Origin of the sequence: Flavobacterium succinicans LMG 10402, from assembly GCF_000611675.1 — a bacterium.
Lineage (GTDB): Bacteria > Bacteroidota > Bacteroidia > Flavobacteriales > Flavobacteriaceae > Flavobacterium > Flavobacterium succinicans.
Genome location: NZ_JATV01000006.1, coordinates 288,357 through 345,366, shown reverse-complemented (window position 1 = coordinate 345,366; position 57,010 = coordinate 288,357). Strand labels below are relative to the sequence as shown.

Sequence of the window (57,010 nt, the reverse complement as noted above, 5' to 3'; positions counted from 1 at the left end):
CGCTTAACACACGCTACAAGCAAGCTGGGCAATTGGTTTAATTTGAAAATAGTTTGTGTTTGATACATTTGTTTTTAACCGAAAGATTACGCATCTTTAATCCCAGCCTGCGTGTAGCGCGGGAACGTTGTGCGTCATACTAAAAGACACCGTAACCAATAAAGATAAATGGCGACATTAATACCTTCATACGAGAAAATACTTTCATTAAAGGTAAAACCTGAAGATGGAGAGTTGCATTTATTGAAATTTTTAGATTCAAACCTTGACGAATCATTTGAAGTTTACTTCAACCCATATATGAATGGAGACAGACCCGACATAGTAATTATGCGGAAAGGATTTGGAGTTATGGTTATTGAAGTTAAAGACTATAATTTAGATTTATACAAACTTGATGACAGAAAGAAATTTGTAATCAAGAGTAATAACGCAAAAACCTCTAAATCCCCAATTTCTCAAGTCTTAAAATACAAAGACAATCTTTATGAGCTTCACATTGACAAATTATTAGAGAAAAAAATTAAAGATATTAGAAACTTTAATATGGTAAACTCTGCTGTATATTTTCATAATGCAAATTCAGAGCAAATAGACGAATTATTAGTTTCCCCTTTTAAAGAAGATTTCAACTATCAAAAATTCTTAAAGTATAACATTGACCTGATAGGTCGAGATAATCTCAATGAATTAGATTTTAATAAAATTCTTAAAGACAGATATTTAAAGGCTGACAAACCATCTTTTCTTTTTACTGATGATATTTATGAAAGTTTTAAGAGATTTTTAAAACCACCAATCCATTTAAAAGAGCAAGGCAAAGAGATTATATATAGCCAAAAACAAATGGAAATTATTTACGAATCTAATAAAAAAGAACAACGTATAAAGGGAGTTGTAGGATCGGGTAAAACAACAATTTTAGCTGCTAGAGCAGTTCAAGCTCACAAACGAACAAATGGCAATGTTCTTATTTTAACCTACAATATTACATTAAGAAATTATATTAAAGATAAAATTAGTGATGTTCGAGAAGATTTTCCTTGGGAAAACTTCGTTATATCAAATTATCATTTATTCATTAATTCAGAACTAAACAACCTTGGTATTCCTGTAGAAGTACCAAAGGAATTTAATGAAATGAGTGATGATGAAAAAGATAATTTTTTTGAGAGCAAATTTTATTCAAATAAGGCTCTCTTTCTTGAAAGAAAAGAAGATATTAAAACATATGACGTTATTCTAATTGATGAAATTCAAGATTACAAAAGAGCTTGGATGGAAATAATAAAAGAGTGTTTTTTAAGTGAAAACGGAGAATACGTGCTATTTGGTGATGTTAAGCAAAACATTTACAATAATACGACAGATGGAAAAGATATTTCTACGAATGTTAGAGGTGTAACAGAACTAAAAAACTGTTTCCGTTCAGATTTCAAGATTAAAGACTTGGCAATAAATTACCAAAAAGACATTTTTAAAGACAAGTATGAAATTGATAATTTTAATGATAAAGCAACTAATTTAGAATTTGATTTTGGCAGAAATCAACAAGGTAGTCTAAACTACATTTATCTATCAAATACAGATAATGTAGCTAGTCTATATACAATAATTCACGAAAATGCGATAAATAAAGATGTTCCACCAAATGATATAACTATACTTGGACATTCCATTTCACTCCTTAAAAAATTTGATGCATACTATCGTTATTCGTCTAATGAAAAAACTAATACAATGTTTGAAACATTTGAAATGGTTTATAGAATGGGTCTAAACTACATTAAAACGAATAACTACCCTAGATGGCTTAAAGAAGGTATTATCTTAATTAAACGGCAAAATGATTTTAAGGCAGATAATGCATTTAATCAATTAAGTATATTATTTACAATTTACGACCTATACAAAGAGTACGGAGATAGATTTAAAGATAAACTTGACTTTTATTCTTTAAAATTTAAAACAACAACAAAAGATTATTTAGCATTTCGAGAAAAGTATGAATCTGAAATAAATGATTTTATAAAAGATTTTGGGCCAGAAAGACAGACCAGCAATCTGAATATGATTAGAAATAATAAAAAAATACACTTTCATATGAATAGTGGAACTGTAAAAATATCGACAGTGCACAGTTTTAAAGGATGGGAAAGTGAAACGCTTTTTCTAATTCTTGAAAAGAAGTTTACTAAAATGCAAATGACTTTTGACGAGATTCTTTATACAGGTATTACAAGAAGTAGAGCGAATTTGGTTTTAATAAATTTTGGAAATGAAGAATATGATAAAAAGCTTAGAACTCTAATAGACAAAGTGAAATAAAGTACCAACGCACAACAGCTAGTAAGCAATAGTCGGGAATTAGGCTTAATGGAAAAATGGTTTTGTATTTGGGAAATTAGTGATACTCCGAAAATAATTGCTTTATTTAGCCCGGCCATCGCCTACTGGCCATACGTTAATGGTAATAATAACGAATTTGCAAACTAAGACAATTAAAATATAATGAAATATTATACTTATTGGTCGCTATCTGACTTACCTTCAAACTCAATAAAATCCTTTGAGGTTTGTCTATGGATTGCGATAATTTGCCAAATACTTTGGGGAATTACAAAACGTTTCAAAAAACAAGACGAGAATTATGAAAAAACAATTTTGTTGTGGACAATGGGAATCGTTTTTTCATTCTCAACATCAATGTTTGTTTATTTGAAATTTTACACGAAAGATTTGACAGAGGAAAGAATTCAAAAAATGTTAACTTCAACTCAGGTTGGAATTGTAGAAGGTGAAATTTCAAATTTTAGTAGCGTAAGACCAGCATCACGAAAAGGTGTTGTGACAATTGAGCGTTTTAATGTTGATTCTGTATATTTTAGTTATGAAGACGCAATGCTTGGACGTTTCAATAGTTTCAGTAAAACTAGTAATGGAATATTTAAAAATGGTTTACCTGTTAGAATTACTTACGGAAAAGAAAAAAAAGAAATATTGAAAATTGAAATCGCAAAATAACTAGAATAATTACAGCATATAACAGCTTCAACGGATTTTAGTAATTGGATTAATGGGAAAATGGTTTTGAATTCGTAATATTTGCTGAATCCAAAAAGGTAATGCTGATTTAACCCTAAACTGTATATAGCTCATTTTACCACTAAATAAAAAAACACAAGCAAAAAGTTTCACTTTAGTGCAACTTAAGTAAATTTGTATTTTATGGATAAGCTAATATGAAAACGAAAAATAATAATCTTAAAACACTTGAACAGTTTAAAGATAAACATTACGGAAAAATTGGAACTCCAGAAAGAGACGAATTGGATGCTGGATATGAGAATTTTAAAATTGGTGCATTGATTTACGAAGCAAGGGTTCAAAAAGGTTTAACTCAGGAAGAACTTGCTGCAAAAGCTGGAACAACAAAGTCCTATATCTCTAAGATTGAAAATAATGTTAAAGAAGTTAGATTTTCAACACTACAAAAAATTGTTGAGTTGGGTTTAGGCGGGCATTTGGAATTATCAATTAAATTGTAGGGAGTAAAATAAAAACATTCATAACAGCTACAATGGATTTTAGTAATTGGATTAATGCAAAGTTTGTTTTGTATAGGAATAGCTAATACTTTAGCTTTTCAAATCCAATGTATTGCATTCACACCAAACTAAAATGACACCACCCACCCAAAAAAAAATACAATTCGAGAACTTTGTTTGGATAGACATTTGCCAACCTAGTCAAGAAAATCTAGACCAAATCGCCAAAGAATACCAGTTGGATTTTTTTCAAATTAAAGACAGTTTGGAGCGAGGCCACTTGCCTAAATTTGAAAAGCAGCCCAATTATAATTTTTTAATTCTTAGGGCTTTTACGCCGAGAATGGCCAGTAAAGCTACTACTATCAATGAATTGTCACATAAAATCGCCTTTTTTTACAACGGACACAAAATCATCACCATTCATCGCAGTCCGTTTGCATTTTTGGAAACCGTAAAAAAAGACCACAAATCACCCGAGGAAATTTTGATTTATTTGATCCATAAAATGGTAGAAACCTATCAAGTGCCTTTGAACGACTTAGACGAAAAAATCATTCAAATCGAAAAGACGATTTTCCTGCAAGACTATTCTAAAATCTCCTTGGAAGAACTGTATTTCTTGAAAGCACAAACACGGATTACCAAAAAGCTGTTGCAGATATTTCAAAATGTCATTCACCAACTCGAAGTGAGCGAGTCCTCCAAAACCGCTTTGCAAGACATCAAAGATAAGCTGCTGAGTTTGCTGCTCAATTATGACGAAGTACTCGAAAACGCCAACAATTTATTGAATACCTTTCTTTCGGTTAACGCGCAAAAAAGCAATGATGTGATGAAATTGTTGACCATCTTTTCGGCTTTCTTTTTGCCGCTAACGTTTATTGCAGGAATTTATGGAATGAATTTTGAGCATATGCCCGAACTAAAATGGCCGCTCGGCTATTTCATGACACTGGGCGTGATGGTCGTCATTGCTTTGGTCATCTATTTTTGGTTCAAGAGAAAACGGATTCTTTGAGGCATCATTCCGTTGCTAACTTTGAATTTTGAATCAAAACAAAATTAAAAACGGAGAACAACTATTAAATCATGATGATGGACGAAAAACATAAAAAAGCAACGCAAATCCTGATAATTTTCGCCTCGGTTGATGGCATGACACAACGAATTTGCGAATCGATAGCGCGTGTTCTTCAGCAAGACCAATCCAGTGTAACGTTGGTGTCTGTTGATGAATACGATGCTGAAATAGCGGATTTTGATAAAGTTTTGATTGCTTCGAGTATTCGGTACGGCAAGCATCATTCCAAAATAACCACTTTTATTCAGGACAATGCCACGCTTTTGAATGCTAAAAAATCGGCCTTTATTTCGGTGAATTTGGTCGCTCGTAAAATAGAAAAGCGCACGGCCGACACCAATCCGTACGTGATTAAATTTTTGAAAAATATTTCTTGGAAACCCGCACGAGTTGCTGTATTTGCTGGTAAATTAGATTATCCTCACTATGGTTTTTGGGATCGAATCATGATTCAATTGATCATGCGATTGACCAAAGGACCAACGGATCCGAAAACAGTCATAGAATATACCGATTGGGATCAAGTAGACGCTTTTGCGCGATCTTTTTCTGAATGGTAAGACCAATTTTGACCCTTTTTTAGTGCTATTTTTTTCTTTTTAAATGAGGGCGATTGTTGTTTTTTGCAAAGAAAAAAAAGCAGGAATAAGCTTTGGCCAAATCTACTGCTACAAGTTCAGTATTGAATAATTCTGCGATGGAGAAAGGGTAAATTGTTGAAGGAGACTTTTTTTAAACAACAAAAAACTTTCGAAGTGGAATTTCAAAACATACTTTCAAAAACGGAATGTCTTGTTGTTTTTAATAATTTAGTATTCAGTTGGTTATGTTTTCTATTATTTTTATTGTTAATTACTTCAAAATTTTACTAAAAAAAGCTTGAGTTTTAAAGTTTTGTTAAATAATAGAGCTTTGTTTACGAAATCGATAATTTTATGAAAAATCGGAATATTTCTTCTTTCCGTAATTTGTTTAATTTTTCTTCCCCAGTCGATTATGAAAAAAATAGTAGCACTAAGTCTGTTTTTAGTATTGTTTATGCCTTTGGGTTTTTCACAAGTTTTGCAATCTCCCAACAAGGATTTGGCACTTTCCTTTGCATTAGATGAAAAAGGCACTCCTGTTTATGATTTGTCCTATAAAAATAAAGCAGCGATCCAAAAAAGTAACATGGGTTTTGTGATTCAAAAAGACATTCTTTTTAATCAAAACTTCGAGATTCAAAAAGTATCCTTTACTACCGAGCATTCAAAATGGGAACCTGTTTTGGGCGAACAAAAGGAAATTACGAATCACTATAATGAAATGAAAGTGGAGTTGCTACAACCCAAAAGCAAAAGGTTGTTGACGATTTACTTTCGATTGTTTGACGATGGCTTAGGCTTTCGATACGAGTTTCCGGTGCAACCTAATTTGAGACATTTTATGATTCAGGAAGAAACGACCGAGTTCAATTTGGGGGGTAATCATAAGGCGTTTTGGATTCCTGGGGATTACGATACCAACGAGTACAAATACACCACTTCTTTAGTATCTGAAATTCCAGGATTGTATGAGGCTTCTTCAAAAGAATCTTTAGCGGCTCAATCCAGAATTAAAAATGTAGCTGTGCAAACGCCCTTGATGATGAAATCAAAAGACGGATTGTATATTAATATTCACGAAGCGGCTTTGGTGGATTTTCCCGCTATGGCTTTGAATGTTGAGGCTGCTAAATTTGGATTATCGTCACATTTAACGCCAGATGCTGTAGGCAATAAAGGCTATGTGCAAACGGGTAAAAAAACACCTTGGCGAACCATTATTGTTAGTGATGATGCCCGTCAGATATTGGCTTCCAAAATGATTTTGAATTTAAATGAGCCTTGTGCTTTGACAGACGTTTCGTGGATTAAACCCGTGAAATATGTTGGGGTTTGGTGGGAATATTTTACTGGAGGCGGTTCCACTTGGGCGTATAGCAATGACCAAGATGTAAAGATTGGAGAAACTGATTTTTCAAAACTAAAACCCAATACCACACATGGCGCTAACACTAAGCATGTGAAAGAATATATCGATTTTGCTTCAGAAAATGGTATCGACGCAGTATTGGTAGAAGGTTGGAACGAAGGCTGGGAAGACAACACCGCTTTCAAAAAAGAAAAAATCTATAGTTTCACGAAAGCATATCCTGATTTTGATGTGGTAGAACTTCAAAAGTATGCAAAGGCTAAAGGCGTGAAAATGATCATGCATCACGAAACCACTTCGTCTACCATTGATTATGAGCGTCAGTTGGCGGCTGCTTTTCAATTTATGAACGATCATGAGTATGATGCTGTAAAAACAGGTTATGTAGGGCCAATGATTCCAAGAGGCGAACATCATGATGGTCAAATGATGGTCAATCATTATTTACATGTTGCAAAAGAAGCCGCGAAGCATAAAATTATGGTCAATTCGCATGAAGCGGTGCGCCCAACAGGATTGCATCGTACGTATCCGAATTGGATTGCACAAGAGTCGGCTCGTGGTACCGAATTTGAATCCTTTGAAGGAAATAATCCCGATCATACCACTATTTTGCCATTTACCCGATTGATGGGAGGGCCGATGGATTACACACCAGGGATTTTTCAAGGTGATTTTTCGGTATACGGTAGCAAAAAAAATAAATTGAGTACAACTTTGGTCAAACAATTGGCTTTGTACGTAACGATGTATAGTCCGTTGCAAATGGCAGCCGATTTGCCTGAAAACTACAACCGATTTAAGGATGCTTTTCAATTTATTAAGGACGTAGCTTTAGATTGGGACAGTACCACTATATTAGAGGCTGAACCCGGAGATTATCTTACTATAGCTCGAAAAGCCAAAGGTAAGGACGAGTGGTTTGTAGGAGGTATCACGGATGAAAAGGCTCGTGAAGCGTTGATTGATTTCAGTTTTTTACCCAAGGGGAAAACCTTTACGGCTACCATTTATGCCGATGCTAAGAATGCCGATTATTTGAACAATCCGCAAGCCTATACCATTAAGAAGATTAAAGTAAAAAGCACTACTCAATTAAAACAACGTTTGGCCAAAAGTGGCGGCGTAGCTATTTCGATTCGATAATAGCTGAGACAAGTGGTTTGATAAAAGCGATAAAGTAGCAGTACTTTGTCGCTTTTTTTTATTGTTTCTTTTTAAGGACTCTTTTTCAAGGGGAAAGATCCGAATTATTATTTTTTTAAGATTCTTGTTAACTCATTATTGATATGTAAGCAAATCGATAAAAACGGGATTTATTTTTTTTATATGCTGTTAAAATCATTTATTTTATTTAACACAACTCCGTTGATTTATCCGAATAATGCAATTTTATGTAGAAATATTTAGGAAAATCTTTCCCTAAAACGTTTTTGTATTGAAAAATTAGTTGTATGTTTGTGTGGAGGTACTAAAAGAAGTATTTCACAATTATGAAAAAAACTACCATTAAAGATATAGCAAAAGAAGCAGGAGTCTCGGTTTCAACCGTGTCATTTGTGATGAATGGTAAGGGCAAAAAAATGGGGATAAGTGAGGCTGTTATTTTAAAAGTTCAAAAAGTAGTTTCGGAATTAGGGTATAAGCCCAATGTAAATGCGAGTAGTTTGCGAACTGGAAAAACGCAAAGTATTGTTTTTTTGGTAGAGGATATTTCGAATCCTTTTTTTTCCAGTTTTGCCCGTGTGATAGAAGAAGAAGCGAGTAAGTATGATTATCGTGTTTTTTATTTTAGTACGAATAACAATGATGAGTCCACAAAGGTATTGTTGAAAAGATTGGTACAAGAAAACGCCGATGGATTTGTGATTACGCCTACGGAAAATTTGCAAGACGAAATCGATATGCTACTTCATGATGAAAGGCCAGTAGTACTCATTGATCGTTTTTTTGAGGGACAAAATGTAAGCCATGTTATTATTGATAACTATGACGGTGCTTTTCAAGCTACGAAAGTTTTAATAGATAAAGGGTGTAAAAAAATTGCCTTAGTGACCACTTTGCATGGAATGGTTCAAATGGAGTTACGAAAATCAGGATATATTGATGCTTTGAAACAACATAGTGTTTTTGATCCGAATTTGATATTGATTACTGATTTTTTAGAAAAAGAAGAAGATAGGGTAAATGATATAGTGACGTTACTTCAAAAGGATAAAGAGATAGATGGTATTTTGTTTTTGTCTAACTATTTAGGGTTTGCTGGATTATTGGCCATGCGAAAATTAGGTTTGCAAATCCCCAAGGATGTTTCTGTTATTTGTTTTGATGATGTAGATAGCTTCAGAATTCATTCCCCAGCTATTTCAGTAGTAGCACAACCTATTGACGAAATGGGAAAAAAAGTGGTGGACTTGTTGATGGCTCAGATTAAAACACCAGAAAGTTATCAAGTTGAGAAACTATTTGTAAAAGGAAAATATATTGAGAGGGAATCGGTTTAAGGCTATAAGTAGCCCTTCTTTTTTTAAAAAAATGCAATTCAATTGCATTTTTTTAAAAAAAGTTTACTAAAACGTTTTAGCGAACTTTTTAAAGCCAAAAAAAACAAGTGTAACATAAAAAAAGAGATATGAAAAAATGAATTAAAAACAGAATCAATTTTTAAAATAAATCAAAACAAAAAACAAATAGTAATTTTATGAAACGAATAGGAATAGTTTTGTGTTTTATTTTGTTGGGTTGCTTTAATGCAATGGCCCAAAATAGAACGATAAGTGGAAAAGTGAAGGATCAACAAAACATGACCGTAATAGGTGCAAATGTGAAAGTAATTGGTCAATCATTGAGTACGGTAACTGATTTTGACGGGAATTTTTCTTTGTCAGTACCTGCCGAGAGTGTGAAACTTGAAGTGTCATCTGTAGGTTTAAACACCTTGGTGTACACTGTAGACCCATCTAAAAACAATGTTGTTATTGTTTTATCTGAAAGCGTAACTCAATTAAAAGATGTGGTAATTACTTCGATGGGAGTAAAAAAACAAAGAAAAAGTTTAGGATATGCTGTTGGTGAGATTAAAGGAGAAGATTTAACTAAGACTAAAGAGGTAAATCTAGGAAATGCATTGCAAGGTAGAATAGCGGGGGTAAATGTTTCTGCTCCGGTAAGTGGTCCTTCTGGATCGAGTCGTGTGGTGATTCGTGGGGCAACTTCTGCTTCTGGCTCTAACCAACCTTTGTATGTAATTGACGGAATTCCAGTAGATAATACGCAACAAGGTAACGCTGGACAATGGGGAGGAAATGACAAAGGAGATGGTATGTCTTCTTTTAATCCAGATGATATTGCTTCGATGTCTGTAATGAAAGGGAGTGCGGCTTCTGCTTTGTATGGATTTAGAGGATCTAACGGGGTAATTTTAATTACGACCAAAAAAGGAAAATCTGGTAAAGGAATTGGTGTTGATTTTAGTACCAATATTACCATGAGTAATGCTATGGATTTATTAGAATGGCAAGATAAGTACGGTGCAGGTCAACCTAATGCTTCTGGTGTTTACGAGCGTTTCCCTTCTACAGATCAAGTACAAAATAGTTTCTTTTTTGCTTGGGGAGACCGTTATGATGGTACAGCTGCTGCATCTATTGATGGACAAAGCAGACCGTATCAAGCGTATGGTAAAAATAATGTAAAAAATTTCTACAGAACAGGTTTCAATATGGCCAACACTTTGGCATTATCTGGTGGGAACGAAACCTCTAATTTTAGATTGTCTTTAGGAAATACTAAAAACGAATCTATTATGCCAAACAATGATTTTGGAAGAACGAATATTGCTTTTAATTACAATGCAAATCCTAACGAGAAAATCAATATTGAGACCAACGCACAATACATTATTGAGAAAACCAATAATAGACCTTATTTGAATGATGGTCCAAGAAATGCAGCTTTCCCAGTGGTATTCATGTCGCCTTCTACTGATATCAGATGGTTAAGCAATCCATTTGACGCTAAAGGTGGAGAATCGGATATGTTAGGATCTAATCTTTACATGACACAACCTTATTTTGCTACTGGTGTAGATTTGAATAATGATTTGAGAAAGCGTTTTGTAGGTTCGGCCAAAGTAAATTATAATATTACCGATAAATTATACGCAAAAGGGGTAATTGGTATTGATGATATCAATTACGAATACGAAGAAATTGAACCAACGGGTATTGCTTATAACCCAGGAGGATCTATTGAGAACAGAATTGAAAACCGTTCTGAGGTAAATGCTTCGGCTTATTTAGGATACAAAACCGATATTGGTAAAAACTTTTCACTAGATGCTTTTGTTGGAGGAAACATGCAATACAATAGATTTAGTGGGATCAAAATGAAAGGAAATAATTTCATCATACCATTTGAGTACTTTTATGGAAATACTACTCCAGAAAGAACTGAGAAATTGTTTTCTGAAAGTGCTGTAAATTCACTTTTTTACTCAGCTGATTTTGGGTATAAAGACTACTTATTCCTTGGTCTAACAGGACGTCAAGATTGGTTCTCTACCTTGGATCCTTCTAGCAATTCTATTTTTTACCCTTCAGTAAGTTCAAGTTTTATATATTCTGAAGTATTAAAATTACCAGAATGGATGTCTTATGGTAAAGTTAGAGTAGGTTGGGGTAACGTAGGTGGTGCCTTGCCAGATGCTTATGCTTTAAATTTAGCGTACTCTGCTCCTGATGGACAAACCATCATCAACGGGCAACCGGTACTTGGAATCAACAGTGAAAGTGTGCCTAATAGTAAATTGAAACCTTACAATGTAAGCACGATTGAATTTGGTTTCGAAAACACCTTTTTCAATAATATATTGAGTACCGATTTGACTTTTTATCGCAAAAAGACTACCAATGATATTGCCGATGTAGATATTTCATCAGCAACAGGATTCAAAAGAACCAAAATTAACGTAGGTGAAATTCTAAACAAAGGGGTTGAATTTGCCGTAAATACTAGAGCGATCAAAACCGATAATTTCTCTTGGAATATTGGTTACAACATTGGCTACAATGACAACCAAGTTTTAAGTTTATCCGAAGGAATTACTACTAAAACACTTGAAGGTGGTAGAGACGGTAGAGCTTCTGTAGTTTTAGAAGTTGGACAAGCCTTTGGAACGATCAAAGCGTATGATTACATGAGAGATGCCAATGGCGAAATAGTATTGCAAGCAGATGGTAGATTTGCAAGAGGTGAATTAATCAATTGTGGACCTGGAGTTGCACCAGTATCGATGGGTTTCACTAACGATTTTAAATACAAAAACTTTACCCTTTCTGTTTTGATTGATGCCAAATTTGGTGGACACATTTACTCAGCGACTAACCAATTGGGAACTCGTTATGGATTGACAGAAAAAACATTAGAAGGTCGTGAAACAGGTATTCAAGTTTCAGGAAAAGATATCAATGGAAACCCTGTAAATAAAACGGTTTCGGCATACAATTACTGGAGAAGTTACAGCGATGTGTCATCCAACTTTGTGTACGATGCTGATTTTATCAAATTAAGATCGATTTCTTTCAACTATAACATGCCACAACGTTACTTCAAAAACACAGGAATTCAAGCCTTGAGTTTGGGAGTATCTGGACACAACTTACTTACTTTATACAGCACGACTCCAAATATTGACCCAGAATCGAATTATTCTAACAGCAATGCGCAAGGTTTAGAAAGAGCCTCTATGCCATTGACAAGAAATTTTGGATTTAATTTGAATGTTAAGTTTTAATACAAAAAAAGAACAAGATGAAAAATAAATTAATACCCTATATCGGTGCGCTTTTGCTTGGTGTATTTAGTTTAAGCTCATGCGACAATGGGTTTGAAGACATGAATGAGAATCCTAATGCGGTACTTAAACCAGATCCAAAATCAATGTTCACCTTAGCCGAGGTATACATGAATGGTCAAGATTTCTCGCACACTAGAACGAATAATTTGTATACCAGCCAGTTTGTGCAATACTTTGCTTCACCAGGAAGTTCAGGCTCTATTTATGTTTGGAGTGGTTCTTTGAGTGGCGCAGTATTTGGGGAAACTTACGGGAAAGGTTTAAATCAAACCTTTCAATTACAATCCGTAATACCTCAAACAGACGACTACAACAACATGAATCAGGCGTGTCGCATCATGAAAGCCTATATGTTTCAACGATTGACCGATGCCTACGGAGAGATTCCTTACTTTGAAGCAGGTAAAGGATACAATGGACTTCTTTTTGCCCCAAAATATGATACTCAAAAGGTTATTTATGATGATTTATTGAAAGAGCTAGACCAAGCCAGCGATGCCTTGGACGCTAGTAAACCATTTGTTGGAAATGCCGATTTGTTTTACAAAGGCGATATCGCCAAATGGAAAAAATTCGCCAACTCTTTACTTTTAAGAGTAGCGATGCGTATCTCAAATGTAGATCCTGCTTTATCGAAACAATATGTGGAGAAAGCGGTAGCCAAAGGAGTTTTTACTTCTAATGCAGACAATGTGGTTTTACAACATGAGCTTAATCCTCAAGGGGTAAAAACCAATCCAATTACTTCTACTTGGGCGATCAAAGAAATAAATGGTGGAGATTGTAACATCAAATACAGTAAAACCTTTATCGATCAGTTAAAAAATAACAACGATCCAAGGTTACGAATCTTAGCTAAATTAGAAGGCTCAGGAGATAATACTCCAGCGAAGCAACAAGGTTTAGATAATGGTGCGTTAGAGTTTCCAAATGGAGGAAACAAGAAATTAATTTCAGATCCTAACACGTCTACCGTTTTACGTACTGATGCTCCAACGATCATCATGCACAACGCCGAAGTACAATTCTTATTAGCAGAAGCGGCTCAAAAAGGATGGAATGTGAATGGAACGACCAAAGCATTCTACGAAAATGGTGTGAAATCAGCCATGCAAATGTTAACGGTTTTCGGTAATAAAGTTCCTTCAGTGACCGATGCTGAATACGACACTTATATTGCAGCTCACCCTTTTGATGCTAATAAAGCTTTGGAACAAATTGGAACTCAAAAATGGATTTCGTTATTGTTTAATGGGTACGAAGCATTTGCAGAGTACAGAAGAACAGGTTTCCCTATTTTAACTCCTGTGAATCATCCAGGTAGTGAAACCAATGGAACTATTCCTAGAAGATTAATTTACGATCAATCAGAGTTGATTACTAATGCAGCCAATTACAGAGAAGCGATTAAACGTCAAGGACCAGATTTGTTAACGACAAAAATCTGGTGGGACAAAAAATAATTCAAAAAAAATAATAAGCTGGGTAATCTCTTTACCCAGCTTATATTTAATAACAGCATAAATTTAATACGATGAGAAAACTCTTTTTATTATTATTATCATTTCAAGTAACGACAATGGTAGCCCAAACTACCGTCAAAGGAAATGTAGTAGAATATTTTGGTAAAGAAAAAATAGAAACCACCGCAGAAGGAAAGGTTTTACATCAATTCACCAATGGTTTTTTTCTTATCGATCCTATTCCAGCAGGAACCCTTTTTAACGGGCAAGATATTGTCGCTTGGAACTATGCCAATACGGCAACTTTACAATCAAAAGTTAACAAAGAATGGACGCCAGTAAGCGCAGATTCAGCAGGCGTTTTTAAAAGTACTGATGCTTCAAAAGGCTTTTTGTTTACACAATTTAATGCCGCAAATGAGCAAATCGTACTTTTAGAAACTACCGGAGGCACACGAACCTATGTAAACGGTTTTCCACATGAAGGTGATACTTATGATTATGGTTACGCTTTGGCTCCCATAGTTTTGAAAAAAGGACATAATGAATTTATTTTTACTGCTGGTCGCTACGGAAGAGTGGCCACAAAATTGGTAATTCCATCCAAAAATATTCTGTTTACCTCACGCGATATGACTTTACCTGATGTCATTATTGGTGAAACAAATGCCAAATGGGGCGCTATCCGAATCATTAATGCTACTAATAAAGCTGTAAAAGGACTAACCATCACTACCGAGTTGGCCACTGGAGAAAAAACAGTGTACCAAACCGATGCCATCATGCCATTGCATGTGCGTAAAGCTAAATTCTTAATTCCAGCCACAACTTCTAATGTTGTCGGCCCTATAAAAGCAGTGGTAACCCTCTCAGATAGCAAAGGAAAAGTACTCGATACTATGTCTTTTGAATTGCAAGTACGAAAAGCAACCGTTCACCACGAAAGAACTTTTTTGAGTAAAGTAGACAAAAGTGTGCAATACTACAGTTTGGCTCCAGCCCTAAATCCTGGACCGCAAGCCTTGGTTTTATCGGTGCATGGCGCCTCAGTTGAAGCCAGAAATCAAACAAGAGCGTACAAACAAAAAGATTGGACGCACATTGTAGCACCAACCAATCGTCGTCCTTTTGGATACAATTGGGAAGAATGGGGACGCATCGATGCGCTTGAAGTTTTAGCCGAAGCTAAGAAAATATTGCAACCCATTCCGGCATTAACCTATTTAACCGGACATTCTATGGGCGGACACGGCTCTTGGTTTTTAGGAACGAATTACCCAGATAAATTTGCTGCGGTGGCGCCCTGTGCTTCTTATCCAGATATCATGACCTATCGTTCTGAAAAAACCGATTTGAATAATGCTGATACTGATGCTTTTTCGTTCATAAAAAGAGCAGCCAATGCCGGAAGAGTCAAAAGCATGATTCACAATTTAAAACAATCTGGAGTGTATGTGTTGCATGGTGACGCTGATAGTACTGTTCCGGTACATCATGCGCGTACTATGCGCAATGTTTTGAGTGATTTTCATCCGAATTTCTGTTATTATGAATACCCAAAAGGGGAACATTGGTACGGAGACGAATCGGTAGATTGGCATCCGATCTTCGAATTTTTCAAACGTCAATCCATTCCAGAGAATAATCAAGTAACCGATATTGATTTTACAACAGCTTCTCCAGTAGTTTCTGCCAAGGATTATTGGATTAAAATTGAACAACAAGAACAACCTTTTGAGTTCTCGAATGTAAAAGCCAATTGGGAAAAGCATTTTATTACCATAACCACTCAAAACGTGGCGATGTTGGAATTGGATTTACCTTCTTTAAAAATAAAAGGAACGGTGGTGCTAAAAATTAATGACCAACAAGTGACTACTGTTACAGACAAAAAAGTACTTATCGCGGTTCAAAAAGGAAAAGTACAGTTGGTCAATCAATTGAATACCAAACAAAAATATGCCGAACGTCAAGGCGGATTCAAATATGCTTTTGATAATAATGTGGTATTGGTCTATGCTACAGGCGGGACAAAAGCTGAAAAAGAATGGTATGAAAACCGCGCTCGTGTAGATGCCGAAACGTTTTATTACAGAGGCAATGCCAGTATTGATGTTGTGGCGGATACCGATTTTAATCTAAAAGCCTACAAAGACCGAAATGTCGTGCTTTATGGTAATGCTACTACTAACAAAGCTTGGAATGTATTGCTGAAAAATGCGCCAATTCAAGTGAAAAATAATCAAATTTCGGTTGGAAATAAAACTCTTAAAGGGAATGATTTGGCCACTTACTTTGTGTATCCTCGAAAAGATAGTCCAACGGCATTAGTTGGAGTAGTGGCAGGTACTGGTGAAAAAGGAATGAAAGCGACAGCATTGAATAGTTATATTTCTGGAATTACAGGATTTCCTGATGTCATGATATTTACTGCCGATATGCTCAAAAACGGTTTGTCTGATATGAAAGTGACTGGTTTTTTTGATAACGATTGGTCGGTACAATCTTTGAAATTTTATTAACTAACTTTAGGATTCATTAGCCATGCAATAGTATTGGGTAATTAAAATAGAAAATATGAAGCACTTCTCCAAAATAAAATCATTCGGTTTACTGCTACTATCGTTGGTACACCTTGCAGTAGTTGCCCAAAAATCGACTATTGAAATTCATTCGAATTGGAACTATAAAGAAGTAGGTACGTCAAAATGGTTTCCTGCCAGCGTTCCTGGTGAAATTCACACCGATTTGTTGAACAATAAACAAATTGAAGATCCTTATTTCGGTACTAACGAAGAAAAATTACAATGGATCGAAAAGAAAGATTGGGAATACAGCACGACTTTTAAAGTGACACCAGTTCTTTTGAAAAAGAAAAACATCAACCTTGTTTTTGACGGCTTAGATACTTTCGCGACCGTTTACCTGAACGATCAAGAGATTTTGAAAGCAGATAATATGTTCCGTCAGTGGCAAGTTGAGGTAAAAAAAGCACTTCGTCCCGGAAATAATACGCTAAGAATCGTCTTTGAATCGGCACAAAATAAAGCCGATGCCCTAGCCAAAAAGGACTTGCCTTTCGTAATTCCAGACAATCCCAGAGCCTATATTCGTAAAGCACAGTTTCATTTTGGATGGGATTGGGGACCAAAATTTACCACTTGCGGTATTTGGAAAGCGGTTCGTTTAGAAGCCTTTGATGCGCTTCCTTTAGAAAAACCGTACACTTTAGATCGCAAAATTGAATTGGTGCAAGAAGATGATAAACATGGAAAATCTTTCTATTTTAAAATCGATGGAAAACCAGTCTACATGAAAGGAGCGAACTATATTCCATCAGATGCTTTTCAATCTAGAGTGACGAAAAAAGAATACGAGAAAGTAATCAAAATGGCCAAAGAAGCCAATATGAATATGCTTCGTATTTGGGGAGGTGGTATTTATGAAGACGATTATTTTTATGATTTATGCGATAAAAACGGTATTTATGTTTGGCAAGATTTTATGTTCGCAGGAACGATGGTGCCCGGAGACAAAGCCTTTTTTGACAATGTTAGGGAAGAAGTAAAATACCAAGTAAAACGCTTGCGTCACCACCCGAGTATCGTGGCTTGGTGTGGAAACAACGAAATTGATGAGGCTTTTCATCATTGGGGATGGCAAAAATCATTTGCAATTTCTAAAAAAGATTCGACCAAATTATGGCACGATTATGTGCGACTTTTTCAAGATAGTATTCCAAAATGGGTGAAAGAAGTTGACGGAAAACGCCCTTATATCAGTACTTCGCCAGTGTACGGCTGGGGAAAAGAAAAAAGTATTACCCACGGCGATAGCCATTATTGGGGCACTTGGTGGGGATTGCAAGACCTGGAAATTGTAGAACAGAAAACAGGTCGATTTGTGAGTGAATACGGTATGCAAGCCATGCCAAATTATAGCACTATCGAAAAAATTACGTCGCCAAAAGATCGTTTTTTATACTCAGACGCTATCAAATCACATCAAAAAGCGGGGAAAGGTTTTGAAAAATTGAATTCGTATTTGAATCGTTATTTTATAGATTCGACTCAAATTAAGAAAATGAACGTAAAGGATTATACCTATCTCACTCAATGTTTGCAGTATTATGCTTTGAAAAATATCATTGGCGTTCATCGTGCAAAAGCGCCTTACAACATGGGCACCTTGGTTTGGCAGCTCAACGATTGTTGGCCCGTTTCGAGTTGGAGCGTTACCGATTATTACAACCGACAACCCAAAGCCGCTTGGTATGCCATGCGCGAAGCTTATCGAGACGATACAACGCCACAAGTTGATTGGACACGCCCTATTGATTTCAAACTCGAAGATCCAAAAATCAGCTACACGATACAAGGCAATGTTATAACTGTAAAAGCAGTACGAGAGGCCAAATATGTACACATTGAAATAGAAAATTTCACCGACAAATTGAGCGATGATTATTTTGATCTAAAAGCAGGAGAAGAGAAAAAAATCATGATTGAGGGACCTAAAATTAAGCCCAAAATTTCGATTATATCGCTTTATGAGGTTTTAGCAAAATACAAATTATAATAGTAGAATGGAATAAAAAGGGAAGATTATGAGGAAGTTTAAGGGACAGAATAAGAGTAGAATAGTTGGGATGGCCTTGTTGCTGGTTTTTCAATTGGGATTTTCTCAAAGTAAACCGTTATCCAAAAAACAAAGCCTAACGCAATTTGTAGATCCATATATTGGTTCTGGAGGTCATGGACATGTTTTTGTGGGAGCCAATGTACCTTTGGGAGCTGTACAATTAGGACCTGTGAATATTTTCGAAGGTTGGGATTGGTGCAGTGGCTACAATTACCAAAGCAATACCATTGTTGGATTTACGCATCAGCATTTAAGCGGAACAGGAATTGGCGATTTGAATGATATTCTGGTATTGCCTGTTACCGGAAAAGTGCCTTTGACCAAAATCACCAAAGAAAACATGAACGGCTATGGTTCTTTTTTCTCTCATGAGAAAGAAGTTGTAAAGCCAGGATACTACAGTGTGGTCTTGGACAAATACAACATCAAGGCAGAACTTTCTACAACGAAACGCGTCGGATTTCATAAATATACGTTTCCTACCAACAACGATGCGCACGTTTTGGTGGACTTAGCCGATGGTGTGGGCTGGGATAAACCGATGAAAACATTTGTCAAAAAAATTAACGAAACGACCATTGTTGGTTACCGACTTTCCGAAGGATGGGCAAAGGATCAAAGAGTTTATTTTGCCATGACTTTTTCGCAACCCATCAGTAAAATGGAGTTGTACGATGCGGTTACACCCAAAGCAGGAACAGAATTGGAGGGCGTAAGAGTAAAAGCTGTGATTGATTTTGCCTCTTTAAAAAATAAAGAAGTATTAGTTAAAGTTGGAATTTCACCCGTGAGCTACGACAATGCCTTAGATAATTTAAAAGCCGAAGCACCGCATTGGGACTTTAATAAAGTGGTCCAACAAGCCGATGCCCATTGGAACAAAGAATTAAGTAAAGTAAAAATCAGTGCCGACTTGAACACCAAAAAAGTGTTTTATACCGCCATGTATCACACCTTGTTTGCACCTTCTATTTTTAATGATGCCAATGGCGATTATTTAGGTACAGACAAAAAAGTGTATACTAAACAGAATTTTACCAATTACACTACTTTTTCGTTGTGGGATACCTACCGCGCGTTGCATCCTTTGTATACCATCATGCAACCTGAAAAAATTAATGATATCATTCAGTCCTTTTTGGCCATTTACAAACAACAAGGTCGCTTGCCTGTTTGGCATTTGATGGGAAATGAAACCGATTGTATGAATGGGAATCACTCCATAGCTGTAATTGTGGATGCATATCTAAAAGGCTTCCGTGATTATGATGTGAATTTGGCCTACGAAGCCATCAAAACCACGGCCATGCAAACCAGAGCAGGAATGGATTATGTACAAAAACTGCAATACATTCCTGCCGATTCTCAACTAGAATCCGTAGCCAATGCTTTAGAATATGCTATTGACGATTGGGGCGTGGCTCAAATGGCTAAAGCGTTGAATAAGCAAGCCGATTATGAATATTTTTCAAAAAGAGCCCAATTGTACAAAGCCTATTTTGATCCAGAAACAGGATTTATGAGAGGGAAATTAGCCAATGGCGAATGGAGAACCCCATTTAATCCTTTGGCTTCTTCACACCGAAAAGACGATTATGTTGAAGGAAATGCTTGGCAATACACTTGGTTGGTGCCTCATGATCCGTATGGTTTGATTGATTTGTTTGGTGGAGAAGCACCATTTTTGAAAAAATTCGATCAATTGTTCGAACTTCCTGAAGTACTCGAAGGTGAAGAAGTTTCTCCAGATATTACTGGTTTGATTGGGCAATATGCTCAAGGAAACGAACCGAGTCATCATATTCCTTACCTATATGCTTACGTGGGACAACCTTGGAAAACGGCCAAAATTGTTCGTGAAGTTTTTGACAAATTTTACACCACCAAACCCGATGGAATTTGCGGGAATGAAGATGTAGGACAAATGTCGGCTTGGTACATTATGTCTTCTATGGGATTCTACAGTGTTAATCCTTCAAACGGAATTTATGTTATGGGTAGTCCTTTGGTACAGTCAGCCACCATTCAAAATCCTAAAGGGAAAGCTTTTACCATGAATGCTATTAATAATTCGGCTACGAATATTTACATTCAAAAAGCAGAATGGAATGGAAAACCGTACACAAAATCATACCTCACGCACGAAATGATTGCCAAAGGTGGCGAACTGAAATTGTTTATGGGTAGCCAACCTTCTGCCACTTTTGGGGTAGCCAAAGCAGATAGACCGCTTTAGATAATGTTCAACCATGAATGGTGAAGGTTGATAAAAAATAGTCATTAAGATATTGAGCGAATAAAGACTTAATGGATCTTAATATCTTAATGGTTTACATTTTTTGAAACTTAATTTTAAAGCTGAACACACACAATTTGTGGTAGGATTTTTAAAAATAGAGACACCACACTAAATTCGAAAATTATGAAGAAAATAATCAGTAGTATTTGTTTTGCTTTGGCCTTCTTTTTAGGAAATGCGCAAAACGCCAAAACGTCTAATTATACGATCATGTCTTTCAATATTCGATATGATAATCCTAATGACGGAGCCAACAGTTGGCAAAATCGGAAAGACAATGCTTTGAAAATGCTTCGTTACAACGAGGTCGATGTTTTGGGATTGCAAGAAGTCTTAGCACATCAATTAGCAGACATCAAAAAAGAATTTCCCGAGTATGAAGCCATTGGAGTAGGGCGAGAAGATGGGAAAGTAAAAGGTGAATTTAGTCCTGTTCTTTTCAATAAAAACAAATTTCAATTGCTCCAATCAGGTTACTTTTGGTTAAGCGAGACTCCGACACTTCCATCCAAAGGTTGGGATGCTGCTTGCGAACGCATCGCTACTTGGGTACAGTTGAAAGACAAGAAATCGGGTAAAAAAGTTTTTGTAATCAACACCCATTTCGATCATGAAGGCCAAGTTGCTCGTCAAGAAAGCGTGGCATTGATTAAAACCAAGATTGACCAATTGAGCAGCAATTTTCCAGTTATTTTGATGGGTGATTTCAATGCAACTCCTGAATCCAGCATTATTCAATCCTTATTGAAAAACGATAGCAGAACACCTTTGTTTGACGCAAAGAACAAAGCAAAAGTAGTATATGGCCCGCAATGGACGTTTCATGATTTTGGCAAAATCCCTTTCGAAAAGCGTATACTGATTGATTATTTTATGGTGAGCCCTTCGGTGAATGTTCAAAAATATGGGGTACTTGCCGAGACCTTAAATCAGACACAATTGTCTGATCATACCCCAATTCTTATTAAAGTCACACTATAATATTGAGACTCATTAACAACACAGGAACAGGTTTAGGTTCTTGATAAAATAGCAGCAATGAATTACAAAAAAATCTTTTTAAGCCTTACTTTATGGTCCTCCCTTTTGACAATAGCCCAAAATAAGGGCGCAGATCCTGTAGATCATGTCAATCCATTAATGGGAACACAATCTACTCATGCCCTTTCCAATGGAAATACTTATCCTATAATCGCCCGACCTTGGGGCATGAATTTTTGGTCACCTCAAACCGGAAAAATGGGAGATGGCTGGATGTATTCGTACAATGCCGATAAAATTCGAGGGTTCAAGCAAACCCATCAACCCTCGCCATGGATCAACGATTATGGGCAATTTTCGATTATGCCTACCACGGGTAAAATTGTAGTGAATGAAAACGAACGTGCGTCTTGGTTTAGTCATAAAGCCGAAAGCGTGAAACCCCATCACTACAGTGTCTATTTGGCCGATTATGATGTAACTACCGAAATGACTGCCACTGAAAGAGCGGCTCATTTTCAAATCACCTTTCCCAAAAATGACCAATCTTCTATTGTGATTGATGCTTTTGACAAAGGTTCTTATATCAAAATCATTCCTTCACAAAACAAAGTGATTGGGTATACCACGCGCAATAGTGGCGGCGTACCGAGTAATTTTAAGAACTATTTCGTTTTACAATTTGACAAAGCCTTTGCTTACCAACATACTTGGAATAAAAGCGGCTTGGTTAAAGATGTTTTAGAAATGAAAGCCGATCATTCAGGAGCTGTAGTAGGTTTTAAAACCCAAAAAGGAGAGAAAGTAAACGTTCGTGTAGCGTCTTCTTTTATCAGTTTTGAACAAGCTGAATTGAATTTGTCTCGCGAATTAAAAAACGATTCTTTCGAAAAAGTAGTAGCTGATTCTAAAGCCATTTGGAACACAACTTTAGGAAAAGTAAAAATTGAAGGTGGAGATGAAACGCAAAGAAATACGTTTTTTTCTTGTTTGTACCGCACCGTTCTTTTTCCTCAAAAACAATATGAAATGGACGCTAACAACGCCATTGTACACTACAGTCCTTTTAACGGTACCGTACAATCGGGGTATATGTTTGCAGGAACAGGATTTTGGGATACGTTTAGAGCCTTATATCCTTTGTTGAATTTGGTCTACCCATCGATCAATAAAGAAATGCAAGAAGGATTGATCAATGCCTACAAAGAAGGCGGATTTTTGCCAGAATGGTCTAGCCCTGGTTTCCGCGATTGTATGGTGGGGAACAATTCTGCTTCTGTAGTGGCTGATGCGTACTTGAAAGGTTTACGAGGGTACGACATCAACACCTTGTATGAAGCGCTTCTAAAAGGAGCCAACAACGAAGGCCCAGACGCTACCGGACGAAAAGGGGTGAAGTACTACAACACGCTTGGCTATGTTCCTTTTGATGTGAAAATCAATGAAAATGCGGCCAGAACGTTAGAGTATGCTTATGATGATTTTACGATTTGGAAATTGGCCAAAGCTTTAAACCGTCCAAAATCTGAAATCAAAATGTTTGAATCTCGCATGATGAATTATAAAAAATTATTCAACCCCGAAATCAATTTGATGAGTGGTCGTAACAAAGACGGTTCTTTCCCTAAAAATTTCAACCCTTTCAAATGGGGCGATGCGTTTACAGAAGGCAATGGATGGCATTACAGCTGGAGTGTATTTCATGACATTCAGGGCTTGATCGACTTAATGGGAGGCACCACAAAATTCAATGATAAACTTGACTCCGTTTTTGATTTACCTCCAGTTTTTGACGAAAGTTATTATGGAGCCGTGATTCATGAAATTCGTGAAATGCAAATCATGAACATGGGACAATATGCACATGGCAATCAGCCGATTCAGCATTTGATTTATCTGTACAATTACAGCGGACAACCTTGGAAAACACAATATTGGTCTCGTGAAGTGATGAACAGAATGTACAAACCAACGCCAGATGGGTATTGTGGCGACGAAGATAACGGTCAAACGTCGGCTTGGTACGTATTCTCCGCTTTAGGATTTTACCCAGTTTGTCCGGGTTCAGACGAATATGTGCTTGGAGCGCCATTGTTCAACAAAGCCTCTATTGAATTTGAAAACGGCAAAGTATTGACCATCAGTGCTCCTGAAAATTCAGATGAAAACAAATATGTAAAAACCTTGCAATGGGACCAAAAGGAATATGATAAAAATTATCTCAACCATTTTGATCTGTTAAAAGGAGGAGCGCTGCATTTTAATATGACGGCTACTCCCGACCAAAAACGAGGAACTACTCCCGCTAGTTTCCCTTACTCTTATTCATTAAACAAAAAATAAAACGATATGCAATCACGTAGAAAATTTATTAGAAATTCGGGATTATTTACCGCAGGAGTTTTAGCCATGCAAAATCAAATTTTTGCCATGAACTCTGATTCTATTTTTGATATAGCCAAAGACAAGAAATTCATCAGTCAACGTCCGCCTTTGGCACAAAGAAAGTTTACCAGTAAAGCCATTGAAGCCGCTATAGTTCGAGTGAAAAAACAAATTGCTAATCCAGAATTGGCTTGGTTATTCGAAAACTGTTTCCCGAATACTTTAGATACCACGGTTGATTTTGAAATGATCGATGGCAAACCCGATACATATGTGATTACTGGCGATATTGATGCGATGTGGTTACGCGACAGTACCGCTCAAATTTGGCCTTATATGCCTTTTATCAAAGAAGATGAAAAGCTAAAACTGTTGATTCAAGGGGTAATCAACCGTCATACCAAATGCATTTTGTTGGATCCTTATGCCAATGCTTTTTATAAAGATTTCAACGAAGTGAGCGAATGGAAAAATGACATGACCAAGATGCAACCCGGTATTCACGAGCGCAAATGGGAAATTGATAGTTTGTGTTATCCAATCCGATTGGCGTATCAATATTGGAAACAAACTGGCGATTTGAGCGTTTTCGATAAAGATTGGAAAGAATCAATGCGTTTAGTATTACAAACGTTCAAAGAACAACAACGTTGGGAAAACAAAGGACCTTATACGTTTCAACGTCATACCGCTTGGGCGACCGATGGCGTGCCTTTGGCAGGATATGGATATCCCGTAAAACCTTGTGGACTGATTGTTTCTACCTTCCGTCCTAGTGATGATAGCACTTTGTTTGGATTCTTAATTCCGAGTAATATGTTTGCGGTGGAAGTATTAGGCAATTTAGTAGAAATGTTCTCTTCTCCTGGATTGAAAGATGCCGAAATGGCAACCAAAGCGCAAGAATTGAAAGCGCAAGTCACCAAAGGACTCGAAGAACACGGTATTGTGAATCACCCTAAATTAGGAAAAGTGCTTGCCTTTGAAGTGAATGGTTATGGTAGTTTCCACATGATGGATGATGCCAATGTACCTTCGTTGATCTCTTTACCGTATTTGGGCGCTATCAAACCAGAAAGCGAACTGTATTTGAATACCCGAAAAATTATCCTTTCAGATAATAATCCATTTTTCTACAAAGGAAAAGCAGGCGAAGGAGTAGGAGGACCACACACGGGCGAAGATACCATTTGGCCGATGAGCATCATTCTCCGAGCGTTGACGAGTATTGATGAAAACGAAGTAAAAGCGTGTTTGAGCAATTTGATCAAATCCAATGCCGATACCGGTTTCATGCACGAATCGTTTCATAAAGACGACGTACATCAATTTACCCGAAAATGGTTTGCATGGGCGAATACCTTGTTTGGCGAATTGATTATGGATGTGAGCGTTAAATACCCTCATCTATTAAAAGACAAAAACATATAATAAAAAAGTTCCGGAGGAACGGCCAATTTTGTAGCAACGGATTTTAATCCGTTGTTAGGAGGAACGATAGATTTTGTAGCAACGGATTTTAATCCGTTGGGTAAGAACACCGCATCGTGTAGCAACGGATTTTAATCCGTTGTTGAGAATGATTCATTTTTTGGTAACGGATTTCAATCTGTTGTTGAGAAAATGTGTTTTTAGTTTGTTGTTAAGAGAGGTTGATTGTATAGCAACGGAGTAGTCATCCGTTGCTAGCAACAGCCGTTAGGAAGATTGTTTTTTATCCCTTTATTGCTCGTGTTTTTTGTAGAGAATTGTAATAAAATAATATTGATTATGAGAAATATAGTAAAAAGAATAGGTGTTTTATTGCTTCTTATGAGCTTTTCTGTTTTGGCTCAGAAAAAGTCACAAATGGATGTTATTGCTTATTATACAGGGGATAAGGAAGGAATTAACCAGTACAATGTCGGCCAATTATCGCATATTATTTTTAGTTTTTGTCACTTAAAAGACGGCAAACTACAAGTAGACAACGCCAGAGATTCGATTACCATAAAATATTTAGTTAGTTTAAAAAGCAAGCATCCCAAGCTCAAAGTCATGTTGTCTTTGGGCGGTTGGGGTGGTTGTCCAGATTGTTCGGAGGTGTTTTCGACTCCGAAAGGAAGAGCTGTTTTTGCTCAATCGGTGAAAGAAGTAAATGCGTATTTCAAAACTGATGGTCTCGATTTGGATTGGGAATATCCCACTATCGAAGGATTTCCAGGGCACACTTATCAAAAAGCAGATAAAGCTAATTTTACCGCTTTGGTGCAAGAACTCCGCAAGGCTTTAGGACCAAAAAACGAGCTGAGTTTTGCTGCGGGAGGTTTTCAAACCTATTTGGATCAATCGGTCGAGTGGAAAAAAATCATGCCATTGCTGGATCGGGTGAATGTAATGAGCTATGATTTAGTGAATGGATATTCAAAAGTTACAGGACATCATACGCCATTGCATCGCACTTTTGAAGGAGAAGAAGCTACGGATCATGCGGTGGATTATTTACTGAATTTAGGAATTCCCAGTGCCAAAATTGTGATTGGCGCTGCTTTTTATACCCGAGTTTGGAAACAAGTCCAGTCGATTAATAACGGATTGTATCAAAGTGGGATTCCGACTAGTGGAGTAAATTTTAAAAAATACACCACCGAATTCACAGCTGAAAAAGGATGGAAATATTTTTGGGATGCCAAAGCCAAAGCGCCTTATTGGTACAATGCAACCGAGGGATTATTTGCCACAGGCGACGATCTAGCCTCGGTAAAAGCCAAAACGCACTATGCTAGGGATAAGAAATTGGGCGGTATCATGTTTTGGGAATTGGTCTTAGACGAACCCCAAAACGGAATGCTCGAGGCCATACATCAAGCCAAAGGCAATAACTAAGATAAAGTTCCGGAGGAACGGCCAATCTTGTAGCAACGGATTTTAATCCGTTGGGTAGGAACGGCAATTTTGTAGCAACGGATTTTAATCCGTTGGTTAGGAACGGCAATTTTGTAGCAACGGATTTCAATCCGTTGATAGAAGCAATTGTGGTAACGCCCAAATTAAATAATTTAAAAAAAAAGCTATTGATGATAGCAGTAAACGATAAAGTAGTCACGGCATAAAGTCCGTTGGTTTTATAAAATTAATTTAGAAACGAGAATGAATACGGATATGAAACATGTAATCACCTTAGATATTGGGGGATCCCACATCACAGCCGCTGTGGTCAATGCCACGACCAAAACAGTGTATACAAACACCATTGTAAAAGAATCATTTGATTCGAATGAAGAAGTAGAGGAGGTTTTAAGCCTTTGGAAAAAAGTAATTCATACTTGTTTTGCCAAAGCCGATGTCCAAAAACTTGAAGGATTGGCGTTTTGTATGCCAGGGCCTTTTGATTATGAAAAAGGGATTTGTTGGATTAAAGACCAATCGAAATACGAAAAATTTTACGGAGTAGATGTCAAGAAGGCGATACGTGAAAAAATGGAATTGCCGGCAGATTATCCAGTGTATTTTCAAAATGATGCCGATAGTTTTGGGATTGGCGAGGTGTACCAAAATCCAGCATTTTTGGACAAAAAAGTCATTGCCATTACCCTTGGCACCGGATTAGGCGCTTGCTTTATTGATCATGGCAACGTGGCCTTGCATGCTGTGGGCGTACCCAAAGATGGCGAAATTTACAACCTTCCATACAAAGACACGATGGCCGAAGATTATGTTTCTGCCCGAGGATTGCTTCGTAACTACAATAACAAAGCGTCCCAATCGGTACAAAACGGTTTGAATTTGTATGAGTTGGCAGTTAGAAATGACGCTTTGGCCATTGCTGCTTTCCAAGAATTTGGCAAAGATTTGGCCGCAGTCTTACTTCCATTAGTACAAGAATTTCAGGCCGAGGCCCTAGTTTTTGGCGGAAAAATTGCCGATGGAAAGGATTTCTTCTTACCAGAATTACAATCTCTTTTTGCAGCGCATGGGTTACAACCGAGCATTGCCATTTCTAACGATAATGAAAAAGCGGCCTTGTTGGGAGCGGCTAATTTATTTTTAGCCGAAACATTAGCTGAAATGTAGTAAATTTAGGTTTCAAATGTAAACATATGAACAACCGTCGTCAATTTCTAAAAACAGCAACCATAGCCTCTGCGGCTGTGGTTTTGCCGTCTTTTACTGTTGCAGCAGAGGAAGTGCCAACGAGCACCCCTTCCAAAATCCGAAAACCTATAGTATTGTCCACTTGGCGTTTTGGCCTTCAAGCCAATGCTGCCGCTTGGGAAGTTCTCAAAAATAACGGAAAAGCCCTAGACGCAGTAGAAGCAGGGGTCAAAATTCCCGAAGGCGATCCCAACGAACGCAGTGTAGGTTACGGTGGCCGACCTGATCGCGATGGACGTGTCACGCTCGACGCTTGTATTATGGACGAAAAAGCCAATATTGGTGCCGTGGGTTGTTTGGAATACATCAAGCATCCTATTTCGGTGGCGCGTGCTGTGATGGAAAAAACGCCTCATGTGATGTTGGTAGGCGAGGGCGCTTTGCAGTTTGCCCTTTCGCAAGGATTTACCAAAGAAAATTTATTGGTTGAAGCCAGCGAAAAAGAGTGGAAAGAATGGCTCAAAACCAGCGAATACAAACCCATTGCCAATATCGAAAACCACGATACCATTGGAATGATTGCCTTAGACAGTCACGGCGATTTGTCTGGCGCTTGTACCACTAGCGGTATGGCGTTTAAGATGCACGGTCGTTTGGGCGACTCGCCCATTATTGGAGCAGGTTTGTATGTCGATAACGAAATTGGAGCCGCCACCGCCACTGGCCATGGTGAAGAAGTGGTGCGTATTTCGGGTTGTCATTTGGTGGTTGAGTTGATGCGACAAGGAAAATCTCCACAAAAAGCCTGCGAAGAAGCCGTAGCGCGCATCGTAAAACTAACCCAAAACCGTGGCAAAAACCTCAAAGACATCCAAGTTGGATTTATTGCGTTGAACAAGCAAGGCGAGTATGGCTCGTATTGCATTCAAGGGGGATTCAATTATGCGGTGCACGATGCTTCAGGCAACCAACTCATCGATGCGAACTACTTTTTAAAATAACTTAATAAAAAAATAATTAAACCATTAAGACATTAAGAACCATTAAGTTTTGATAGAAACTCAATGGTGGAAAAATAAAAACAATGCAGCGTATTATTAAGAATAATTAATTTAAATCATTAAGAACCATTAAGTTATGATAGAAACTCAAAGGTGAAAAATAAAAACAATGCAGCGTATTATTAAGAATAATTAAATTGAACCATTAAGACATTAAGAACCATTAAGTTTTGATAGAAACTCAATGGTGGAAAAATAAAAACAATGCAGCGTATCATTAAGAATAATTAATTTAAACCATTAAGAGCCATTAAGTTATGATAGAAACTCAAAGGTGAAAAATAAAAACAATGCAGCGTATTATTAAGAATAATTAAATTGAACCATTAAGACATTAAGAACCATTAAGTTTTGATAGAAACTCAAAGGTGAAAAATAAAAACAATGCAGTGTATCATTAAGAATAATTAATTAAACTATTAAAATAGAATAAATCCTTAATGAACTTTAATATCTTAATGGTAAAAAAAAACCACGCATTAAAATAGAATGAATCCTTAATGAACCTTAATATCATAATGGTAAAAAAAAAGCCACCCATTAAAATAGAATAAATCCTTAATAAACCTTAATGTCTTAATGGTAAAAAAAAGCCACCCATTAAAATAGAATAAATCCTTAATGAACCTTAATATCTTAATGGTAAAAAAAGCCACGCATTAAAAATGAAGCCTTAATGAACCTTAATGTCTTAATGGTAAAAAAAAAATGCAACATCAAATGAACCAATTAGAAATCGCCTGTTTTAGCTTAGACGCCATTGCCATCGCCCAAGAAAATGGCGCCGACAGAATCGAATTATGTCTCGACAGAGACGCTGGAGGCATCACACCTCCCTTCGAAATGGTGCAAGCCGCTCGTGCTCTGACCACCGTAGCGCTCAACGTGATGATTCGCCCACGCGAAGGCGATTTTGTCTACACCGAAACCGAGTTCCAAGCGATGAAAAACAGCATTACCACTTTCAAAAATCTCGGCATCGATGGTTTTGTGTTTGGCATTCTCTATCCCGACGGTAGCATTCCTACCGAGGCCAATGCCGCTTTGGTGAATTTGGCACAGCCGTTGCCTTGCACCTTTCACCGTGCTTTCGATGGTATCACTGACCCGCTGCAAGGGTTAGAAACGTTAGCGGCTTGTGGCTTCAAAACCGTCCTCACGTCTGGAGTGCGCACCAATGTGACCGAAGGCGCTGACCTCCTACAACAATTGGTCGCACACGCCGGTGACCGCATTACGGTGATGCCCGGAGGCGGATTGCGTTCGAGCAATGCCCGTTGGCTGAGCCAAACCACCCGAGCCGTGTACTACCATTCCGCTGCGATTACCGACGATAGCGAACTTCCCAACCCCACCGAAGTCGCCCTGCTAAAACAGCAATTGAATACACTTTAAAATCCTATTTTGGGCATGCCCCCGAGGCACACGATTTTGCTCAACCACAACTCCCTGCACCTCGGGGCCGGGCTGTACGCTATATCTCTTGGGGCGAACCCCGCCCCAAGAGGATGCCGCTCCCATCCCTCATGCAGGCAAGTCGGCAGTTATTAGTGCTTAGCAAGCAGTAAGTAATGGTTAAATTTTGTAAGAAAATTTTATGTGATTTATGTTATTTTTGAATATAAAAAAGATATATTTGAGGAAGTATTATGCTTGTTAGATTAACTTATTAGGAGTTTTATAAGCAATGTTGATTAGGGCAAATGTATAGGTAGTGACATACTAAATTTGAAATAAAGAAAAAAATAATGAGTCCAATAGAAAAGTCTAATAGTTTGCAGTTTCACTATTATTTTAGAGATAGTAGTCATTCAATCAATTCACTCTTAAGAAATGAATGCGAAAAAGAATTACTCTATATTTTTAAGGAAATCTCGGAAACACTCGGACTTCAGCTTGATTTAGAAACCTTACCAGCAGAAGAAGGAGGATTTAAAGAAACTTGGAAGTTTCTTGGGAAAAATTCTGCTCAAATAAGTTTAATAGTTTCTATTGCAGCGATAATAATATCTCGGTTTCCTATTGAAAATAAAGAGTTAACAACCCTTCAAATAGAAAATTTGAAATTAGATAATGAATTAAAGAGAAAAGAACTCGAAAAATTAAATCTAGAATTTTTACAAGATAATGAAGAAATTAGCCAAGAAACTCTAGTTGATTCAGTTGAAATAGTAAATAAAAATTATAAAGTTTCGTGGCGTAAATCAAACCTTTATAAAAAATTAAATAATTATCAAAAAGTTGATTATATCGATGTTGTAAGACTTTATGATGAAAAACCAGTTGGTACATCAAGAAAAGTATTAAGAAATCAATTTTCTAAATTTATTTTAGGTTCAGACGAAATTCCTAAACTTGAATTAGAAAATGTTAAAATTGATGTTATATCTCCAGCTATAAAAAGAGGTAAATTCAGATGGAAAGGCTTTTACGATAATAGCATTATAAACTTTCTTGTGGATGATTTTGATTTTAGCAGTAAAGTTTTAAATGGTCAAATACACTTTTCAAATCGTTATTCAATAGAAGTAGAAATGTATCAAGAGAGAAAAATTAATCAGGATGGAAACATAATGGTTACTAATTCAGTTGTAACTAAAGTGAACTCATCAATTGAAGGAGAAACTAGAATTGAATACTAATCCTTTCAAAAAGCTTATCCTCCCGCTAGTGCGAGCGTCTCGCTCGTACCCATAACTACTTAATTCAAAAGCCAAAATAGAAAAATGAAAAAAAGAGTCCTGTTATTTTTATTGTTTAGTGTATCGCAGCTGCATTACAGTCAAAAATCCATTACAATGACGAACAGTTATGGAAGTGAAAACCAAGAAATTCAAAACTTAATGGATTTTGAGAAGATTTACACTGAGCGATTAAACTTTGCAAGCGAAGAGCTAAAAGGAAAGCATTATGAAGTGAGTCTTGAAGAATTCAAAAATGGTAAACTCATTAAGACTAGTGCTCTTTTTGATAGTTCAGAAAGTGATTATTTTAAAATTGACTCGAATAGCGAATCTTTAAGTTTCTTTTTCAAGCTAAGTGATGGAAAATTAAAAACCTATATAAGAGGAAAGAAGTTCGGGAGTAAAAAGTATTACTTTAAGTTGTATAGCGATTCAGATGAATATGCATTAAAAGACTTTTTTGGTGGTAAAAAAGAGGTAACTATTGATTTTCAAAAGAAAAATGCTGTTTTTGCCATTATAACCCCCACTATATATAAAGACGGTTCAGGTTCGTATTGTGAAGTTGCACAATCCGATATTGCACCTGAGAAGTTTGGGGAGCATTTTAATATTCCTCATTATTTTATTGTTTCGATAAAGTTCAAGTAGAAAAGTAATTGTAGTGTTTTAGATGGGTTAGAGTCAGTAATAATAATTTCTATAAAATGTGTTTAATTTATAATACAATTGGTGCTTTGAGTCATATAGAAAAATATTTGATCCAAAATAACCTTAACGAGTTCCATTCGATTACCGATTTATTAAACTTTGAAAATGACTATAGTGCTATTAAGCATCAAATTATTGAAGATCATAGGTTGGCAATCCAAACTGAACGTCAAACTCTCGAAGATGAAATACCGCGATTGAGCGAAGCAATTACGAATTGCGAGTTTGAACAAAATGAAAAATTAAACCAAAAACTAAGTGATCTTCATCAAAGAGTTGAGTTGTTGTTTTTACCTAATTCGAGTTTTATTTCGATTCTAAAAGATTTATTTTTAAACATTAAGCTTTGGGCAAAAATTTGGTCGGCTCCTATTTTTTATCGAATTCACCTCTTCATTTTAACAAGAAAGCAAAATAATTTACTCAAGCAAAAAACAATTCGCCTTGATTTTATAAGCACTGACTTTGAGCGAGCAGTTATTCAAAGTAGTGCAAGTGATTTACAAAGCCTTGAACGAAAGCTTGATTTGATATTAGAAATCAAGAATTTTATTTATGGTGCTATTGGAGAACATAAAGTTCAAATAGAGTTATCAAAATTATCGGACGATTATGTTTTGATTAATGATTTTTCTTGTACTTTCAAAAAACCGATATTGTTTTCGAATGGTAAAGATGCCATAAAGTCAATTCAAATAGATCACGTATTAATTGCTCCTGCAGGAGTTTTTATAATTGAGACGAAAAATTGGAGTAAAAATTCTATTAAAAACATCGATTTGTTTTCACCCATTCAGCAAGTTAAAAGAACTAATTTTGCGCTTTCAAAAATTTTAGCTAGAAAAAAATTAAAAAAACATCATTGGGGAGTCAGAAAAATTCCAATAAAAAACATAGTGACTTTTATCAATAATAAACCAAATGAAGAGTTTCATTTCGTGAAAATTCTCGGACTACATGAGCTTGTGAAATATATTACTTATTTTCCATCATGTCTTTCAAAAGATGAGGTAGGTGAGATTTCAAGTTTTTTACTTAATTATGGTGATTCAAAAAATAATTCTTGTAAAATAAGCATATAACCTCATAAGAAACAAGATCACTTAGCGTGTCGCTCTCTATATAATTTCCAAGTTCCCTCGGAACGATTTGTTTTGTAGCAACGCATTTTAATCCGTTGGTTAGGAACGATTTGTTTTGTAGCAACGGATTTCAATTCGTTGGTTAGGAACGATTTATTTTGTAGCAACGGATTTCAATCCGTTGGTTAGGAACGATTTGTTTTGTAGGAACGGATTTCCATCTTTTGTTCTCAAAAAAATATCCAGCTTGTCTTGTTTTCAATTGGCTCCAGCTTTAGATGGAGTTATGCTTGTTTTCAATTGGCTCCAGCTTTAGCTGGAGTTATTAAGGTTGGATTGTGTTGGCTTTAGCCCAATAAAAGCAGCTAATTTTGGCTAAAGCCTTTAAAATTTTCAAATTCCAGCCCTCCAACTTTAGTTGGAGACAAATTAATGTCTCCTAAAAACGGAATAGTTACAGATCCACAAAAGGACTGCGTTGCTACAAGAAAAATGCACTATAGTAATAAACCCATTATTTTTGAATGGGAATTCTTTTAAAAAGTAAGATATTTGCAATCTTAATTGAAAATTCATTTTACAATGGCTTCGAAACCCAGTATACCCAAAGGAACACGCGATTTTTCGCCAGCCGAAGTGGCCAAAAGACAGTACATTATACAAACTATAAAAAGCAATTTTGAGAAATTTGGCTTTCAACCTATAGAAACCCCATCGTTTGAAAATTCAGATACTTTGATGGGAAAATATGGTGAAGAAGGCGACCGCTTGATTTTTAAAATCTTGAATTCAGGCGATTATTTGTCAAAAGCCAATGCGACGCATTTAGAGAACAAAGACAGTTTAAAATTGACGGCGAGTATTTCCGAAAAAGCCTTGCGCTATGATTTGACCGTTCCTTTTGCGCGTTACGTGGTGCAACACCAAAGTGAAATTGAGTTTCCGTTCAAAAGATATCAAATTCAGCCCGTTTGGCGCGCCGACCGTCCACAAAAAGGACGTTTTAGAGAATTTTTTCAGTGCGATGCCGATGTGGTAGGTTCCAAATCCTTGTGGCAAGAAGTGGAATTGGTACAATTGTATGACACCGTTTTTACGGCTTTAGGATTAGAAGGCGTGACCATCAAAATCAACAATCGTAAAATTTTATCTGGCATTGCTGAGGTGATTGGCGCTTCGGACAAGCTGATTGATTTTACCGTGGCATTGGACAAACTAGATAAAATTGGCGAAGACGGCGTAAAGAAAGAAATGATCGAAAAAGGCATTTCTGAAGAAGCGATTGCTAAAGTGCAACCTTTGTTTAGTTTTACAGGAACTATTGCAGAGAAAATCAACCAATTGTCACAATTGCTTTCTGCTTCGGTAGAAGGGATGAAAGGTGTTGAAGAATTACAATTCATTTGCGAAAAAGTAACCCAACTCGGATTAGCTACAGCTCAATTGGATTTGGATGTGACTTTGGCCAGAGGATTGAATTATTATACAGGAGCTATTTTTGAAATCGCTCCTCCTAAGACTGTTTCCATGGGTTCCATTGGTGGTGGCGGAAGATATGACGATTTAACGGGGATTTTTGGTTTGAAAAATATGAGTGGTGTCGGGATTTCATTTGGTTTAGACCGAATTTATTTGGTTGTAGAAGAATTGGGATTGTTCCCAGATACTGTGTCGGCAACTTCGAAAGCATTGTTTGTGAATTATGGCGAAACCGAAGCTTTTGTGGCAATGCAAACCATTCAAAAGCTTAGAGCAGAAGGAATTAAAGTAGAATTGTATCCTGATGCAGTAAAAATGGGAAAACAATTGCAGTACGCAGATAAAAGAGGTATTGGCTATGCCGTGATTTTGGGAGCACAAGAAATTGAATCCAAGACGTTTGCTTTGAAAAATCTAAGTACAGGTGAACAAGTGTTCTTGGATTATGAAGGATTAAAAAACCATCTTTTGTAATAGGTTGAGACAAAAAAAAAGCTTCGTTTGTTTAAACGAAGCTTTTTTTATTATAAACAATGCTGAATTAATAATTAACTAAAAACCGAAATATATTTTGTGTTACAAAAACAACTATTCTGATAAATAATAAGCAAATTTAGGCAAACTATTTCAAGATACTCTTAAAAATATATTAAATTTATAATAAGTGTGTAAAAATGAATGCAATAGGTGTTTTTTCTGATGTTTATTATCTAGTTGTTGTTATGACAATTTGGCATTTTTGGCATTTTGGCAATACTTTTGAGAATAGTTGAAAAGAATCAAAAAAGGATGTTTAAAAATTTTTTTAAAAATAAAAGCAATATGACTACTGAAAATACAGAGTTCGATCAAGAAATAGATGACGCAACGTTAGAGAATAATGCAAATGGAGAGCAACTTATCATTGAAGAATTAAGTGTTGAGGAACAATTGGCACAAGATTTAGCCAAAGAAAAAGATAAATTTTTGCGCTTGTTCGCTGAGTTTGAAAACTACAAAAGACGTACTACAAAGGAGCGTATTGAGTTATTCAAAACAGCCAATCAAGAAGTTTTATTGGCTTTGTTGCCTGTTTTGGACGATTTTGATCGTGCTATGGTAGAAATCAATAAGTCAGAAGATGAGTTATTGACTAAAGGGGTAGAGTTGATTCACGAGAAGTTGAAAGGAACTTTGGTGACCAAAGGATTAGAAGTAGTGGATGTAAATGCAGGTGACGCTTTTAACGCTGATTTTGCTGAGGCAATTACTCAAATCCCAGCACCATCTGACGATTTAAAAGGAAAAATTGTGGATGTGTTGGAAAAAGGATACAAATTAGGCGATAAAATTATTCGTTTTCCAAAAGTGGTTATAGGACAATAAATCAACATTCAAGTTAGCACATTTGTAGCTGAATATAATAGCACAATTTAAAAATGAAAAAAGATTTTTACGAAATATTAGGCGTATCTAAAAGTGCTTCGGAGGCTGAAATCAAAAAGGCTTACCGAAAAAAGGCCATAGAATTTCACCCTGACAAAAATCCTGACAATCCTGCAGCCGAGGAGCAATTCAAATTGGCTGCCGAAGCGTATGAAGTATTAAGCGATCCGCAAAAGAAAGCCAAATACGATCAATACGGTCACCAAGCTTTTGATGGAGCTGGAGGTTATGGCGGTGGTCATGGCGGTATGAATATGGATGATATTTTTAGTCAATTCGGAGATATTTTCGGAGGTGGCTTTGGTGGTTTCGGAGGCGGAGGCGGAGGTCCTCGTCGTGCCAAAGGAAGCAACATGCGAATTAAAGTCAAATTGACATTGGAAGAAATTGCCAATGGTGTTGAGAAAAAAGTAAAAGTAAAACGTAAGGTGCAAGCGCCTGGCGTTTCCTATAAAACCTGTTCTACTTGTAACGGTCAAGGTCAAGTGATGCGTGTGACCAATACTATTTTGGGTCGCATGCAATCGGCGTCAACTTGTCCGTCTTGTGGAGGTTCTGGTCAAATTTTGGATAAAAAACCAAACAATGCTGATGCGCAAGGAATGATTTTAGAAGACGAAACAGTTTCTATCAAAATTCCAGCAGGTGTAGTTGACGGTATGCAATTGAAAGTTTCTGGAAAAGGAAATGATGCTCCTGGAAATAGTATTCCTGGTGATTTGATTGTAGCGATTGAAGAGTTAGAGCACGAGTTCTTGAAACGTGAAGGAGAGAATTTACACTACGATTTGTACATCAGTTTTGCGGAAGCGGTTTTGGGTATTTCTAAAGATATCGAAGCGGTGAATGGCAAAGTGCGTATCAAATTAGAAGAAGGGATTCAATCTGGAAAAATATTGCGTTTGAAAGGAAAAGGAATTCCAAGTATCAATGGTTACGGAAGTGGCGATTTATTAGTTCACGTGAATGTTTGGACACCAAAAACATTGACCAAAGAACAAAAACAATTCTTTGAAAATGCGTTGAACGACGATAATTTCACCCCGCATCCTGAAAAATCAGACAAATCATTCTTTGAGAAAGTTAAAGATATGTTTTCTTAATTTTTTTAATCTTATTTTATACTAATCCCTGTGTTTTTGTAGCACGGGGATTTTTTTGTCGTTTAGTTTTTTAAAATTGGATTACCGCAAATTCGCAAATTATTTTTTTAAAGTATATTTTTTGATTATCGCAGATTCGCAAATTTTGAAAGTGTTTACAGTTGTGATAATTCGCGAATTTGCGGTTCAAATCTGGTTGGTATTAAAAAGGTAATTGAAATAGTAAAATGTACTTTTTAGCCCCGATTGTAGTGGAAATCCTTTGATGCCGGGGTTCGGCAGCAAAGATTGCAACGGAAAGCGGGACGACTCGTGCTTGAAATATCGATTCGTGCTGCTCCCAAAAAACAGGAAACGACTTCAAGTTTAGAGTTGAAGTTCGTCTAGTTTTATTGCTGTAAAAAGCGGCATTTTCTGTAACAATTGGGCGTTGTTGACTACTAATTACCTATTTTTGCAATTCTAAAAATCAAGCTATGAGTAGTATTCTCGAGGTAAAAAATGTAGTGAAACAATATGGCGATTATGTGGCGCTTAATTCCGTTTCGCTTTCGATACCCAAAGGCAGTATTTATGGTTTATTAGGACCTAATGGTGCCGGAAAAACCTCTTTAATTCGTATCATCAATCAGATTACGTTGCCCGATAGTGGTGAAGTGCTTTTGGATGGTGAAAAACTGCAACCCCATCACATTCAACACATCGGGTATCTTCCCGAAGAGAGAGGTTTGTACAAATCGATGAAAGTAGGCGAGCAGTGTTTGTATTTGGCGCAACTGAAAGGGCTTTCTAAAAAAGAAGCTAAAATTCAGTTGGACTATTGGTTTGAGAAATTAGACATCAAAGGCTGGTGGAATAAGAAAATCGAGGAGTTGTCAAAAGGAATGGCACAAAAGATTCAGTTTGTGGTGTGTGTGTTGCACCAACCCAAATTGTTGATTTTTGATGAGCCGTTTTCAGGTTTTGACCCTGTGAATGCTAATATTATCAAAGATGAGATTTTAGGATTAAAGGAAAAAGGTACGACCATTATTTTCTCAACCCATAGAATGGAAAGTGTAGAGGAATTGTGTGACCATATCGCTTTGATTCATAAATCGAATAAACTCATAGAAGGAAAATTGGAAGAAGTAAAACGCCAATACCGCTCTAATAGTTTTGAAGTGGGTATTTTGACGGATAATGTCGAAGGCTTAATGTATGATTTGACGCAAAAATTTACCGTGGGCCCAGCCAATTTCAAGTCTTTGAATCAAGAATTGAAATTAGAAATTCAGCTAGGTACAGGTACACCCAACGAGTTGTTGCAAGTCCTTACGCAACGTGGTCAAGTGACGCATTTTGTGGAAAAAATTCCAAGTGTGAACGATATCTTTATTAAAACTGTAACTGAAAAATAATCTTTTGAAATTTTAAAATTCCAAATATCAAAAGTATTGGAATTTAAGTTTTAAATTTTTAAACAAGTATTACCATGAATTGTGTGGGTAAGGAAAAAGTTTTTTTACCATTAAGAGATTAAGAAGATTAAGGTTGCGATTGCTTAATGAAACTTAATTACTTAATGGTTCAAAGAAATAAAAATTTTAATTTTAAAACCACACGATTGATAGTAAGACCTATAAAACTAACTATATGAGTATGATTTCGTTGATTATAAAAAGAGAATTTATCGCCAAGGTGCGCAACAAATCCTTTATAGTGATGACTTTTTTGAGTCCACTTTTGTTTGTTGGAATTGCCGCTTTTGTTAGCTATTTGGCGTCCATGAAGGCTGATACTAAACAGATTGCGATTCACGACGAAACAGGTTTGTTTGTTGCCGATTTTATGGCCAAAAACAAAAAAGATAGCGAATTCCAGTATTTGGATTTGTCAGTTTTGGAAGTGAAAGCACTCAAAGACAGTATAACCTCTGAACGTTTTGACGGTTTGCTAGCCATTCCAAAAACCACGTCAATTGCCGATTTGGAGAAGAAAATTCAATACATCTCAAATGATAGTCCTAGCATTCTTTTTATCGAAGGAGTCCAAAAAGTATTAGATCAAAAAATCACCCAACTCAATTTTCAAGCCGCAAAATTGGATACTGTGGCGATACATAAAGCGCAGTCCAATATCAACATCAGTTTGAGTAAAGCCTCAGGCGAGGAAAGTTTGAAAGGATTGAATGAAATTAAAATTGCCATTGGTGGTGCTTTTGGGTATTTGATCATGATGTTTATTGTGATTTATGGCAATATGGTGATGCGTAGCGTAATCGAAGAAAAAACCAATCGTATCATCGAAATCATTATTTCTTCGGTAAAACCTTTTCAGTTGATGATGGGTAAAATCATTGGAACTTCATTGGCAGGTATTCTTCAGTTTTTAATTTGGGCGATTATAGGTTTAGGATTGTTATTTGGTGCTTCTTTGTTTTTTGGTGTCGATTTAGGTCCAACTGCCAAAGTGCCTCCTGCAGTGATGCAAGCTGCTCAGCATGAATTAGCCAATACGGCGCAATTGTATATAGCTGAATTATGGAATCTTCCGATTGGGACTTTGCTGACTTGTTTTGTGATTTATTTCATTGGAGGGTACTTTTTGTACAGTTCCTTTTATGCTGCCATCGGTGCTGCGGTTGACAACGAAACCGATTCACAACAGTTTTTGCTACCGATTATTATGCCTTTAATTTTGGGTGTTTACATCGGGTTTTTTACGGTAATCAATGACCCTCACGGCACGGTAGCCACCATTTTCTCGATTGTGCCTTTGACATCGCCAATCGTGATGCTAATGCGTATTCCTTTTGGCGTACCTTTGTGGCAAATTTTGCTTTCGATAGTACTTTTATTCGGAACGTTTTTATTGGTAGTTTGGTTTGCTTCCAAAATTTATCGCGTGGGTATTTTGATGTACGGTAAAAAACCAAGTTGGAAAGAATTGTATAAGTGGTTGAAGTATTAAATTCCAAAAAGTAAATCCCAAAATCCAACTATTGGAATTTGGAATTTTTAAAATTTGAAAATTGTTAAGAATGAGTAAAATATTAATTATAGAAGACGAAGCAGCGATTCGTAGGGTTTTGGTAAAAATCCTTTCAGAAGAAAATGATTCGTATCAAGTAGACGAAGCTGAAGACGGTGCTGTAGGTTTAGAGAAAATAAAAAATACCGATTATGATTTGGTGCTTTGCGATATCAAAATGCCAAAATTAGACGGAGTTGAAGTGTTGGAAGCTGTCAAAAAAATCAAACCTGAAATTCCAATGGTGATGATTTCAGGACACGGCGATATGGAAACGGCCATCAATACGATGCGTTTGGGAGCTTTTGATTATATCTCAAAACCACCTGATTTGAATCGATTGTTGAATACGGTTCGCAATGCCTTGGACCGAAAAAAATTAGTAGTTGAGAATAAAATTCTAAAGAAAAAAGTCAGCAAAAACTACGAAATGATTGGCGAGAGCGAAGCCATTAATCATATCAAAATGATGATTGATAAAGTAGCTCCTACCGAAGCTAGGGTGTTAATCACAGGACCTAACGGAACGGGAAAAGAATTAGTAGCCCATCAATTGCACGAGAAAAGCGAACGCGCAAGTTTCCCTTTAATCGAAGTGAACTGTGCCGCTATTCCGTCAGAATTGATAGAAAGTGAGTTGTTTGGACACGTCAAAGGCGCCTTTACATCAGCAGTAAAAGACCGTGCAGGAAAGTTTGAAGCAGCAGATAAAGGGACAATTTTCTTGGACGAGATTGGTGATATGAGTCTTTCGGCTCAAGCCAAAGTGTTGCGTGCGTTGCAAGAAAGTATGATTACGAGAGTGGGAGCCGATAAAGACATTAAAGTCGATGTTCGTGTGGTAGCTGCAACCAACAAAGACTTGAAACAAGAGATTGCCGAAGGTCGTTTTAGAGAAGATTTGTACCACCGTTTGGCGGTTATTTTAATCAAAGTTCCTGCGTTGAATGAACGTCGCACCGATATTCCGATGTTGGTTACACATTTTGCAGAGAAAATTGCTTCGGAACAAGGCAATGCTGTGAAAAAATTCTCGGAAGCAGCCATTAGCTTGCTTCAAGAATACGATTGGACAGGAAACATACGAGAGTTACGCAATGTAGTGGAACGCTTGATTATTCTGGGGGGAAGCGAAATATCTGAAACGGATGTAAAATTGTTTGCTAGTAAATAGCCATCAGGCAAAAGGCAAAAGCCGTTAGCCAAAAGGATTAAGAAATACGCGTCCTATTTTATTAAATTTAGCTTTTGGCTATTGCCTTTTGCCTAATAACTTTAAAAATGAAACTAAAAAAAATAAACGAGAATCTTCAAAAAGCATTGATAGAAAATGGTTTAGTAGAAGCCAATGCTATGCAGCAAGAGACTTTTTCTACGCTAAAAAGTGGAGCAGATTGTTTGATTATTGCACCAAAAGCAAGCGGAAAAACAACGACTATTGTTATCAATGTAATTCAGCGTTTGGCGGGCGCCAATGAAGAATCTCCAAGAGCTTTGATTGTAGTTGAAGACAAAGCCAAAGTGTTGGCAATGGAAGAGCTTTTTGATAAATACAATCGATACACCAAGTTAGAGGTGTATGGTGTACACGATAAAGGCGATATGGATTATGACAAAAATTATATATCAACTGGAATTGATGTTCTGATTGGCACGCCTAACCGTTTGAGTGAAATGTTTTCCTCTGCAGGATACAATGTCAATCGTTTAAAAATGTTTATCATTGATGACACTGATCCTATGTTGAAATTACGTCACGAAACCAAAATTATGCGTATTTCAAACAGTATTGCCAAAACGCAACGTATCATTTTTGCGGAACAAATTACGGAGCGAATTGATTTGTTGGCAGAGAAAATGCTAATCGAACCTTTTGAGTTTGATTTCGATGAAGAAGAGGAAGAGGAGGAAGAAGATACAGAATAGATTTTAGACGTGAGATTTAAGAAAGCAGACCTCAGAATAGAACCCAATGTCATTAAGTTAAGGAATAATCAATAATTTGATTACTGATTTTTGAGTAACAATTTTTGATAGCTGATGTATAAGATGCTGAAAATTATATAATTTTCACTCACTTGCTCCAAAATCTAAAATCAAGAATCGTTACTCTACAATCTAAAATCTCTTAACTTAATGACATTGGAATAGAACCTTTGCGCTTAAATTTGAACTCAACAACAACCCCTCAACAACAAACTACTAACAACAAACTACTAACAACAAACCATAAACCACAAACAGTTAACCACCAACCCTCAACAACAAACATAAAACAGTATGGGATTAATGAAAGTGTTTTCAGGCAGTGAAATATTAGCACTAGCCTTACAAGAAAAATTAGAAACAGCGGGAATCGAAACCGTAAAAAAAGACAATATTCAATCGGCTCGTTTGGGTGGATTTGGTGGTTCGGATTTGGCCATTGAAATTTTTATTCAAGAAACAGATTTTGCGAAGGCGAATCCAGTTATCGAGGATTTTAGAATGAGTATTTAAATTGTTTCCATAAGTTATGAAATACAAAATGTTAGTTTTAGATATGGATGACACGTTGTTGACAGACGATCATACCATTTCTAAAGAGAATCGAGCCATGATTGCTATGGCACAAGAAAAGGGTGTTGAAGTGGTTTTGGCATCAGGAAGGCCAACACCAGCGATGACACATTTTGCGAATGATTTGCAGAATAATTATATGATTTCCTTTAATGGTGCCGTAGTTACCGATTTAAAAGACGATACGGTAATTTTTGAACAATCGCTGACCAAGGAGCAAATTCACGAACTACATGATTATAGTCTGAAGGCGAAAACGCATATCATTACGTATATTAATAATACGATTGTAAGCGAAACCCACTCTGAATTTATTGAGGTTGAACGAAGCATAACGGGTATGCCGCATGAACTGGTCCCTGATTTTAAAGCGGCTGTGACTTCTAATGCAGTAAAATGTATTTTACTTGAAGACCCTTCTTATTTGAAAATGGTAGAAAGCGATTTGAAACAAGCAATGCCAGATTTAAGTGTGTCAATGTCGAAACCTTTCTTTTTGGAAGTTGCACCTAATGGCATCGATAAAGCAGCAAGTATTCAATTTTTAGCCAAAAGATTAGGTATTGAACAAAGCGAAATTATTGCAGTAGGCAATGCAGGAAACGATTTGACCATGATTCAATATGCGGGATTAGGCGTTTGGGTAGACAATGTAACTCCCGAACTGAGAGGTTTTGGAGATGTTATTGTAGCTTCAAATAATGATCATGGCGTGGCTGAGGTTATCGAACGCTTTATTTTAGGTTAGGATAAAGGCTTCTCTTTTATTAAGATTTAAAAAAACCGCTTATTTTCATTGCAATAAATGAAAATAAGCGGTTTTTTTAGGCTTTAGTGTTTAAATTATCTAACTGCTTCATTTTTAATTCTTAGAATTTATATGTAAATTTGCACCCTCAATTTTTTGACAACGATTTCATTAATTGAGCTATCTTATGGAAAATAAAAAACGTGTGGCCTTCTATACGCTGGGTTGTAAATTGAACTTTTCAGAAACGTCAACCATAGCGAGAAATCTTCAAGAAGAAGGCTTTGAAAGAGTGGATTTTGAAGAAGTAGCCGATATGTATGTGATAAATACTTGCTCGGTTACAGAAAATGCAGACAAACAATTCAAGCAAGTCGTGCGCAAAGCGATGAAGCTGAACGACAAAGCTTTCGTGGCCGCCGTTGGTTGTTATGCACAATTAAAGCCTGAAGAACTCGCCGATGTGGATGGCGTAGATTTGGTTCTGGGTGCCACAGAAAAATTCAAACTAAACGATTACATCAACGATTTGTCCAAAAACGATTTTGGTCAAGTGCATTCGTGCGAAATTGCCGAAGCCGATTTTTATGTAGGCAGTTATTCAATTGGTGATAGAACGCGTGCTTTTCTTAAAGTGCAAGACGGTTGCGATTACAAATGTACCTATTGTACCATTCCGCTTGCGAGAGGAATTTCTAGAAGTGATGCTTTAGAAAATGTATTAAAAAATGCTTCCGAAATTTCACAACAAGGGATTAAAGAAATAGTGCTGACAGGTGTAAATATTGGCGATTACGGAAAAGGAGAGTTTGGGAACAAAAAACACGAACACACCTTCCTTGATTTGGTAAAAGCACTTGACGAAGTGGAGGGAATTGAACGTCTTCGTATTTCGTCTATCGAACCCAATTTGTTGAAAAACGAAACGATTGATTTTGTTTCCAAAAGCCGAACCTTTGTTCCTCATTTTCATATTCCTTTGCAATCCGGGAGTAACGATATTTTAAAGTTAATGAAACGTCGTTACCTTCGTGAAGTATATACCGATAGAGTAGCCAATATTCGTCAAGTAATGCCACACGCTTGTATTGGTGTGGACGTTATCGTTGGATTTCCGGGAGAAACCGATGAGCACTTCCTAGAAACCTATCATTTTTTGAATGATTTAGATATTTCTTATTTACACGTTTTTACCTATTCTGAGCGAGACAATACTGAAGCTATTGCTATGGATGGTGTAGTTCCCAATAACGTTCGGGCGAAGCGAAGTAAAATGTTGCGAGGGCTATCGGTAAAAAAACGTCGTGCGTTTTATGAAAGTCAATTGGGTACTAGCCGAACTGTTTTATTCGAAAGTGAGAATAAAGAGGGATACATTCACGGTTTTACCGAAAACTATGTAAAAGTAAAAACACCTTGGGATCCTGCATTGGTGAATACGTTACACGAAATTCAATTGACTCGAATTGACGAAGACGGAAGTGTTCGAATGGAGTTTATTAACTAACTGTTCGTACTATAATTTATTTCAATTAAAATAGAAAAGCCCTTGTTTCAAAGGGCTTTTCTGCTTTATGGTTTTAATTTTCTTCATCAGGAATCACTAACTGGATAGAATTAATATAGTCGGTGTCAAATTCTATAGTTCTTATCTTTTCAGGTTTAAAACTCAATTCACCACCAAATTCTCCTTGGGTGTCCAAGAAATCAAGGATCAGTTCGTCTTTGCTAAGGGCAATGAGTTTTCCTAAATATGCGGAGCGTGTTGATTTTTTGGCAATCTGAAAAACACCATAATTTTCATCCAAAAAAGCGACAATCGAGGCTAAATCTTGAATTGGAATGATTTTGTCAGTCGTAGTTTTCTCCCCTTTTAATCGGATTACTTTTTCGGTAAATTCATGTTCTTCATCTCGGTGTATGGTTTTTACTTTTTTGTGTTTAAGAAGTATAAACCCATCCAGAATAAAATCAACAGGATTTTTACGTAATAAAATCCATTCTTCGGAATAATCGATTAAAAAGCCAGTAAAAATTTCTTTTAAATCTTCAAATTCAATTGAAATTAATTGTCCTATATGTTTTTTCATCGCTAATAATTTTAAGGATTAGTGGACCAGATACTGCTGTTTTTGATAAAAACACGACGGTTTAATTGAAGTTGTGCCACCAACAATTCGGCAATGTCTTCAGCTTGCATTACTTTATCTGGATTACCGTCAGTAAGGTTCAGTTCTTTGGCCATGTCTGTCGCCACAGTACTTGGTGTCAAAGCGCTCACTCTAATATTGTGCTTGCGCATTTCTTGCATCAATGAATCGGTCAAGCCTAAAAGCCCAAATTTTGAGGCACTGTATGCACTGGTCAACGCATTACCGTTTAACCCTGCTGTAGATGAAATGTTGATAATATCACCCGTTTGTCTTTCGATCATGTTGGGCAAAATAGCACGGGTCACGTAATACACGCCCATCAAATTCACTTGAATAATACGCTCCCATTCTGAGGGTTCTAATTCTAAAAATTTGCCAAAAGCAGCAATTCCAGCATTATTAATCAAAATATCGATAGTTTTAAACGTGCTTAACGCTTTTTCAACAGCCAAATTAACCGAATGCATATCCGCGACATCAGCCGTCAATGCAAGGGATTTAACGCCAAATGCGCTGATTTCTTTCGCAACTTCATCTATCTCTGTTTGTGTTCTGGCCATCAATACTACATTAACACCTTCTTTGGCCAAGGCTATCGCTATCGCTTTACCTATTCCTTTTCCAGCCCCAGTAATGAGGGCATTTTTATTTTTTAAATCCGTCATGATATAATTTAATTTTAGCTAAAACAAAAGATCAGTCTATCAAAAATAAGCTATTTTCGGTCTAAAATAATGGTTTTCGACATTCTTAATTTTAGTTTAACATAGCCTTTTTATCATGAGTTATAGTTGTTGTATATGTGTTTGAACGAGTAACACTTTGTTTTTTATTTAATTACTGCTAATAATTAACTTTTGGATAGAAATTCAAATAAAATAAAAATAAGGGCTCACGATTATTCTGGACTACAGTCATTGGCTAATCTCGTTGCGTTGGGAATTAAGCAATTGATTTTGGCGTATTGCAAGAGCATAATTGTTTTGGCATCTTTAATTTCGCCAGTTTCAATCATCAGATACGCTTGATCAAATGGAATTTCAATCACCTCAATTTCTTCATGTTCCTGATCCAATCCGCCGCCCTCGCTTACTTTCATGGAAGCATCATATTCTCCCACAAAAAAATATAGTATTTCTGTAACGGCTCCCGGAGACATATAGGATTCGAATATTTTTTTTACGCTAGAAAGGCGATAACCAGTTTCTTCCTCAATTTCGCGAATAATGCAAGCTTCTGGATTTTCATCATCTAAAACTCCTGCGCAAGCCTCAATAAGTAAGCCTGATGCATTACCATTCAGGTAAGTAGGCAATCGAAATTGGCGGGTTAAAATAACCGTTGCTTTGTGTGTATTGTATAATAAAATAACAGCCCCATTACCTCGATCATACACCTCTCGTTTTTGAGTATCCCAAGTCTTGTCTTTCTTTTGATAGGCAACGGTTACTTTGTTCAAAACATACCAGTTATCTGATAGCAGTTCAGTTTTCTTGATTTGGTATTTAGGATTGTTCATTTCTTTTAGATGTTTTTGTGTTGACAAAAAAAACGCTCTGAAATCTCAGAGCGTTAGGTGTTTTTATTTTAAAATAGTTTGCTTTCTGTCTGGTCCAACAGAAACTATTTTTATAGGCACTTCAACCTCTTTTTCTATAAATTCAATGTATTCTTTCAATTCTTTTGGTAATTCCTCATAAGTAGTCATTCCAGTCAAATCTTGTGCCCATCCTTTGAATTCTTGGTAAATAGGCGTTACATTTTCTGGTTCGATGTTGTATGGGAAATGAGCAATTTCTTGACCTTTATATTGGTAAGCGGTACATACTTTTAAGGTTTCAAAGCCAGAAAGCACATCGCCTTTCATCATCATCAATTGGGTTACTCCGTTTACTTGAACGGCATATTTCAAGGCTACTAAATCCAACCAACCACAACGTCTTTGTCTTCCGGTTACCGATCCAAATTCATTTCCAATTTTGGCCATTGTTGCACCTACTTCGTCAAATAATTCTGTTGGAAAAGGGCCACTTCCTACACGTGTTACATACGCTTTGAAAATTCCGTATACTTCTTTGATTTTGTTTGGTGCAATACCTAAACCAGTACAAGCTCCAGCAGCTGTAGTATTAGATGAAGTTACAAATGGATAGGTTCCAAAATCAACATCTAATAAAGAACCTTGAGCACCTTCGCACAAAATAGATTTTCCTGCTTTTTGAGCTTGGTGTAAATATTCTTCACTATCAATAAAATCTAGTTTTTTTAATTCAGTAATAGCTTCAAAAAATTCAGCTTCCATTTCGGCTAAATTATATTGAATGGCTACATCGTAGAATTTGATCATTTCTTCGTGTTTGTCAGCCAAAGCTCTGTAACGATCTGCAAAATCTTCTAATTCGATGTCACCAACACGTAGTCCGTTTCTACCTGTTTTGTCCATGTATGTTGGGCCAATTCCTTTTAAAGTAGAACCAATTTTTGCTTTTCCTTTGGCCGCTTCAGAAGCAGCATCAAGCAAACGATGGGTAGGTAGTATCAAATGCGCTTTTCTAGAAATGATTAGCTTGCTTTTGATGTCTAAATCAAATTTTTGTAAACCTTCGATTTCTTTTTGAAATACTACAGGATCAATTACTACACCATTACCAATAATGTTAATAGAGTTTTTATGAAAAATACCAGAAGGAATTGTTCTTAAAACATGTTTGATACCATCAAATTCCAAGGTGTGTCCTGCATTTGGTCCTCCTTGAAAACGGGCAATGATATCATAATTAGAGGTAAGTACGTCTACAATTTTCCCTTTTCCTTCATCTCCCCATTGTAATCCTAATAATAAATCTACGGTCATTATCTGTATTGTTTGTTGTTAAATAAATAGAATTGGACAACGGTTGAGTTGTCCAGTCTTCTTTAGTCTATAAAAAATTATTCTGTTTTCTTTTTGTTACCGTATAAATACAGTGAGTGATTGGTAATTTCGATATCAAAAATCTCTTCGATTGTTTTTTTGATCGTTTGAATTCTTGGATCACAAAACTCTATGACTTCACCAGTATCGGTCATGATGATGTGATCGTGTTGTTTGTCGAAATATGATTTTTCGTAATGCGCCTGATTTTGTCCAAATTGATGTTTTCGAACTAATGCACAATCTAACAATAACTCTATGGTGTTGTATAAGGTAGCCCTGCTCACACGATAGTTTTTGTTTTTCATCTTGATATACAAATTTTCGATATCAAAATGTTCTTCACTATCGTAAATTTCTTGTAGGATAGCATAGCGTTCAGGTGTTTTTCTATGTCCTTTATTTTCGAGATACATTGTAAAAACATTTTTTACAATTTCTTGATTTTTATTGTTTTCTGTAGAGATGAGTGTCATATCTGGCAAAGATAAATTATTTTGTTTAAAGATTAAAGGCCCTAGTTTTAAAGTTGTGCATTAATTATTTCTTAAAAGCACTTTTAGGTATTATAGACTCGGGTTACAGTCTCAATTCCATCAATTTTTTTGATGTTATTGATTAGTTTTTTCAGAATGGTATTATTTTGTACAATTACGGCAATCTGACCCTCAAATAATCCTGCATTAGTACTCAATGAAATGCTCTGAATGTTAACATGCATGTTGTTTGAAATTACTTTAGTGAGTTGGTTGGTGAGCCCCATAACATCCATTCCGGTAATGTTCAGTAAGGCTTTGAATTCTTCTTGAGAAGAGTCAATCCATTTAGCGATCATGATTCTATAGGCATAGTTGGATTGCATTCCAAGGGCGTTGGGACAATCTTTTTTGTGTACTTTTATTCCTTCGTTGATAGTGACAAAACCAAAAACATCATCACCTGGAATTGGGGTGCAACAAGGAGCAAATTTATAATCCAATTTGTCGTGTTCTGTTCCAAAAACCAATAAATCGTAATTGTTGTTGATTTCTGGTTTGTTGATATCAGCATCGGCCGTGTTTTTTTGATTTCTCTTTATTTTATTTTTAAAGAAATTGATAATGGTGTTGCTTTTTTTGGCCGCAAAGTCTTTTAATTGTTGATTTTCAATAGCACCAATTCCTACTCTATAATAAAGATCCAAGCTGGTTTTGAGTTTGAAAAAATTCACCAACTCATTGGTTACTGATTCACTCAAATTAATTTTCAAATGTTTCAGTTTTCGAGTAAGAATCTCTTTTCCTTCCTCGCCAATTTTTTTGGTGTTTTCGTTTAAGACATTTTTTATTTTAGTTTTGGCTCTTGAGGTGGTTACATAATCGAGCCAGTTGGCGGTTGGTTTTTGGTATTGAGAGGTAATCACATCGACTTGATCCCCACTTTTGAGTTCATGGTTTAAAGGGACTAGTTTTCCGTTTACACGAGTTCCTCTGGTTTTAATTCCTATTTCTGAATGGATGCTAAAAGCAAAATCTAATGAGGTAGCACCTTTGGGCAGTGATTTGATATCGCCTTTCGGGGTAAACACAAAGATTTCTTTTGAATATAAATTCATTTTGAAATCTTCCACAAAATCAACAGCGTTGGTTTCTGAGTTTTCTAATGCTTCACGTAATAGATTCAGCCATACATCTAAGCCACTTTCTTCGGTAGCGCCATTTTTGTATTTGTAGTGTGCGGCATATCCTTTTTCGGCAATTTCGTCCATGCGTTCACTTCGGACTTGTACCTCGACCCATCGTCCTTTTGGTCCCATAACGGTAATATGTAGTGCTTCATAACCAGTAGATTTAGGCGAAGAAATCCAATCTCGCAATCGGCTAGGGCTTGGTCTGTAAAAGTCTGTAACTATGGAATAGATTTTCCAAGCTAAAAATTTCTCTTCGTGAGGTTCTGCATTGTATACTATGCGCAAAGCAAATTTGTCATACACTTCGTCGAAACGCACATTTTGAGCTTTCATTTTCCGACGGATGGAGTATATTGATTTGGGTCTTCCTTTTATGATGTATTGGATACCTTCTTTGTCCAAAGAAGTTTTTAGTACATCTGAAATGTCTTTGATATACGCATCTTGTTCTTCTTTGGTTTCTTTTATTTTACTAACAATTTCATTGTATACATCTGGTTCGGTGTATTTTAGCCCTAAATCTTCTAATTTGGTTTTGATGTTGTATAATCCCAATCGGTGTGCAAGTGGGGCATAAATATATAAGGTTTCCGAAGCGATTTTAGTCTGCTTATCCTCTCTCATCGAATCCATGGTTTGCATATTGTGCAAACGATCGGCCAATTTTATCAAAATTACACGCACATCATCGTTCAAGGTCAGAATCATTTTTCTAAAATTTTCGGCTTGAATAGAGGCGTTTAAGTCTTTTTGAACCAACGATATTTTGGTTAGTCCTTCAACGAGTTGCGCCACTTTAGGATTAAAAAGGCGTTCAATTTCGCGAACCGTCATGGGGGTATCCTCAACCACATCATGTAACAAAGCGGCGGCTATAGAGGTAGCACCTAAACCAATTTCCGAAGCGACAATTTTGGCCACGGCTATAGGATGAAAAATATAAGCCTCACCTGATTTTCTTCTTTGGTCTTTGTGGGCATCCACGGCAACGTCAAAGGCTAAACGAATCAGTTTTTTATCTGTTGTCGTTAAGGTTTGGTAGCTAATACGCAACAATTCTTTGTATTCTTGTGCGATGGCTTTGTTTTCTTTTTCTATTTCTAATTCGGTCATAACGGCAGGGTTCTTTTTCTAAAAATAAGTAATTATTATGGGACTTGCAACTGCGAGTTAGTCTTTCTGTTTCGAGTAATTTTGGAGAGCATTAAAAACCTCTTTGTCTTTTGGCTTCGAAAATCAAAATAGCTGCCGCCACCGAAACGTTCATCGAATCGATTTCGCCTTGCATGGGGATAATGATGTTTTGCGTTGCTGCATCACGCCATTCTTGCGTGAGTCCTGTAGCTTCTGTTCCTACCACCAAAGCTGTTGGAGTAGTATAATTTTGTAAATGATACCCGTTAGAATTTTGTAACGTTGCACAATAAAAATGAATGTTTCTCTCTTTCAAAAAAGTAATAATTTCGGCCGTGCTGCCTGTTGCGATTTGATTGGTAAACAAACAGCCTACGCTCGAACGAACAATATTCGGATTATACAAATCACTTTTTGGATTGGCAATGATAACAGCATCCAAATTAGCTGCATCTGCCGTTCGTAACAAAGCACCAATGTTGCCTGGTTTTTCTGGAGCCTCTGCCACCAGAATCAAAGGATTTTCGGAGAGCTTTAAATCTGATAACAATGTCGATTTGGTTTTGGCAACAGCCAAGACACCTTCTGTAGAATCTCTGTAAGCTAGTTTTTCATAAACGGACGAAGTAATTTCTATGAGTTCAGCATTTGAAACTAATTGTTTGGTTTGGTTTTCTGAACAAATTTCAGGAACAAATAATAAGGTTTCAATTTCGTAGCCGCCTTTTATGGCAATGCTAATTTCTCTTTGCCCTTCAATCAAAAAAGTTCCGGTTTGTTTCCTAGCTTTTGCTTTTTCTTGAAGTAGGACTAATGATTTTATATACGGATTTTGTATGGAAGTAATTTGTTTCAACTTTTTTTAATTACAAATATACATATTGTGTGGGTTTTGTATAAAATTATACAGGAAGAAAATCATCCAAATCAATTCCATTTCTATTCTGTGTCGTTTTACGAGTATATTTCTTTACTTTTGAAACGATTTTTACATCTTATTTAGCGACTTAAAAGTTATAGTATGACATTTTTTGATGCATTAGACCTTATTGGGACTTTGGCATTTGCCATCTCAGGGGCACTTACAGCACTTCACAAACGCATGGATCCGTTTGGGGTATTAATTATCGCTTTTGTGACAGCCGTAGGAGGCGGAACGCTCCGAGATGTGTTAATTGGTAGAACACCCGTAGGTTGGATGCAAGATTTGAATTACCTGTATATTATCACCTTAGGCTTTGTTTTGGTAGTCGTTTTTAGAGGGAAACTACTTAGGTTTAAACTCTCGATGCTGTTATCTGACACTGTTGGTTTGGGAGTATTTACGTTAATCGGAATTCAAAAAGGCCTTGATTTTGGTGTGCATCCCTATATTTGTGTAGCATTGGGCACCATGACGGCTTGTTTTGGAGGCGTTATTAGAGATGTTTTGTGTGTTGAAATTCCTGTTATTTTTAGAAAAGAAATATATGCCACGATTTGTATTTTAGGAGGAGCGGTCTTTTTTGTACTCAAAGAATGGCAACTTCCCGATACGTTGGTTTACCTAATCACTTCTTTAGTTATTATTGTTGTTCGATTGCTTGTGGTTAAGTTTAATTGGTCATTACCCACCTTGGATTTAAAACCAAATCAATAACTTTTAAGTTTTTATGGTGAAAAATTATACGATAAAGCACTATGAAAAAAGTGATTACGAGCTTTGGAACACCTTTGTAAGTAGCGCATACAATGCAACCTTTTTGTTTCATAGAGATTTTATGGAGTACCATCAAGATCGATTCGATGATTTTTCATTGTTAGTATTTGATAAAACGAAGTTGATAGCTATTTTGCCTGCCAATAGAGTAGACAACAAGGTATATTCACATCAAGGATTGACTTACGGCGGATTGGTGTATGCTTCCAAATTAAAAATAGAAAAGATAGAAACGATTCTGGATTTGTTGTTTGATTTTTTCAAAAGCAAGCGAATAGAACATTTTTATTTACATCCAATTCCTTCGTTTTATTTAGGACATGGCAATGCAGCAATTGACTTTTTTTTGATGAAAAAAGGAGCGCAATTGTACCGAAAAGAAATGAATATGGTGGCTCATTTGTCTCAAGAGATTCCAATTTCTAAAAGTAAATTAAAGCATTTTAGACGAACAGAAGTATTAGGATTGAGAGTAGTAGAAGAAACTAATTTTCAGCCTTTTTGGGAAAAAATTCTAGAGCCAAGATTAGCAGAAAAATACGATGTAAAACCAGTTCATAGCTTAGCAGAAATTCAATTGCTTCACGAGAGATTTCCTCAAAATATCAAACAATTTTCAGTTTATTTGGAGGATAAGATTGTAGCAGGAATCACCATTTTTGAATTTGAAAACGGAGTAAAATCGCAGTACGGTGCCACTTCCAAAAAAGGTGAAAAATACCGCGCCTTGGATTTTTTATTCATTTCTTTACTAGATATTTTTCAAAAAAAGGGCAAACTTTTTTTTGATATGGGAATTGTAAATGACTCTGGCGAAAAAGGATTTCATAGCGGCTTATTACAGCAAAAAGAAGAATTGGGTTGCACGGTATGGAGTCAGGATTTTTATAAAAACTCCTTAAAATGATACGATTTCTAGACTTAAAAAAAATAAACGAACGGTATGAAACGGCATTTCAAGACACATTGAAATCGGTTTTAGAGCGTGGTTGGTATATTTTAGGCAAAGAAGTCGAAACCTTCGAGAATAATTTTGCAACCTATTGTAAAACCCAATATTGTGTGGGAGTGGGCAATGGTTTGGATGCTTTGATTTTGATTTTTAAAGGCTATATCCAATTAGGTAAATTGCAAAAAGGGGATGAAGTTATTGTGCCAGCCAATACCTATATTGCTACTATTTTGGCGGTCCTAGCTGCTGATTTGGTTCCTGTTTTGGTAGAACCAAGAATAGAAACCTACAACATTAATCCTGATTTGATTCCAGAAAAAATAACGCCAAAGACCAAAGCTATTTTGGCAGTTCATTTGTATGGTCAATTGGCAGAAATGGAGCGAATTAATGCTATCGCCACTGAACATAGTTTGATTGTTGTGGAAGATGCAGCGCAAGCTCACGGGATTGAAAGAAATTCCAATTTTGAAATTCCAAATTCCAAAAACGAACTATGGGCTGTTGCCTACAGTTTTTATCCGAGTAAAAATTTAGGAGCTTTGGGCGATGGAGGAGCAGTAGTTACCAATGATGCTCAATTGGCAAAAGTGATACAATCCCTTCGTAATTATGGTTCCGAAACAAAATATCTGAACGAATTTATTGGTGTAAATTCAAGATTGGATGAAATTCAAGCCGCTTTTTTGAACCTGAAATTATCTAATTTAGATGCAGATAATGATAAGCGAAGAAGTATTGCCAAACGTTATTTGACCGAAATCAAAAACGATAAAATCATCTTGCCATTTTGGGATTTTTCTAAAAATCACGTTTTCCATTTGTTTGTGATTCGAATTTCAAGAAGGGCTGAATTACAAGTCTATTTACAACAACACGGCATCGAAACAGCAATTCATTATCCCATTCCGCCGCACAAGCAAAAGGCTTTGGCGCAAATGAATGCACTCTCGTTTCCCTTCACCGAGAAGATACACGAGGAGGTTTTGAGTATTCCGCTACATCCAGCTCTAGAGGATGAAGAAGTTAGGGCTATTATCAAAGCCTTAAATCAATATTAGTTGCTGATTTTGAGCCATTTTAAGAATAAGTATTTGAAGTTTTTTAAAGAAAATAATCTATTCAAGGTGCTGAGTGTGAATTCACTTTCGGTAGGAACTACTTTTGTATTGGGATTTATCTCGAACAAGATGGTTGCGGTTTTTTTAGGGCCTTCTGGAATGGCCATATTAGGTAATTTTAGAAATCTGGGTGCGATGCTAAAATCCGTTGCAACGCTTGGTATTAGTACTTCTTTGGTAAAATTAGTAGCTGAGAACAAAGAAAATAAAAAAGCACTTTCGGAATTGTATGCTACTTTTCTATCCGTTTTCTTTATTATTTCTTCTTTATTAGCCATTGGGGTTTTCTGTTTTGCGGAGGCTATCGGACAGCTTTTGTTTCATTCCAACCAATGGACTACTCCAATCCGAATAGTAGGTTTGTCTTTGCCGTTGGTATTGCTTAATACGTTTTGGTTAGCCATTTATAATGGATTGGAACAGTTCAAAACTATTGTTTTAGTGCAATTGGTTTCTTCTGTTTTGGTTTTTTTGGTTACCATAAGCTTGATTTATTTTCATACCATTAGTGGTGCGGTATGGGCGATTGCAGTAAGTGAACTACTTATGGTGTTTGCTACTTTAGTTTTTGTCATAAAAGACAAACGCCTTTTTCAATTTCATTTTCGGTTTTTAATTAAAAAAGAATATGTGACGGCCATTCAAAAGTTTTCTGCGATGGCTTTGCTTACGGCCATTATTGCTCCGTTAACACTGCTTTTGATACGGAATGCAATTACTGTAAATTATTCTTTAGTCGAAGCTGGTTTTTGGGAAGCTACTACCAAATTATCTAGTTTTTATATGCTTTTTTTTACTTCGGGATTGTCATTGTATTATATGCCAAAATTAGCGTCATTGTCAACCGAGGACGCTTTTAAGCAAGAAGTAAAGGTGTACTTTTCGTCTTTTGTTCCTTTGTTTTTAGTAATGTTATTGGTTTTGTTTTTTGCCAAAGAATGGATTTTGAAGTGGGTATTTACCCCTGAATTTTTGAAATTACAATCGGTATTGATTTGGCAATTTTTAGGTGATTTTTTTAAAATACTAACTTTAGCTTTTGGCTACCAAATTTTGGTCAAAGCACGACTCAAAGTTTATTTTTTTCTTGAAATAACTTTTAATCTAAGCTATTTACTATTATCACTGTATTGGATAAAAACTCGGGGATATGAGGGAGCGATTCAAGCGTATTGCTACGCTAGTGCCTTAGGTTTTGTATTGATTTTGTTAGTGTTTA

General features: G+C 36.3%; 43 protein-coding genes (1 of these 43 running past the window's edge). 36 read left to right on the top strand and 7 right to left on the bottom strand.

What is annotated here, in order from left to right; all coding sequences use genetic code 11:
- The first annotated feature begins 168 nt into the window (after positions 1 to 168).
- From AO58_RS0108030 to mtaB, 32 genes are all read left to right on the top strand, one after another.
- Positions 169 to 2,328 carry a nuclease-related domain-containing DEAD/DEAH box helicase gene (locus AO58_RS0108030; protein ID WP_024981218.1) on the top strand — a complete coding sequence of 720 codons (2,160 nt, stop codon included), beginning with the start codon at positions 169 to 171 and terminating at the stop codon, positions 2,326 to 2,328.
- A gap of 183 nt (positions 2,329 to 2,511) precedes the next feature.
- Positions 2,512 to 3,024 (top strand): hypothetical protein, encoded by a 513-nt coding sequence (locus tag AO58_RS0108025; protein ID WP_024981217.1) that lies wholly within the window; start codon positions 2,512 to 2,514, stop codon positions 3,022 to 3,024.
- Between the two features lie 218 nt (positions 3,025 to 3,242).
- Positions 3,243 to 3,548, top strand: a complete 306-nt coding sequence (locus AO58_RS0108020) for a helix-turn-helix domain-containing protein (RefSeq protein WP_024981216.1) — start codon at positions 3,243 to 3,245, stop codon at positions 3,546 to 3,548.
- A gap of 133 nt (positions 3,549 to 3,681) precedes the next feature.
- Positions 3,682 to 4,569, top strand: a complete 888-nt coding sequence (locus tag AO58_RS0108015; RefSeq protein WP_024981215.1) for a CorA family divalent cation transporter — start codon at positions 3,682 to 3,684, stop codon at positions 4,567 to 4,569.
- Between the two features lie 71 nt (positions 4,570 to 4,640).
- Positions 4,641 to 5,192, top strand: a complete 552-nt coding sequence (gene hemG / locus AO58_RS0108010; protein WP_024981214.1) for a menaquinone-dependent protoporphyrinogen IX dehydrogenase — start codon at positions 4,641 to 4,643, stop codon at positions 5,190 to 5,192.
- A 436-nt stretch (positions 5,193 to 5,628) separates the two neighbouring features.
- Positions 5,629 to 7,731: a glycoside hydrolase family 97 protein gene (locus AO58_RS0108005; protein WP_024981213.1), complete on the top strand. Its 2,103-nt coding sequence runs from the start codon at positions 5,629 to 5,631 to the stop codon at positions 7,729 to 7,731.
- 347 nt (positions 7,732 to 8,078) lie between these two features.
- Positions 8,079 to 9,089 carry a LacI family DNA-binding transcriptional regulator gene (locus tag AO58_RS0108000; RefSeq protein ID WP_024981212.1) on the top strand — a complete coding sequence of 337 codons (1,011 nt, stop codon included), beginning with the start codon at positions 8,079 to 8,081 and terminating at the stop codon, positions 9,087 to 9,089.
- 197 nt (positions 9,090 to 9,286) lie between these two features.
- On the top strand, positions 9,287 to 12,379 hold the full coding sequence (locus AO58_RS0107995; protein ID WP_024981211.1) for a SusC/RagA family TonB-linked outer membrane protein: 3,093 nt from the start codon (positions 9,287 to 9,289) through the stop codon (positions 12,377 to 12,379).
- Positions 12,380 to 12,396: 17 nt separating this feature from the next.
- A complete protein-coding gene (locus AO58_RS0107990) occupies positions 12,397 to 13,905 on the top strand; it encodes a SusD/RagB family nutrient-binding outer membrane lipoprotein (RefSeq protein WP_024981210.1) in 1,509 nt (502 codons plus the stop codon).
- Positions 13,906 to 13,976: 71 nt separating this feature from the next.
- On the top strand, positions 13,977 to 16,427 hold the full coding sequence (locus AO58_RS0107985; RefSeq protein WP_024981209.1) for a prolyl oligopeptidase family serine peptidase: 2,451 nt from the start codon (positions 13,977 to 13,979) through the stop codon (positions 16,425 to 16,427).
- Between the two features lie 55 nt (positions 16,428 to 16,482).
- Positions 16,483 to 18,483, top strand: coding sequence for a glycoside hydrolase family 2 protein (locus AO58_RS0107980; protein WP_024981208.1), 2,001 nt, complete (start codon positions 16,483 to 16,485; stop codon positions 18,481 to 18,483).
- Between the two features lie 28 nt (positions 18,484 to 18,511).
- A complete protein-coding gene (locus tag AO58_RS0107975) occupies positions 18,512 to 20,782 on the top strand; it encodes a GH92 family glycosyl hydrolase (protein ID WP_024981207.1) in 2,271 nt (756 codons plus the stop codon).
- 186 nt (positions 20,783 to 20,968) lie between these two features.
- The gene (locus AO58_RS0107970; RefSeq protein ID WP_024981206.1) at positions 20,969 to 21,826 is read left to right on the top strand and encodes an endonuclease/exonuclease/phosphatase family protein; all 858 of its coding nucleotides are present in this window, start codon (positions 20,969 to 20,971) and stop codon (positions 21,824 to 21,826) included.
- Between the two features lie 57 nt (positions 21,827 to 21,883).
- The gene (locus tag AO58_RS0107965; protein WP_024981205.1) at positions 21,884 to 24,169 is read left to right on the top strand and encodes a GH92 family glycosyl hydrolase; all 2,286 of its coding nucleotides are present in this window, start codon (positions 21,884 to 21,886) and stop codon (positions 24,167 to 24,169) included.
- A gap of 6 nt (positions 24,170 to 24,175) precedes the next feature.
- Positions 24,176 to 25,642, top strand: coding sequence for a glycoside hydrolase family 125 protein (locus tag AO58_RS0107960; protein WP_024981204.1), 1,467 nt, complete (start codon positions 24,176 to 24,178; stop codon positions 25,640 to 25,642).
- 339 nt (positions 25,643 to 25,981) lie between these two features.
- On the top strand, positions 25,982 to 27,076 hold the full coding sequence (locus AO58_RS0107955; protein ID WP_035717461.1) for a glycoside hydrolase family 18 protein: 1,095 nt from the start codon (positions 25,982 to 25,984) through the stop codon (positions 27,074 to 27,076).
- Positions 27,077 to 27,352: 276 nt separating this feature from the next.
- On the top strand, positions 27,353 to 28,264 hold the full coding sequence (locus tag AO58_RS0107945; protein WP_244530701.1) for an ROK family protein: 912 nt from the start codon (positions 27,353 to 27,355) through the stop codon (positions 28,262 to 28,264).
- 26 nt (positions 28,265 to 28,290) lie between these two features.
- Positions 28,291 to 29,286, top strand: coding sequence for an isoaspartyl peptidase/L-asparaginase family protein (locus AO58_RS0107940; protein WP_024981201.1), 996 nt, complete (start codon positions 28,291 to 28,293; stop codon positions 29,284 to 29,286).
- 780 nt (positions 29,287 to 30,066) lie between these two features.
- Entirely contained in the window at positions 30,067 to 30,741 is a 675-nt protein-coding gene (locus tag AO58_RS0107935) for a copper homeostasis protein CutC (protein ID WP_024981200.1), read from the top strand.
- Positions 30,742 to 31,094: 353 nt separating this feature from the next.
- The gene (locus tag AO58_RS0107930; protein WP_024981199.1) at positions 31,095 to 31,988 is read left to right on the top strand and encodes a hypothetical protein; all 894 of its coding nucleotides are present in this window, start codon (positions 31,095 to 31,097) and stop codon (positions 31,986 to 31,988) included.
- 84 nt (positions 31,989 to 32,072) lie between these two features.
- Complete coding sequence (locus tag AO58_RS0107925; protein WP_024981198.1) at positions 32,073 to 32,681, top strand: hypothetical protein; 609 nt, start codon at positions 32,073 to 32,075, stop codon at positions 32,679 to 32,681.
- 56 nt (positions 32,682 to 32,737) lie between these two features.
- Positions 32,738 to 33,823 (top strand): nuclease-related domain-containing protein, encoded by a 1,086-nt coding sequence (locus AO58_RS0107920; protein WP_024981197.1) that lies wholly within the window; start codon positions 32,738 to 32,740, stop codon positions 33,821 to 33,823.
- Positions 33,824 to 34,405: 582 nt separating this feature from the next.
- Entirely contained in the window at positions 34,406 to 35,776 is a 1,371-nt protein-coding gene (gene hisS / locus AO58_RS0107915) for a histidine--tRNA ligase (RefSeq protein ID WP_024981196.1), read from the top strand.
- A gap of 315 nt (positions 35,777 to 36,091) precedes the next feature.
- Positions 36,092 to 36,667 carry a nucleotide exchange factor GrpE gene (locus tag AO58_RS0107910; protein ID WP_024981195.1) on the top strand — a complete coding sequence of 192 codons (576 nt, stop codon included), beginning with the start codon at positions 36,092 to 36,094 and terminating at the stop codon, positions 36,665 to 36,667.
- A gap of 53 nt (positions 36,668 to 36,720) precedes the next feature.
- Positions 36,721 to 37,830: a molecular chaperone DnaJ gene (gene dnaJ, locus AO58_RS0107905; protein ID WP_024981194.1), complete on the top strand. Its 1,110-nt coding sequence runs from the start codon at positions 36,721 to 36,723 to the stop codon at positions 37,828 to 37,830.
- 476 nt (positions 37,831 to 38,306) lie between these two features.
- Positions 38,307 to 39,230: an ABC transporter ATP-binding protein gene (locus tag AO58_RS0107895; RefSeq protein ID WP_024981193.1), complete on the top strand. Its 924-nt coding sequence runs from the start codon at positions 38,307 to 38,309 to the stop codon at positions 39,228 to 39,230.
- Positions 39,231 to 39,465: 235 nt separating this feature from the next.
- Positions 39,466 to 40,782, top strand: coding sequence for an ABC transporter permease (locus AO58_RS0107890; protein ID WP_024981192.1), 1,317 nt, complete (start codon positions 39,466 to 39,468; stop codon positions 40,780 to 40,782).
- Positions 40,783 to 40,852: 70 nt separating this feature from the next.
- Positions 40,853 to 42,016 carry a sigma-54-dependent transcriptional regulator gene (locus AO58_RS0107885; RefSeq protein WP_024981191.1) on the top strand — a complete coding sequence of 388 codons (1,164 nt, stop codon included), beginning with the start codon at positions 40,853 to 40,855 and terminating at the stop codon, positions 42,014 to 42,016.
- A gap of 107 nt (positions 42,017 to 42,123) precedes the next feature.
- Complete coding sequence (locus AO58_RS0107880) at positions 42,124 to 42,768, top strand: DEAD/DEAH box helicase (protein WP_024981190.1); 645 nt, start codon at positions 42,124 to 42,126, stop codon at positions 42,766 to 42,768.
- Positions 42,769 to 43,122: 354 nt separating this feature from the next.
- Complete coding sequence (locus AO58_RS0107875; protein ID WP_024981189.1) at positions 43,123 to 43,341, top strand: putative signal transducing protein; 219 nt, start codon at positions 43,123 to 43,125, stop codon at positions 43,339 to 43,341.
- 16 nt (positions 43,342 to 43,357) lie between these two features.
- The gene (locus tag AO58_RS0107870; RefSeq protein WP_024981188.1) at positions 43,358 to 44,149 is read left to right on the top strand and encodes a Cof-type HAD-IIB family hydrolase; all 792 of its coding nucleotides are present in this window, start codon (positions 43,358 to 43,360) and stop codon (positions 44,147 to 44,149) included.
- 187 nt (positions 44,150 to 44,336) lie between these two features.
- A complete protein-coding gene (gene mtaB / locus AO58_RS17055) occupies positions 44,337 to 45,656 on the top strand; it encodes a tRNA (N(6)-L-threonylcarbamoyladenosine(37)-C(2))-methylthiotransferase MtaB (RefSeq protein ID WP_035717458.1) in 1,320 nt (439 codons plus the stop codon).
- 73 nt (positions 45,657 to 45,729) lie between these two features.
- Here the strand turns inward: mtaB and AO58_RS0107860 are convergent, their stop codons facing one another.
- From AO58_RS0107860 to AO58_RS0107830, 7 genes are all read right to left on the bottom strand, one after another.
- Positions 45,730 to 46,239 carry a hypothetical protein gene (locus AO58_RS0107860; RefSeq protein WP_024981187.1) on the bottom strand — a complete coding sequence of 170 codons (510 nt, stop codon included), beginning with the start codon at positions 46,237 to 46,239 and terminating at the stop codon, positions 45,730 to 45,732.
- An 11-nt stretch (positions 46,240 to 46,250) separates the two neighbouring features.
- Entirely contained in the window at positions 46,251 to 46,967 is a 717-nt protein-coding gene (locus AO58_RS0107855) for a 3-ketoacyl-ACP reductase (RefSeq protein ID WP_024981186.1), read from the bottom strand.
- A gap of 233 nt (positions 46,968 to 47,200) precedes the next feature.
- Entirely contained in the window at positions 47,201 to 47,821 is a 621-nt protein-coding gene (nudK, locus tag AO58_RS0107850; protein WP_024981185.1) for a GDP-mannose pyrophosphatase NudK, read from the bottom strand.
- Positions 47,822 to 47,884: 63 nt separating this feature from the next.
- Entirely contained in the window at positions 47,885 to 49,156 is a 1,272-nt protein-coding gene (locus tag AO58_RS0107845; RefSeq protein WP_024981184.1) for an adenylosuccinate synthase, read from the bottom strand.
- 77 nt (positions 49,157 to 49,233) lie between these two features.
- Entirely contained in the window at positions 49,234 to 49,692 is a 459-nt protein-coding gene (locus tag AO58_RS0107840) for a Fur family transcriptional regulator (protein ID WP_024981183.1), read from the bottom strand.
- 83 nt (positions 49,693 to 49,775) lie between these two features.
- Entirely contained in the window at positions 49,776 to 51,998 is a 2,223-nt protein-coding gene (locus AO58_RS0107835) for a RelA/SpoT family protein (protein WP_024981182.1), read from the bottom strand.
- A gap of 91 nt (positions 51,999 to 52,089) precedes the next feature.
- Positions 52,090 to 52,875, bottom strand: coding sequence for a TrmH family RNA methyltransferase (locus tag AO58_RS0107830; RefSeq protein WP_024981181.1), 786 nt, complete (start codon positions 52,873 to 52,875; stop codon positions 52,090 to 52,092).
- A gap of 165 nt (positions 52,876 to 53,040) precedes the next feature.
- Here AO58_RS0107830 and AO58_RS0107825 point away from each other — a divergent pair, with 165 nt between their 5' ends.
- The 4 genes in view from AO58_RS0107825 to AO58_RS0107805 are tightly spaced (at most 33 nt apart) and all read left to right on the top strand, a layout consistent with a single transcriptional unit that may run on beyond the window.
- Complete coding sequence (locus AO58_RS0107825; RefSeq protein ID WP_024981180.1) at positions 53,041 to 53,658, top strand: trimeric intracellular cation channel family protein; 618 nt, start codon at positions 53,041 to 53,043, stop codon at positions 53,656 to 53,658.
- Between the two features lie 13 nt (positions 53,659 to 53,671).
- Positions 53,672 to 54,625, top strand: coding sequence for a hypothetical protein (locus tag AO58_RS0107820; RefSeq protein ID WP_035717455.1), 954 nt, complete (start codon positions 53,672 to 53,674; stop codon positions 54,623 to 54,625).
- Positions 54,622 to 55,731, top strand: coding sequence for a DegT/DnrJ/EryC1/StrS family aminotransferase (locus AO58_RS0107815; protein ID WP_024981178.1), 1,110 nt, complete (start codon positions 54,622 to 54,624; stop codon positions 55,729 to 55,731). The genes AO58_RS0107820 and AO58_RS0107815 overlap by 4 nt, the downstream gene beginning before the upstream one ends.
- A gap of 33 nt (positions 55,732 to 55,764) precedes the next feature.
- Positions 55,765 to 57,010 carry the 5' portion of an O-antigen translocase gene (locus AO58_RS0107805; protein ID WP_074917690.1) on the top strand. Its footprint extends 26 nt past the window's final position, so only the first 1,246 of its 1,272 coding nucleotides appear in the window; its start codon is at positions 55,765 to 55,767; the stop codon falls past the right edge of the window.

Coding starts and splice junctions, on each gene's coding strand:
- AO58_RS0108030 (WP_024981218.1), top strand. CDS start 169: ATGGCGACATTAATACCTTCATACGAGAAAATACTTTCATTAAAGGTA.
- AO58_RS0108025 (WP_024981217.1), top strand. CDS start 2,512: ATGAAATATTATACTTATTGGTCGCTATCTGACTTACCTTCAAACTCA.
- AO58_RS0108020 (WP_024981216.1), top strand. CDS start 3,243: ATGAAAACGAAAAATAATAATCTTAAAACACTTGAACAGTTTAAAGAT.
- AO58_RS0108015 (WP_024981215.1), top strand. CDS start 3,682: ATGACACCACCCACCCAAAAAAAAATACAATTCGAGAACTTTGTTTGG.
- hemG (WP_024981214.1), top strand. CDS start 4,641: ATGATGATGGACGAAAAACATAAAAAAGCAACGCAAATCCTGATAATT.
- AO58_RS0108005 (WP_024981213.1), top strand. CDS start 5,629: ATGAAAAAAATAGTAGCACTAAGTCTGTTTTTAGTATTGTTTATGCCT.
- AO58_RS0108000 (WP_024981212.1), top strand. CDS start 8,079: ATGAAAAAAACTACCATTAAAGATATAGCAAAAGAAGCAGGAGTCTCG.
- AO58_RS0107995 (WP_024981211.1), top strand. CDS start 9,287: ATGAAACGAATAGGAATAGTTTTGTGTTTTATTTTGTTGGGTTGCTTT.
- AO58_RS0107990 (WP_024981210.1), top strand. CDS start 12,397: ATGAAAAATAAATTAATACCCTATATCGGTGCGCTTTTGCTTGGTGTA.
- AO58_RS0107985 (WP_024981209.1), top strand. CDS start 13,977: ATGAGAAAACTCTTTTTATTATTATTATCATTTCAAGTAACGACAATG.
- AO58_RS0107980 (WP_024981208.1), top strand. CDS start 16,483: ATGAAGCACTTCTCCAAAATAAAATCATTCGGTTTACTGCTACTATCG.
- AO58_RS0107975 (WP_024981207.1), top strand. CDS start 18,512: ATGAGGAAGTTTAAGGGACAGAATAAGAGTAGAATAGTTGGGATGGCC.
- AO58_RS0107970 (WP_024981206.1), top strand. CDS start 20,969: ATGAAGAAAATAATCAGTAGTATTTGTTTTGCTTTGGCCTTCTTTTTA.
- AO58_RS0107965 (WP_024981205.1), top strand. CDS start 21,884: ATGAATTACAAAAAAATCTTTTTAAGCCTTACTTTATGGTCCTCCCTT.
- AO58_RS0107960 (WP_024981204.1), top strand. CDS start 24,176: ATGCAATCACGTAGAAAATTTATTAGAAATTCGGGATTATTTACCGCA.
- AO58_RS0107955 (WP_035717461.1), top strand. CDS start 25,982: ATGAGAAATATAGTAAAAAGAATAGGTGTTTTATTGCTTCTTATGAGC.
- AO58_RS0107945 (WP_244530701.1), top strand. CDS start 27,353: ATGAAACATGTAATCACCTTAGATATTGGGGGATCCCACATCACAGCC.
- AO58_RS0107940 (WP_024981201.1), top strand. CDS start 28,291: ATGAACAACCGTCGTCAATTTCTAAAAACAGCAACCATAGCCTCTGCG.
- AO58_RS0107935 (WP_024981200.1), top strand. CDS start 30,067: ATGAACCAATTAGAAATCGCCTGTTTTAGCTTAGACGCCATTGCCATC.
- AO58_RS0107930 (WP_024981199.1), top strand. CDS start 31,095: ATGAGTCCAATAGAAAAGTCTAATAGTTTGCAGTTTCACTATTATTTT.
- AO58_RS0107925 (WP_024981198.1), top strand. CDS start 32,073: ATGAAAAAAAGAGTCCTGTTATTTTTATTGTTTAGTGTATCGCAGCTG.
- AO58_RS0107920 (WP_024981197.1), top strand. CDS start 32,738: ATGTGTTTAATTTATAATACAATTGGTGCTTTGAGTCATATAGAAAAA.
- hisS (WP_024981196.1), top strand. CDS start 34,406: ATGGCTTCGAAACCCAGTATACCCAAAGGAACACGCGATTTTTCGCCA.
- AO58_RS0107910 (WP_024981195.1), top strand. CDS start 36,092: ATGTTTAAAAATTTTTTTAAAAATAAAAGCAATATGACTACTGAAAAT.
- dnaJ (WP_024981194.1), top strand. CDS start 36,721: ATGAAAAAAGATTTTTACGAAATATTAGGCGTATCTAAAAGTGCTTCG.
- AO58_RS0107895 (WP_024981193.1), top strand. CDS start 38,307: ATGAGTAGTATTCTCGAGGTAAAAAATGTAGTGAAACAATATGGCGAT.
- AO58_RS0107890 (WP_024981192.1), top strand. CDS start 39,466: ATGAGTATGATTTCGTTGATTATAAAAAGAGAATTTATCGCCAAGGTG.
- AO58_RS0107885 (WP_024981191.1), top strand. CDS start 40,853: ATGAGTAAAATATTAATTATAGAAGACGAAGCAGCGATTCGTAGGGTT.
- AO58_RS0107880 (WP_024981190.1), top strand. CDS start 42,124: ATGAAACTAAAAAAAATAAACGAGAATCTTCAAAAAGCATTGATAGAA.
- AO58_RS0107875 (WP_024981189.1), top strand. CDS start 43,123: ATGGGATTAATGAAAGTGTTTTCAGGCAGTGAAATATTAGCACTAGCC.
- AO58_RS0107870 (WP_024981188.1), top strand. CDS start 43,358: ATGAAATACAAAATGTTAGTTTTAGATATGGATGACACGTTGTTGACA.
- mtaB (WP_035717458.1), top strand. CDS start 44,337: ATGGAAAATAAAAAACGTGTGGCCTTCTATACGCTGGGTTGTAAATTG.
- AO58_RS0107860 (WP_024981187.1), bottom strand. CDS start 46,239: ATGAAAAAACATATAGGACAATTAATTTCAATTGAATTTGAAGATTTA.
- AO58_RS0107855 (WP_024981186.1), bottom strand. CDS start 46,967: ATGACGGATTTAAAAAATAAAAATGCCCTCATTACTGGGGCTGGAAAA.
- nudK (WP_024981185.1), bottom strand. CDS start 47,821: ATGAACAATCCTAAATACCAAATCAAGAAAACTGAACTGCTATCAGAT.
- AO58_RS0107845 (WP_024981184.1), bottom strand. CDS start 49,156: ATGACCGTAGATTTATTATTAGGATTACAATGGGGAGATGAAGGAAAA.
- AO58_RS0107840 (WP_024981183.1), bottom strand. CDS start 49,692: ATGACACTCATCTCTACAGAAAACAATAAAAATCAAGAAATTGTAAAA.
- AO58_RS0107835 (WP_024981182.1), bottom strand. CDS start 51,998: ATGACCGAATTAGAAATAGAAAAAGAAAACAAAGCCATCGCACAAGAA.
- AO58_RS0107825 (WP_024981180.1), top strand. CDS start 53,041: ATGACATTTTTTGATGCATTAGACCTTATTGGGACTTTGGCATTTGCC.
- AO58_RS0107820 (WP_035717455.1), top strand. CDS start 53,672: ATGGTGAAAAATTATACGATAAAGCACTATGAAAAAAGTGATTACGAG.
- AO58_RS0107815 (WP_024981178.1), top strand. CDS start 54,622: ATGATACGATTTCTAGACTTAAAAAAAATAAACGAACGGTATGAAACG.